The sequence below is a fragment of the Bacillus badius NBRC 15713 genome, from assembly GCF_001591605.1.
In the GTDB taxonomy this organism is placed as follows: Bacteria; Bacillota; Bacilli; order Bacillales; family Domibacillaceae; genus Pseudobacillus; species Pseudobacillus badius.
On record NZ_BCVF01000006.1, the window covers coordinates 57,672 to 115,342 of the forward strand.

The window sequence follows — 57,671 nt, forward strand, 5'->3', positions numbered from 1 at the left end:
CCCCAAAAGTGGGCAGCAGGCATTGTAGTTCCTAAAATGGTTAAGCTGCCCCAGTTAAAGTCTGCGAGCATGATCACCAGAAACAGCGGGATCATTAAAATTCTTGAAACTGTAATCTTATTCGGTAAATTCACGATGGACCCTCCAACTATTCTATCGCTGGACAACATGGCAAGCTGTCCAAATTATCTGCCGGATTATTGCTCAGCCGGTTTCACCTGAACGATGATATCCTGCCTTACCTGTTCAGCAGCAGGGAGCTGATAGGACAATGTTTCGCCATTTACTTTAACTTCCGCATCAGGAGCAAAGCCAACGACGACTTTCGCTTCTGTTTGGCCCGTTAAATCAAATGTCTGTGATTGGCCCTTAGCCAGCATATTGTTATAGTAGCTCTTGCCGCTTCCATCCTTGACTGTTATCCACGTTTCCCCTTTAGATAGAACAGTTAGTTCAAATTTCTCGGCATTTTGAAGAACGTAGGTTGCTTGTTTGCCGCTTGTTCCAGCTGCAGTAATCGTTTGTTTCGGTTTAGCTGGTTCCTTTGGTTTTTCTTCTTTTTTAGTTTCTTTTTTTGGTTCCTTCGTTTCTTTCTGATTATCCGTTTGCTCCTTCGGCTGTTCCACGACTGTTTCTTCTTTTACTGCCTTATCATTGGAATCGCTTTTTGGAATGAGGAACCAGACGAGAACAAGCGCACCAATTACAAAAGCAGTCACTAACATCTTCGGCAAATACTCAAGGAACTTTGAAGGTTCTGCCGGCACTGTAGACCGAACATTTTCGACCTTCGTTGCTCGCTGTGGAATTTCGTCTTCATAAGAAGAAGGAATTTCACTTTTGTACTCTTCAAACAATTGCTCAGCGTCCAAACCGACCGCTTCGGCATATTGCTTAATAAATGCCCGTACATAGAATTTGCCAGGCATCATATCGTAGTTTCCTTCTTCAATGCCCTGTAAATATCTTTTTTGAATTTTTGTCATTTCCTGCACATCTGCTAAGGACAGGCCTTTTGCTTCCCGTGCTTCTTTCAAGCGGTTTCCTAATTCTGTCACCCGTAACACCTTCCATAATTAAAAGTTAAAACCACCAAAGTCCATATCCTGGAATAAGTTGTTTTTTTCTACCGGTTCGTATGTAATTTCTTCATCAGGATGATTGCGAAGCTCAATAATATAATCAAAGTCCTCTAAACTATATTCGCTGTTTTGCACAAAGATATCCGGATGCTCCACCACTTTAACGGCAGGCAGTCTCATGATTTCGCGAACAAGCTGCCAATGTCTTTCGTTGGCCCGCTTTGTTGACACAACACCATCCATAATAAAAAGGTGATTCGGATTATACTCATCCCGAATTAATTGGTCACGAACCGTTTGCTTAATCATTGTAGAGGAGACGAACAGCCATCGCTTATTCGCACAAACGCTCGCTGCCACAATCGATTCTGTTTTCCCAACTCTCGGCATTCCGCGAATGCCAATTAATTTGTGCCCTTCCATTTTATACAATTCTGCCATAAAATCAACGAGAAGTCCAAGCTCATCCCGCACGAAACGAAAGGTTTTTTTATCATCAGCATCCCGCTGGATATAACGGCCGTGTCTGACGGCCATTCTGTCCCTTAGTTTAGGTTCCCTTAATTTAATAATTTGAATCGTATCCATTGTCTTTAAAATGGATTCAAGCCTTCTAATTTGATCCTCACTCTGTGCGAGCATTAAAAGACCGCGGCTCGCTTCGTCAACTCCATTAATCGTTACAATGTTAATGGAAAGCATACCGAGCAGCGAAGCCACATCTCCTAATAATCCCGGACGGTTTTTGACAATTTTATATTCTAAATACCATTCTTTTTTGGACATTGACAACGCTCCTAGCAGCTTTATGGAAAAGCCGGTTAATGATAATGTCTAGGTACTATCATATATGATTTATTGCCTTATTGAAAGAAAAAAGAGAGGGAAAAGCTCCCTCTCTTAGCGACTTCCATTATTTTGAACTAATTTTACCATCATGCTGGCGATGGCTTTTTGCTCTTCTTCAGAAGCAACAGACCATAAATCAGATAATACTCTTTCCTGTTCATTTTTAGGATCTACTTTGCTGGCCAAATAATCGCCAACTTGGTAAGCAATGTTGTTCACTGCGTCGTTGTTCATTCCTGCACTTGTCGCTTGGTTTAATTTGTCACCTAAAAAGTTCTTCCACTCATTCCAGTTTTCAAGTACTGACATGTGATTGTCCCTCCTTTATTGAGTTGCAACATTAGTTTGTTCCCGGGACAAAAATTTATGCATATAAATCATGTGTACCAGCCGCCATTTACCGCGAGTACTTGGCCGGTTATGTAAGAAGCGGCAGGTGATGAAACAAAATAAACAGCTTCAGCGATCTCACGAGCAGCACCGAGACGCCCCATCGGAATATCAGCGGCAATTTCCGCTTTTTCCTCCGGTGAAAATTGAGCCATCATCGGCGTATTGACCGCTCCGGGAGCAATCGCATTTACCCGGATACTAGAAGGAGCCAACTCTTTCGCCAAAGCCTTTACAAAGGCAATCTGAGCCCCTTTTACGGTGGAATAGGCGACCTCGCAAGCAGCACCTGTTTGCCCCCATATCGAGGAGACGAGAACAACAGACGGCGAAACGGCTTTGCGCAATTTTGGGATCGCCTTTTGAATAATCATCATTGGACTTTTTACATGGAGCTGCCACAATTTATCCATTTCTTCTTCCTCTATTTCCTGGAATAAGCTGTAATGCGCTGTTCCCCCCGCGAAGACAGCTGCTTCCAGTGAAAATAACTGGCTTGAAAGGAAATGAGCGCCGGCCGAAGAAGTTAAATCCGCCTGAATGGCGATCACCTCGGCCCCCGTTTCTTCTAGCTCTTGTTGCAGCCGTTCTATTTTTTCTCTCCCTTGGTAATATTGCAAATATAAACTCCAGCCCTCTTTTGCCAGCTTTCTTGAGATTTCTTCCCCAATTCCCCCGCTCGCTCCTGTAACGAGCGCATATCTTTTCACGCTTTTCGTCCCCCATTCTGTTTACGTAAGAAGCAGCTGAGCTTCTCTCTCCTTTATACGGAAAGATAAAGTCCAGCTGCTTCACCAGGCATTCAGCCTTGTTTTGGCAAAATATAAAAAGCAGTCAAGCGATTTTCTGACACCATCCGTTCAGCTGTGTGCTTTACATCCTCAAGTGTAATCGCTTCTAAAAGCGGCACCACTTCAAATAAATCCATTTCATTAAATGCATAGCGGATAAATTGATTAGCAATGTATTCCGGTGAATTAACGGCCCGAAGAAACGAACCAATTTTCTTTTTAATCGACCGTTCTACCGCCTCTTCTGTTAAGTACTTTCCTGTTTTTGCTTCAAGCAGAATAGTGCGGATGCGGTCCCCCAGCTCCTCAGGCTTCGTTGTATCTCCGCCGACCATGGCAAATCCAAAGCCTTTTTCCTGCGTATAATCGTAATAGAAGGTTTCATCAATTAATCCTTCCCGATAGAGCTGATAATAAAGCGGAGAGCTCTTTCCAAAGAGAATATCAAGCAAAATGTTCATCGTCAGCTCCCGTTTTTGCAGCTCTTCTCCTTGCAATTCCGTGTCAATTGCTTTAATCCCCACTTGGCATTTGGATAATTGAACATTCATTTCCAACACCCGTTTTTGTTCCTTGACTTCTTCCGGCTCCTCTTCAATCAGGCGGTGCACTTCCTCCTGCTTTTGATAGTCCTTTTTCGCCTGGTTTTCCCGAACGAGCTTGATCGTTTCGTCAGGATCAACCGGCCCGACGATAAATAGGAGCATGTTGCTCGGGTGATAAAACGTGCGGTAGCACTCGTACAGATGATCTTTTGTAATCTCGGCGATGGATTCAACTGTTCCGGCAATATCAATTTTGACCGGATGGTTGTGGTACATATTTTGAATAAGGCCAAAATAAGCCTGCCAATCAGGGTTATCATCATACATGCGAATTTCCTGACCGATAATCCCCTTTTCCTTCTCTACCGTTTTCTCGGTAAAGTAAGGGTCCTGGACAAAGTTAATCAGTGTTTCTAAGTTGTCAAACACCTTGTCCGTACTCGAGAATAAATAGGCCGTTCTTGTAAAAGAAGTAAAGGCATTGGCAGAAGCGCCCTGATGGCTGAAATATTGAAAGACATCTCCATCTGCCTTCTCGAACATTTTATGCTCTAAAAAGTGGGCGATTCCATCCGGCACGCGAACGTAGTCCTTCCCGCCCTGAGGAATAAATTGATTATCAATCGAACCGTATTTCGTCGTAAAGGTGGCGTACGTTTTGTTAAACCCTTTTTTCGGAAGCACGTACACGTCAAGCCCGTTGTCCATTTTCTCAAAATACAACTTTTCCTGCAGCTGATCAAATAGGATTTGTTCCATTATTCTCCCTCCATTCCCGACAAGAAGTACACCGTATCTATTTCGACTTTGTCAGCAACTGCCGTCACTTCTTCTATCGTCATCCGCTCTACCGCCTCAAGCCACTGATCCACTGTAACGGCTGTTTGGGCAACGACATTGTGATAAAGCATTTCGATTGCCCCTCTCGCTGTATCCAATGTTTCTAACACTTGATTGCGGATAACTGCTTTCGTTTGCAGCAGTTCTTTTTCAGAAACCTCTCCATTTTTCATTGCTTGCAGCTGTTCAGCAATAATTTTTACTGCTTTGCTGTAATTTTTGCTGTCGATACCGGAAAGAACCATTAAGAAACCTTTATGGCTTTCGAGACGGCTTGCTGCATAATAAGCCAGGCTCTCTTTTTCACGCACGTTTGTAAACAGCTTCGAATGGGAAAATCCGCCGAAAATGCCGTTAAACAGCTGCAGGGCAAAATAGTCCTTATCTCCAAACGTCACGTGCGTGCGGTAGCCGATATGAAGCTTCCCTTGATTAATCTCTTGCTTCTCCACAATTTCCTTCGGTTCAGCAGGTGAGGCGCTCTGTTTGGCTGTTTGGGGAGAACGAGGGGTTCTGCTGTTGAATTGAAATAAGCGGTCAGCTATTTTTTCCACTTGATCAGCTTCCACATCTCCGACAACATATACATCCATTTCATCTTCCGCAAACACCCGTTCATAATACTGATACAGCTCGGTCTCATTCAGTTCATCGACCGCTTCCAGTGAGCCATTGGCCTGAAGGGCATACGGATCTCCTTTATACATCTCTTCAAGAAGACGGGCGCTGGCAAAACGCATTTTATCATCATAGATGGATTGAATCCGCTGTTTTAAATTGCGTTTTTCGTCTTGCACCGTATCCTTGTCCAGCGCTCCGTTGTTTGCTTTCGGCTTTTGCAAAATTTCATGCATAAACTCTAGAGCTTTTTCAAGCAGCGGTTCCTTCGCTTTCAAGAACTTCTCATTGGGGACTTCCAGTGAAAAGCTCATGATATGAAAATCTCCTTTTTTCGCTACATCGACATAAAAGCTGGCGCCGTATAAATCATCGAGATACGAGCGCAAATGTGTGGAAGTCGGATACTTTGCTGAGTTGCTTTGCAGAACATAAGGCAGCAAGGCTCTTTTCGTTACTGTTTCCTCTTCAAGCGGCGCCTTCATTCTCCATACAATCGTATTGGTCTTATACTTATCCGTCTTGACGATGTGCAAATTGTATCCTTGTTTTTTTATAATATTTTCATTGACTAATGTCACTAAAAAACCCTCCTTTTCCGGCAGCTATGTCTATATTTTTATCCGTTTAGGCCATAATTCATGCCCATATTTATGAAAAACTTACTTTCACTATACATGAGCAGGAAGCAATTGAGAATTGAAACGGTTCATTTAGACGCCTTCTTCCTAAAAAAACACCTGGACAGTTTAAATTAAAGCAAACTGGATGAACGTTAAGCTTACCTGCAGTCTTTGTTATTTTACTCGCAGGGGGATTCCGCTGAAGGTACTTGGCTTTCTGCGGAGTGGTGATGCTCCATTGGGCCTGCCTGGGGGCGGAGCTGCCCTAAAATCACGGACTTAAGAAGGCTTAGCATCCAACAAAAATCAAAAAAAGGGTTGGAATGAGATCATTCCAACCCTTTTTATCGAATTATTTGCTTGTCGGAGCCAGGCAGTCGGCTCCGCTTTTCTTTTGTCCAGCTGTGCCTCCTTGCTCCTCAAGATCAAATAACCTTGCACCAATGAAGCCGAAAAGCAGCTTCTTTGGTGTAAGAACATTTGCTTGTCGGAGCTAAGCAGTCGGCTCCGCTTTTCTTGTTACCGGCTGCCTTTAATGTATGGAGTGCCTGCTGCTTTCGGCGCATCCGCGCGGCCAATAAATCCGGCGAGAGCCAAAATAGTCAGCACATAAGGAGCCACCAGCAAATATACAGCTGGAATGTTTTCTAAGAACGGAATGCTGGATCCAACGATACTTAAGCTTTGGGCAAAACCGAAGAAGATTGCCGCGCCCATCGCGCCAAGCGGATGCCACTTTCCAAAGATCATAGCTGCAAGCGCCATAAACCCTTGTCCCGTGATGGTCGCATGGCTAAAGTCAAGTGAGATCGATTGAGCATATACTCCGCCTCCAAGACCGCCGAGAAGGCCGGAAATGAAGACGGCAGTGTAGCGCATCTTTGCCACGTTGACGCCCATCGTATCAGCAGCCATCGGATGTTCGCCTACTGCCCGCAAGCGCAAGCCAAATGGCGTTTTATATAATACATACCAAGAAACAAAAGCAAGAGCGATTGCTACAATGGCTGGATAAGAAATATTGGAAAAAATCAACTTGCCGATCACCGGAATATCGCTTAATACCGGGATATCGACTTTTTTAAAGTTCACTTTAATAATATCGGTTTGGCCTTTATCGTAAAGCATTTTCACTAAAAACAGTGATACGCCGAGAGCCAAAAAGTTAATGGCTACGCCGCTGACGACCTGATCAGCCCGAAAAGTGATGGAAGCGAGCGCATGAAGAAGCGATAACAAACCGCCTACAGCCATAGCCGCAAGAAGCGCCACCCATGGAGTTGCGGCACCGAAAGTTGAAGCAAACGTTAAGTTAAAAACGATAGCAGTAAACGCCCCAATAATCATCAGCCCTTCAAGACCGATGTTCACTACACCGGAACGCTCGGAGAACACACCGCCCAGCGCGGTGAAAATAAGCGGGGCCGCTGCGAAAAGAGACGATGAAATAATAATGGATAAAACGGTTAATGCATCCACTTATTTCTCCTCCTTTTTGAATCGGCTGAGAAGCCATTTTATCATATAGCTGGAAGCGACAAAGAAAATAATCAAGGCGATAACGATTTCTACCAATTCGTTCGGAACACCTGATTCGATCGGCATATTCAGAGCCCCTACTTTTAAGGCGCCGAATAACAAGGAGGCTAGCACCACCCCAATGGCAGCATTTCCGCCAAGAAGCGCTACAGCGATCCCGTCAAAGCCGACACCGGAAAATCCGGAATGCAAAAATGCGTTGCCGAATGTGCCGAGGCCTTCCATTGCGCCTCCAAGTCCGGCGAAAGCTCCGGAAATGACCATTGACAGGACAATATTGCGGCTTACATTCATGCCGGCATATTGAGAGGCATGCTGGCTGTAACCAACCGAGCGCAGCTCATATCCGAGCGTTGTTTTCTCAAGCATAAACCACATAATAACCGCGGCAATTAATCCAAGATAAATCCCGTTATGAAGAGAAGAAAAGTCAGTCAGCGACTCAAAAAACGACGATTTTAAGCTGGCTGTTTCCTTTACTGCCTCTGTCGAATCCGACTGGTCGCTAATGACATTGCGAATCAAATGGTTCGTCAGATGTAGAGCAACATAGTTCATCATAATAGTAACAATCACTTCATGAACATGCAGGCGGGCTTTTAAAATCCCCGGAATCAATCCCCATAGTGCACCGGCTGCCGCTGCAGCCAGGAGAGACAACGGCAAATGAATTATTTTCGGCAAATCAAATGCAACCCCTACCCAGACTGCTGCCAGCCAGCCGACCAGCAGCTGCCCTTCTACGCCGATATTAAATAAGCCTGTCCGAAACGCGAAGGCAACAGCCAGCCCGGCAAAGATATAAGGAGTCATTTGCCGGAGCGTTTCGCCAACATAGAATGAATCTCCAAAGGCTCCGTTCCAAAGCGCGGCATAGCCGCTAATCGGATCGTAGCCGCTAATTAACATGATGATGGCACCGGCAATTAACCCCAGCAGCACGGAGACAACCGGAACAGCTAAGTTAGAAAACCGTTTAGACATTCATCTCACCTGCTTCCTTTCGTTTGGAGCCGGCCATTAGTAATCCAAGTTCCTGCTCCGTTGTTTCTTTTGGATCAACAATAGCGACAATTTCTCCCTCATAGATAACAGCAATCCTGTCGCTAATGTTCAGGATTTCATCTAATTCAAAAGAAATTAGCAATACTGCTTTTTCTTTATCGCGCTGCTCAATAAGCCGTTTATGAATGAATTCAATCGCACCGACATCTAATCCGCGGGTAGGCTGGGCAGCGATTAAAAGCTCCGGATCGCGGTCCACTTCCCGGCCAATGATCGCTTTTTGCTGGTTTCCGCCGGATAAAGCGCGGGCCGGTGTGTATTCCGACGGTGTCCGCACATCATATTCTTTGATTAGGCGCCCCGCCTTTTTATAAATTTCTTTATAGTTTAAAACACCCGCTTTTGAGTATGGCTGCTGGTAATATGTTTGCAAGACCATGTTCTCGCCGATCGGAAAGTCCAGAACGAGCCCATGCTTATGCCGGTCTTGAGGGATATGCGCGACCCCTTGTTCTGTCACTTTTCTTGGCTTGAGGTTCGTAATATCCTTGCCGCTGAGGAGGATAGAACCGCTTTCCGCTTTTTGAAGCCCGGTAATAGCTTCAATCAGTTCACTTTGCCCATTTCCATCCACGCCGCAGATACCGACGATTTCTCCAGCGTGCACCGTTAAATTCAGCCCGCGCACCGCCTGAATCCCCCGCGCATCCTTAACGAATAAACTATTAATTTCAAGTACATTTTCTTTCGGCTGGGCTTCTGTTTTTTCTGTTTTGAACGTAACTTCCCGGCCAACCATTAAGCTCGCTAAATGGTTGGGGTCGGTTTCTGATACATTGACTGTTCCGATTCCTTTTCCCTTGCGGATCACGGTTACACGATCACAAACCTCCATGATTTCCTTCAGCTTGTGGGTAATTAAAATAATGGACTTGCCTTCTTTAATAAGCGTTTTCATAATTTGAATCAGCTCTTTAATTTCCTGTGGAGTTAATACAGCTGTCGGCTCGTCGAAGATCAATATTTCAGCGCCTCTATACAGCGTTTTTAAGATTTCGACACGCTGCTGCATGCCGACAGAAATATCAGCCACTTTCGCTGTCGGGTCTACAGCCAAGCCATACTGTTCAGAGATCTCCCGAACCTTTTGTTCTGCTTTCTTAATATCAATCTTGCCGCCCGCTTTCGGCTCCTTTCCTAGAATGATATTTTCGGTAACTGTGAATGTATCAACAAGCATAAAATGCTGATGCACCATGCCAATTCCCAGTTCGTTTGCCACATTTGGATTAGAGATATCCGCTTTCTTGCCATGAACTTTAATTTCGCCCTTTTCCGGCTGATACAGCCCGAAGAGCACGTTCATTAACGTGGACTTCCCTGCCCCATTTTCCCCGAGCAACGCATGAATTTCTCCCTTGCGCAATTGAAGCGTTATGTCATCATTGGCAACAAATCCATTGAATTCTTTGCGAATGCCGAGCATTTCAATAACATATTCCACCTGACTCACTCCTTATATAAGGTCTTTTCTTGCCGTACAGGCTATCTTAGGAATAAAAGCAACGAATGATTGCAAGTAGGATGTCTGACCTTCTATCACTAGGATTTTTGCCAAACATAACATCTTCCGCTATCCCAATAGAAAAGCGCAAGTGCCAGCTTAAAAATCCTAACAAGCACGCAGCAAGACCTGCGTCCTTGTTACCATTTTTAAGCCAGGGCAAACCCTTATCTTTCTGGTCTGCCCCGGGATTGTTATTTAACTATGCTAAGGCTATTATTATTTTCCTTCAGGTTTTACAGGAACTTTTACTTCGCCTTTTTTGATTTTTTCAGACCATTCTGCCACAGCTTTTTTCACTTCATCACTTAAGTTATCTTGTGTTGGAGCAATGCTTACTGCATCATCCTCCAAGCCGTACTCAAGCAATTCTCCGCCTGGGAATTTTCCTTCTTTTGCTTTTGTAGCCAAGTCTTTCACAGCGATGTCTACGCGTTTCACCATAGAAGTAAGCGTCACATTTTGCTCTTTGCCCTTAACTGTTACTTTTCCTTCTTCCGCTTGGTCGCGGTCAACACCGATTACCCAAATGTCTTTTTCCGGGTTTTTTTGCTTTAAGTTTTTCGCCTCTGTAAATACACCGTTGCCTGTCGCACCGGCTGCATGATAAATGACGTCAATTCCTGATCCGTACATAGCAGAAGCCATTTGCTGGCCTTTGTCTGCCTTGTCAAATGCACCGGCAAATTCAATTTTCACATCTGCCTTAGGGTTAACCGCTTTCACGCCCGCCTCAAAGCCGGCAGCAAATTTATTGATTAAATCGCTGTCAGTTCCGCCGATAAAGCCGATTTTGTTGGATTTTGTAGATAATCCGGCAGCTACACCAACGAGGAAAGAACCCTCATGCTCTTTAAATGTAATGCTTGCGACATTATCTTGGCCTTCAATTACGTCATCAACGATAGCAAAGTGGCTGTCTTTGCGCTGTTTAGATACTTCTTCAATCGCTGGTTTCAGCTTATAGCCGATTCCGTAAATCAAGTCAAATTTATTGCGGACAGCTGTGTTTAAGTTTGTTTTGTAGTCAGCATCTGATTTTGATTGAATGTAATCAAAACCGTTCGTGCCTTTTTCCAATCCGTTATCTTTTCCAAATTCTTGTAAGCCTTCCCAAGCAGACTGGTTAAAGGATTTATCATCCACGCCGCCTACGTCAGTAACCATGGCTACTGTAAACTGATCATCTTTCTTGCTGCTGTCCTTTTCGCTTTTTTCGCTGTCATTGTCACCGCCGCCGCAGGCGCCAAGAATAGTACCGGCTGCAAGCACAAGGGACATGGCAAAGCCAAACTTGCGTTTTGTCATCGGAATAACCTCCTCAAAGTTTAAACTTAGTAGAAATGTTATTTGTTATTCTAAAACCGCTTTCTTAAGACGTGGAAACTGAACTTATCCGCTTTGAAATAATTTACTGAATAGAGAATCGGTTGATCTGTTTCATCAAAGTGCAACTGTTTCAAGATGAGCAGGGCAGTTTCAGGATCGCATTGAAGAATTGGTGACACTTTCTCGTGATAGCCAAACGGTTCGATTTGAGCAATGGCATGAGAAATTTTCCGGCTGCTTGTCCGATCAAGCACCGAAAAAAGCGATTCATCACTATGGCTATAGCTTTCCGGATAATATTTCACCGGGATTTTATCTAGACAATAAACAACCGGCTCTCCGTTAGCTGTACGCACACGTTCGATGACAAATATTTCTTCTTCAGGCTCACAGCCAAACCGCCTTCTGTCTTCTTCCGTCGGGCTTTGTATTCCCGAATTTAAAAAGATGGTTCCAGGCTCCATATTTGCTTGAATGATCATATCTGTCACACTGTTCAGCTGCTCAATGCCTGAAGTAAACAGCGGCTTTGCATTTACAAACGTTCCGACTCCATGTCTGCGGATAATGACATTTTCCTCTTCAAGAATGCGCAGGGCTTCTCTTAGAGTAGCGCGGCTGACCCCTAGCTGTTTCGCTAGTTCAAATTCGGAAGGAAGCTTCTCTTTCTCCTTATAAACCCCTGCTTCAATGTCTCTTTTTAGACGGTCAATCACTTGAAGGTATAAATGTCGGCTATCCGACTTTATTGTCATGCAACCACCCGCTTTCTCACAACGTCAGACCTCTGATGTATAACATTTCTACTAATTTAAATTTAAGATAGCACTTTTTGTTCAGAAAGGAAAGATAAAATCGACTATTCTCGATATTTGTTTTTTTGCGCATTCACCTCTCTTGCATAATTATGAAAACCCTTTCGATCTTTCATGAAGGCGCTTTTATAATTATTAATTTTTTCGAGGAGAAAGAGAGTGGTTGAGATTATTGTTCGTATCTTTATTTAAAATCATTACTTGGGAAAAATAGTTAAAAGCAAGAGGGGAATTGTCTCATAACGATGGTTTATAGCCGAAAAAGCCGCCTGCTTCTAAGGCAGGCGGCTTCCCATTATTGCATATGTTCTTCTGTCTGTTTAGGAATTAAAACAGTTCTTGGCTTGCTTCCCTCATACGGACCAACCACTCCGCGCATTTCCATTTCATCGATCAATCGGGCGGCACGGCTGTAGCCAATGCGGAACCTTCTTTGCAGCATGGAAACGGAAGCTGTTTGCATATCCGCTACCAGTTGAACCGCTTCGTCGTACAGTTCATCTTCTACTTCGGCTGCTGTTTCCGGAGCATCTTCAGGAATCATGTCCTCCTGATACTGAGCCTTTTGTTGTGAAATGACATAGTCGACAACTTCTTCCACCTCTTCATCTGACAAAAAAGCTCCTTGCACACGAACAGGCTTGGAAGCTCCAGCAGGAAAGAACAGCATATCTCCCCGGCCCAATAGCTTTTCCGCTCCGCCCATATCCAAAATGGTTCTTGAATCCGTCATCGAAGAGACAGCAAAAGCAATTCTTGATGGAATATTGGCTTTAATAACCCCTGTAATTACATCAACAGACGGGCGCTGAGTCGCGATAATTAAATGAATGCCGGCCGCCCGCGCCATCTGGGCAAGCCGTGTAATCGAATCTTCTACATCGCTGGAAGCAACCATCATCAAGTCAGCAAGCTCATCTACAATGACAACAATATAAGGAAGAAGCGGCTGCTTGTCCCCCGTTTCCTCGTTATAGCGCTTAATGTGCGTATTATATCCTTCAATATTCCGTGTGCCGCTATGAGAGAAAAGATCATAGCGCCTTTCCATTTCTCCGACCACTTTCTTCAAGGCCTGGGATGCTTTTTTGGCATCTGTCACAACCGGAGCCAGCAGGTGGGGAATGCCATTATACACATTCAGCTCCACCATTTTCGGATCAATCATCATCAGCTTTACCTCATGCGGCTTCGCTCTCATTAAAATGCTTGTAATGATTCCATTAATGCAAACGCTCTTCCCGCTTCCTGTAGCTCCGGCCACAAGCAAATGCGGCATCTTATTTAATTCGGCCGATACGGCCTCTCCTGTAATGTCGCGTCCAAAAGCAATCATCAGTTTGGAATCAGGTTTTTCACTAACATTTGCTTCCAATACTTCGCGCAGCGACACCATTGCCACTTCGGAATTAGGCACCTCAATCCCAATGGCGGACTTGCCAGGGATCGGCGCCTCCATTCGAATATCCTTTGCCGCTAAGGCAAGAGCCAAGTCGTCACTCAGGCTGACAATCTTGCTGACCTTCACTCCCACATCAGGATGAACTTCATACTTAGTCACCGCAGGACCAAGATGAACTTGGGTGACCTTTGCTTTCACGCCAAAGCTATGGAACGTCCTTTCAAGCTTCGCCGCGTTTGCATGAATTTGCTTGTATTCTCTGCTTTGATCCGTTTGCTTCGGCCTTTTTAACAAGCTAATAGAAGGCAGCTGATAATCTTTGTTTTCAACCTCTGTAAACGTCATGGAAGGCGCCCGGTCCTCTTCCGAATCCTTTTGAGCAGATGAAGCTGCTTTTCCTTCTCCGGATGGCTGTTCTCGAACAGGCGCGGGCTCTTCTTGATAAGCCCTCTCTGTGAAGCTGGAGATAATTGGCTCCTGCACGGGATGTTCCTCGTCCTCTTCTGTCCGCGGAGCCGGATCGGCTGCCCGTTCAGATATTCTCTCCGCATCGTCCGTTCGGTCTGCCTGCTTCGCCTTTCTCTCATCCTTCCAATCTCTCATATCCTGGAGAAAAGCCTTCCACTGCTTATTGAAATTTTTCCGGCCAGCTGCCAAAAGTGTGTTGAAAACTTCTCCAAATGAACGGCCGGTGATTAGAATAATGCCCATCATAACAAGCACAAAGCTTAAAATTTTTGTCCCTAGCGTATCAAATAAAAAGTAAGAGACAGCAAATAAAGCCGCACCGATCATTCCGCCTCCCAAATCATGGGTCTTTGTCATTCCTTCTTTAACTTCCATCCAGTATAATTCCCACGTATTAATTAAAACACTCGGCTCCTTAAATGAACGCCCGTTACCAAGCTGTTCAAATAAGTTTACATGGCTGAGAAGCAAAATACTCACCAAAATAATATACACCCCGACTTGCTTCCTTCGAAACAAAAGCGGCCTTTTACGCTTGATCATTATGTATACGCCATAAATAATTGCCGCAATAAACCCAATCATATACCATTCGCCAAAGAAAAATCGAAAGAAATAGACAAATGCGCTGCCCACCGCGCCAAGCCTAATAATGCCGATCAGGCTCAAAGCAATGATCACAATTCCCAGTAGCTCAAGCTTCACCGCTTCTTTGATCTGCATGGATTTTTTTGTCCGCTTGGACGATTTTTTCTTCTTTTTATTTGCCATAGCTCCCACCTAACTATTGGATTCAAACAACGGCCATGCTACACAGGCCATGTGGATGTTCAATCTCTTTCTATGAATCTCTCCAAAGTTAAAATCAACACCCTATTTAACAGAGCCAAAACTAAAAGCAAGAAAGCAGCCGGCGTGGCTGCTTTCTATAGTATAGCATATTTGTTCGCATCTATCTAACGCTGTTTATAAGGAAATGTATTGTCCCGGCATAATGTGATTGTTCAAATAATGGGTGGGGTCAGTACTCAGCACGCGGACAACTTTATAGCGATTTTCCTCGCGCTCGGCAAATAAAGGGATGCCGTTCCAGGAAACCAGCTCTAACCCGCTGTCTTGATGATCCTCAGGATAAATACATTCATGCGGCATCATTGTATATAAAATCATTGGATCATCGCTCCGCCTTGCTCGTTAGCAGCAATTAATTCGTTTAATTTTTTCATCGCTTCTCCGATGCCGCCCACCTCTTTGATCAATCCATATTGCACCGCGTCCCTCCCGACGACGTTGGTCCCGATATCCCTCGTCAAATTTCCTTTAGCCAGCATTAACTCTTTAAACTTTTCTTCAGTAACGGAAGAATGTTGCGTCACAAAGTTGACAACCCGTTCCTGCATCTTATCCAAATATTCGAAGCTTTGCGGAACACCAATGACTAGACCCGTTAGCCGGATCGGATGAATGGTCATTGTAGCCGTTGAAGCGATAAATGAATAATCACACGACACAGCAATAGGCACCCCGATAGAATGACCTCCCCCGAGTACAATTGACACCGTAGGCTTGGATAGAGAAGCAAGCATCTCCGAAATAGCGAGCCCTGCCTCCACGTCTCCTCCGACCGTATTTAGCACAATGAGCAGCCCTTTAATTGCAGGGTTTTGCTCAATCGCTACAATCTGCGGGATAACGTGCTCATATTTTGTAGTTTTATTTTGCGGGGGAAGCTGCAGGTGTCCTTCAATTTGGCCGATGATCGTCAGGCAATGCACAGGAGAATCATTGGAAAGCTGGGGAACGTTTGTCTGTCCAAGCTGTTGAATTTTTTCCATTAATGAAGATTGAGGATTTTCCGCTTGCTCCTCTGGTTCTGTCTCTTCGTTCATTTTCTTTTCTGTATCCATATTCGATTGCTCCTTTCGAAGACGGCACACTCTAAGGCCGAGCTTATATATGCATATTCTCCCTAACCCGGCTGATATTATGCAAAATCCCTCAAGAAGCATCGGATAAAAAATAAGCCCTGGGTTTCATTTCAGTGTGCAGACAGCATCGCTTTCGCGTCTTGCAAACGGAGATAAACCTTAGGGCTTATTTGTAATATGTTTACTCAAAGCCAAAGAGCGGCTTCTTTGCGGGAAGAACATTTGCCTGACGGAGCAGGACAGGCGCTTCCGCTTTTCTATACTTCCATAATGATTGGGAGGATCATTGGACGGCGTTTTGTTTTTTCAAACAGGAATGAGTTCAGCTGGTCTCTAATATCTTGCTTAATGCTGGACCAGTCAAAAGATTCGCCAGTCATGTTCTTCTCGACAATATCAGTAATTAATTTCGTTGACTGCTCCATTAGCTTTTCTGACTCTCTAACGTAGACAAAGCCGCGAGAGATAATTTCCGGACCGGAGACAATTCGTTTTTGCTTCTTGCTCAATGTAATGACGACGATGAAAATGCCGTCTTGAGACAAGAGCTTGCGGTCGCGCAAGACGATATTGCCGACATCGCCAACGCCAATGCCGTCGATTAATACATTTCCGGCAGCTACTTTAGAGGTGACGCGCAGTTTGCCGTTTTTGTACTCAACTACATCGCCCTTCTCAGGCAGATAGATGTTTTCTGCAGCCACACCTATTTGCTGAGCAAGCTTTGCATGAGCTTTCAGCATGCGGTATTCTCCTTGGATCGGGATAAAATAGCGCGGCTTCATTAAGTTAAGCATGAACTTCAAGTCCTCTTGGAAACCATGCCCAGACACATGGACTTTGCGGTTCCCTGTTACGACATTCGCGCCGGAACGATAAAGAAGGTTCACTGTTTTTGCCATGAGCAATTCTAATCCTGGTGATGGTGTGGCTGTAATTAAAACCGTGTCGCCTTCTTTAATTTTTACAAGCTTGTTCGTTCCTTTGGCCATCTTTTGAAGCGCTTCAATCGGTTCGCCTTGAACGCCCGTGGTTAAGATCACAATTTCATGTTCAGGGTAGTCAGCAATCTCCTGAAGACTGATTAGGGTGTCTTCCTGCACGTTTAAATAGCCCAGCCTAATTGCTACATCATTGACGCGCTGCATGCTTTTCCCGCTGACAGCGACTTTCCGTCCATTTTTGTGGGCGGCGTCAAACACTTGCTGAATACGAATCAAATTCGAAGCAAAGGAAGCGACGATAATGCGCCCTTTTGCCATGTGAAAGGCATCTGACATTTGACTGGCGATCACTTCTTCAGAGGTTGTATGTCCCGGACGCTCTGCTTCTGTAGAATCGGACAAAAGCATAAATACGCCATTCTGGCCGATTTGTGCCATCTTGCCGATATCAGGCGCATACAAGCCTTTGGCCGCCTGATCAAATTTAAACTCTCCGGTATGCACAATCGCGCCTTCAGATGTATGAATCGCTATGCCGACAGAGTCTGGAATGCTATGAGTCGTGCGGAAGAACGTCACTTCTACACCGTCAAAGCGAAGCCGCGTGTCCGAGTGAACGGTATAGTACTTTACTTCTTCCTTCACATTCTCCTCGCGCAAGCGCATTTTTGCTAAAGCGATTGTCAGTTTCGTACCGTACACAGGTGCTTTAATTTTTTGCAGAACATAGCCTAATGAACCGATCGCATCCTCATGACCGTGTGTTAAGAAGATGCCCTTTACCCGCTCTTTATTTTCAATTAAATAAGAAATATCCGGAATGACGATATCGATGCCGAGCATTTCATTTTCGGGAAACATCAGCCCGCTGTCGATCACAAAAATTTCTTCGTCTATTTCGATCACGGTCATATTTTTTCCAATTTCACCTACTCCGCCAAGCGGAATCACCTTAATTATTTCATTCTTTTTCTTACTCACTGTAAATTTCCTCCTATACTTAAGAACACCCGTCCCATCACATTATGTTTATTATAAGGGATGAAGGAAAGTAAAGCCAATACTATCTATCATAGGAAGGGGCTTTTATAGTAAATTGCTGGCAAATTTTCTTTTCTGTTTAACCACTTAAACAAAAAAGCCCAGCTAAATAAGTGCTTAATCGCCCCAACAAAAAAATTCCCGATAGACAGGAACTTCGCTGAAAGGAAAGCAGAAAAAACTTTCTGCAGCTTTATCAGCTGAAAGACCCTACCGTATCGGGAATTTTCCGTATGCTCTATATTAACTTTTGCAAAGCTGTGCGTTCAGCTTCTACAAGCGGAACGAGCGGCAAACGAACAGAGCCCATATCCATGCCTTTTAACTGTAGAGCTGTTTTTACAGGCACCGGGCTTGGCGCTGCAAACAGCTGTTTCATTAACGGCAGCAGCTGCTGGTGGATTTTCGCAGCCTCTTTATAATTGCCTTCTAAAAAAGCAGAAACCATTTGCTGCATTTCATTCCCCACCACGTGCGAAGCGACAGAAACGATACCAGCCCCGCCGATTGAAAGGATAGGGAGAGTTAAGCTGTCATCACCGCTGTATACCTGAAACTCCTCATCCGTGCCAGCAATAATTTCTGTTACGGCGTCTAAATTTCCGCTCGCCTCTTTCACCGCGACGACATTTGGCAGCTTAGACAATTTGATGACCGTTTGCGGCTCAATGTTAACACTAGAACGACCAGGAATATTATAAATCATTACCGGTAAAGAAGTAGCTTCAGCCACTGCTTTAAAATGCTGATACAGCCCTTCCTGATTCGGTTTGTTGTAATAAGGGGCTACAAGCATAATGGCATCTACGCCCGCCTCTTCGGCCTTTCTGGTTAAATCAATGGACTGGCGCGTATTATTGCTGCCGGTTCCTGCGATAATAGGTACTCGTCCATCGGCTACCTTCACGGTATGGCGAAATAAAGCCACTTTTTCTTCTGCTGTCAAAACCGGTGATTCTCCCGTTGTTCCTGCCACAACCAGTGAATCCGTTCCATTGTTGACTAGGTAGTTCACCAATTGAGTCGTTCTTTCAAAATCCACATTCTCTTTTGAGTCAAATGGCGTTACCATTGCGGTAGACACCCGCCCGAAAGAAATCATACCTATTTTCCTCCTTCAAACAGCCGGCTTAGTTATTTTCATATTCAAACTGGTCCTCATGCAAAAGAAAAGCATCATGAAGTGCATTAACCGCAGTAACAAGCTCTTCATTTTTAACGAGCACCCATATAGTTGTGTGGCTGTCGGCAGATTGCAAGATGCCGACTCCTTTTTCAGCCAGCGCAGTAACAATTTTCGATGTGACACCTGGTACACCCGTTATCCCAGCACCGACAACGGATACTTTCGCACAGTTTTTTTCCACTTCGGGCTCATAGCCCATCTCCTGTAAAACGAAAACAGCACGGTCAATCATCTCTCCAGCGACCGTATACACAACACCAGTTGGAGAAATATTGATAAAGTCCACGCTGATTTTTTCGTTGGCCATCGCTTTAAAGACTTCTGCCTGGAAGTTATATTCATCCTTTTTCGCCTGCACTTTAATTTGGGCTACGTTGTTTACATGAGCAATTCCCGTCACGAGGCGCTCCCGGACATCCGGCCCTTGATTTGGCCGTGTAATGGAGGTGACCAGCGTGCCGACTCCATCAGACTGCGTAGAACGGATGCGCATTGGCACCTTCGCCTGCATCGCAATTTCTACTGCACGGGGATGAATGACTTTCGCTCCTTGATAAGCCATGTTGCATACTTCGTTATAAGTAACAACAGAAAGCGGACGCGCCTTGGTTGCAATACGCGGATCAGCCGTCATAATTCCTTCCACATCTGTAAAGATATCTACCCATTCTGCCTGAAGAGCAGCGCCGAGAGCAGCTGCAGACGTATCGCTTCCTCCGCGGCCGATTGTTGTGACATCACCTGTTTTAGCCGCTCCCTGGAAGCCGGCTACGACTACCGCATCGTGGGAATGGAGCGCCTTTAACAGCCGGTCGCATTTCATTTCAAGGATTTTGGCATTTGTATGGTCTTCATTCGTTACAAACCCTGCCTGAGCGCCGGTCATTGCACAGGCAGTGATATTGCTTTCTAACAGCATGTTTGTAAAAACGAGGCTGGATATTACTTCACCACAGGATAGAAGCATATCTTGTTCCCTCGCTGTCAGCTTCATCTCGGCTCCATTTACTAAAGATAAGAGCGTATCTGTAGCATAAGGATCTCCTTGGCGCCCCATCGCGGAAACAACCACCACGACTTTATATCCTTCTTTAATGGCTGCTTCAATGTGCCGCTTGGCATGGCGGCGTGATTCATCATTACGGACAGATGTGCCGCCGAATTTTTGTACGATAACTTTCACTATAAACACCTCTGCATTTCTGTGGTGAGATCATCCAACGATTACTTTTCTTTTACGAGCTCCATCTCAATCAGAGTTTCAGCAATCTGAACGGAATTCCAGGCAGCTCCTTTAAGAAGGTTATCGGAAACGACCCACATATGGAAACCTGTATCTTCATCTAAATCTTTGCGCACACGTCCGACAAAGACTTCCTTTTTGCCGACACAATGCGCAGGCATTGGGTATACTTGTTCGTCTGGATTATCTTCCAATACGATCCCTGGTGCCTCTTTCAGTTTATTTTTAATTTCTGCTGCTGACAAGCCTTGAGTCTCCACTTCAAAATAAACAGACTCAGAATGACCCGTTTCTATCGGAAGGCGCACACATGTAGCCGCTACGCTCAACTCCGGCATATGCATAATTTTCTTTGTTTCATTAATCATTTTCATTTCTTCAAATGTAAATCCATTGTCTTGGAATTTATCAATTTGAGGAATGGCGTTAAACGCAATCTGATAATGCTTTTTGTCGCTGCCTACCGGCAAGATTTCCGGTGTTACTTCTTTGCCCTCAAGAATAGACTCTGTTTGGCCATACATTTCGTTGATCGCTTGCGCCCCTGCGCCAGATACTGCCTGATAAGTGGAGACAATTACTTTTTTCAAGCCATATGATTGGCGAATAGGCTCGAGCGCTGCAACCATTTGAATAGTTGAGCAGTTCGGGTTGGCAATAATCCCATTATGCTTTTTTAAGTCCTCTTTATTGACTTCCGGCACAACGAGCGGAACGCCCTCATCCATGCGGTATGCGCTTGTATTATCCACAACAATCGCTCCACGCTTCACCGCTTCTGGAGCAAGCTGTTTTGAAATGCTGCCTCCTGCGCTGAATAAAGCGATATCTACTCCTTCAAAGCTCTCGGGCTTTGCTTCTTGTACAGTAAATTCCTCTCCTTTGTAAAGAAGTGTTTTACCTGCAGAGCGTGCTGATGAAAGCAATGTTAATTGACGGATAGGAAAGTCTCTTTCCTCCAATGTGCGAAGCATTTGCTGGCCAACCGCACCCGTTGCGCCTACAACAGCGATGTGAAATCCTCTTGTGTTCATTTTGTTTTTTCCCCTTTCGAATTCCCTATGAACAAATAGACTTGTGCATATGTAGTAGTTTTTAAATAATATGAAATAGTTTAAAAAATGGAACAGCACTTTTAATAGCTACTATTTTATCACATTAAAGTTCGAAAAGAGCAACAAAATGCTGACTTCTAAAAAAAAGAGAAAAAAGAGGGAGGATCTAACTCCCGTAACGAAATCTTTCAATAATGACCGGCTGCAGCTGCTTACCTGCCAAGGCAGCCTCAATCGTCTCTGGAAGGCTATCCATCTTCGCTACCATCGAATTGGGCTTCTTCTCCGGATCATCCTGGCCAAACGGAATAAAAAAGATATTCTTTACAGCCATCAGCCGCATAATGTTCATTCCATTTAGCCCGAGGGCATCATTCGTCGAAATCCCCAAAATAACCGGCTTTAAATTTCTTAAGGTAGCCTTGGCTGCCATCAAAACCGGCGAATCCGTCATCGCATTGGCAAACTTGCTGATGGAGTTGCCGGTGATTGGAGCAATGATCATGCAATCAAGCGGGGCTTTAGGGCCTAACGGCTCCGCCTCCACAATGGAATCAATGACCTGTTTGCCCGTTACTTCTTCAATTTTCTTCACCCATACTCCCGCTTCACCGAAACGCGTGCCTGTGCCTTTGACAGTAGCAGTAACGACAGGAACGACCTCTGCCCCAAGTTCAACCAGCTTTTTAATTTGCGGAAATATTTCCTCGTACGTACAATGAGAGCCTGTGATGCCAAAACCGATTCGTTTTCCTTTTAGTGACATATTTTACTCTCCTTTCGTGATAGCCGCATCCTTCAGCAGATCTGTAATAACACCGGCCAAAATTTGTCCCGCTGTTTTAGGGGCGACAATTCCTGGAAGCCCCAAAGCAAGAATGGCTTTGATGCCTCTTTTTTTGGCAAATTGAAAGTCTGTTCCTCCCGGCTTAGAAGCCAGGTCAATAATGAATACGTGCGGCTTCATTTTGGCAATAGCCTGAGAAGTGATAACTAAAGAGGGAATCGTATTAATAATAAGATCAAGAGATTCAGCTTGTTGAGGAAGCTGGTCGATCGAAAATGGCGTCAGCCCCATTTCAATCGCACGAGCTAAATGTTCACTTTTTCTCGCACCAAGCTTTACATTTGCCCCTAAGTTGGCAAATGTTCGAGCCACACTCATTCCGACTCTGCCCATACCAAGCACAGCTACAGATGAACCGTGTATCGTAAAATCTGTATGCTGGATTGCCATCATGACCGCTCCTTCTGCGGTGGGAATCGAATTATAAATTGCTACGTCGTCCCTATCAAACAGCCGGATAAGTGTTCTCCCCGCCTGCTCAGCCAGCTTCGTAAGAACGGGGGGACTGATTCCTGTGAACAGGAGGCAGTGATCCGGCGTTTTCGAAAGCATCGTTTTGGTTAATTGGGGATGAGCAGAAGAGAACACTGTTTCAATTTCACCTGTCGGCTGCAAGCCGGCAACAGGCAAAATGAGGGCATCTAATTCATGAAAAGGCAGCTCCTCCAGCTTCTCCTTCACTGCCCCCGCAAAGCTTTGTTCGAGCTGGTCAAACCCCACCAGATACACTTTCGCATCAAGCTCTGTTAATTTCCTGATGATCTCCAGCTGGCGGGCATCTCCGCCTAACACTGCTACTTGGAGCCCTGTCAGCATCGTTTTCACCATTCCTTTCTTCTCGCTTCTACATTGTATGAAGAAATAAGATTTCGGTGAAATGAATAATAAAAAGCCTCTTGCATTTTGCAAGAGACTTCCGTTTGCCGATGAAAGAGAGCCGGAATCAAACCCTTTCCGTTTTAACATAGTTTTCAAGCCGTTTGACCGATTTATTTTCAAACAAATATCATTGCACGGCTCCTGCACGTTGTCCACTCTGCTGATTGAAGCAGAAGGCTCACCGACCGCCCCGCGGAAAGCGAAGCGCCTGGAACGGAAATCAACAGACCTCATCCATGAATAAAATAAAAAAGACTGCAGACAAACTTCAATTTTCATTGAGTTTGTCTGCAGTCTGATCCTCTTGCATTTTACAAGAGACTTTTCTGATTAAACAGTGACAGCAACTGGAAACTTGCCGTCTGGGCTGATCAGGGCCGCTGAATAGTCACTGCTAAAAATTTGACTGCCTAGAGCATTGACTTTATCCATTGTTACTTCATCGATCATGCTGACGATTTCATCGAGCGTGCGGTGTTTTTTCAGCAGCAGCTCATTTTTTCCGTTGCGGCTCATTCGGCTATTTGTGCTTTCCAAGCTGAGCATTAAGCTGCCTTTTAATTGTTCTTTGCTGTTATGCAGCTCTTTGCTGCTGATGCCTTCTGCTTTTAACGCTGCCAGCGTCATTTGGATCGTATCGAATAATTCATTCAACTGATCGGCGCCCGTGCCGCCGTATATAGTGACAAGACCGCTGTCTTGAAAAGACGAATGATAAGAGAAAACCGAATAAGCAAGCCCTCTCTGTTCACGCACTTCTTGGAAGAGGCGGGAAGACATGCTTCCTCCTAAAATATTATTTAACACCACTAAGCTGTATACATCCTTGTGGCCGATCGGCAGTCCTTCAAAACCGAGACAAAGGTGCGCTTGCTCTGTCTCTTTTTTCCGGGCTACTTTATCTGTAAATATCTCAGGCGGGATATTGCTCTCTTCCCGCTGTCCGCCTTCGTAAGAGCCGAAAAGCTTTGCGGCGCGCTTCACCAATTCATCGCTGACATTTCCGGCAATGGAAATAACAACGCGGTCCGGCGTATACATATCATGCATATATTGCTTTAGTTTATCTCTTGTAAAAGAAGCAAGCGTTTCTTCTGTCCCAAGAATCGGATAGCCCAGCGGATGGTTTTTATAGAACGCTTTGCTCAATAAATCATGAACAATATCATCCGGGGTATCTTCATACATTTTGATTTCTTCTGAGACCACACTTTTTTCCTTGCTCATTTCCTCTTCAGCAAAAGCGGAGTTGAAGAACATATCAGCAAGTGTGTCTAATGCGTAAGCGGCGTGATTGTCCAGCACTTTCGCATAGTAGCAGGTGTACTCTTTTGAAGTAAAGGCATTGACCTGACCGCCTATACTATCAAAGCTTTCCGCAATTTCCTTCGCCGACTTTGTCTCTGTCCCCTTGAAAAACATATGCTCTAAAAAATGAGAAATGCCGTTGTTTTCCGGCGTCTCATCTCTTGAACCTGTTGCAATCCAAATACCGATGGCTGCTGACCGCACGGTAGGTATTTCTTCCATTACTATTCTGACCCCATTGTCGCAAGTAAACTTTTTTATCAATGTTATCCTCCTATTTCAGCCGCTGTAAAAAAGCCGAGGTTCGTTAATGACTAGATGAGTGACGAGCAATCATTCTAGTTTCGCTTAGCAAGTTGGATACAGTATCTATTTTCAATTGCTTTGCTTTTATTTGCTTAATCAATGCATCCAAAGAAGCAGATGATGATTCAGTCGGATGCATTAAAATAATCGCTCCTGGATGAACGCGGCTTATGACCCTGTTTATGAGAGCATTAGGCGTCGGCTTCTTCCAGTCAATCGTATCTACTGTCCATAAAATAGTGCTCATTCCCAATTGATGGGCAACGGTTACCGTATGATCTGTAAAGCTGCCGCTCGGAGGAGCAAACAGCTGCGGGCGCCTTCCCGTTGCTGATTCAATGACCTTATTTGTCTTTTTTATTTCTTCCCGGGCACGCCCCTCGCTCAGTCGGGCCATATCGGGATGAGTGTAAGAATGGTTTCCTCCTTCATGCCCGGCTTCGACTATCATTTTGGCAAGATCAGGGTGCTTTTTTACCCATCGCCCTTCGAAGAAAAAGGTAGCATGAATTGAATGCTTTTTCAACACCTCTAACATCTCCGGCAAATATTCTTCTCCCCACGCCACATTAATCGCGAGGCTCACCATCGGTTTATCGGGATGCCCGCGATAAATCGGAGAGGGAGGCAAGTCCTCTAAATGAACCTTAGGCGGCACTTGTTTGTATATTAAACGGCTTTCTTGAAACTTTCCATCTTTTTTCATCAATTGATAGGATTTTTTTTCATCTACCTTCAGACCGTTGTAGCCGGGAGTTGCTTTCCATACCCGGTCAATTTGGGCATCCTGAGGCGGAACAAAGCGGTCTTTTGCTTCTTGTTTAATTTGATCAAGCAGCGACGGTCCGCTTTGATGGGCGAATTGCGCTTCACTTTTCAACCCCTTAAGATAACTGCTGACTGTATGGCTCTCCACGAAAAATAGCACTATCACTCCGATGACTAATATACTAATCATATGTTTTATTTTTCCCATTGTCCATGCCTCCCCCCATTGTTTTAAAATTATGAAAAGTGGAGGGATTATAGAACACGCGAAAAAACCAGAGGAGAGATCCTCTGGTCCTGTAATTAAGACTGCTGTTCTTGCTTTTCAGCCGCTTCTTTTTGTTCCTTTAGCACGACCTTGCGCGAAAGATTTACCCGGCCTTGGTCGTCAATGCCGATGACTTTAACAAGCAGCTTATCGCCAAGTGCAAGCACGTCTTCCACCTTGCGAACACGCTCTTCAGCAAGCTCCGAAATATGGACAAGTCCATCTTTTCCAGGGAATAATTCAACAAATGCCCCGAACTTTTCGATACGCTTGACTGTGCCGTCATACATTTGTCCGACTTCGACTTCACGCACGATATCTTCAATAATTTTCTTGGCAGCATTATTTTTCTCTGCATCAATTGAAGAAATAAAGATTGTTCCGTCTTGCTCGATATCAATTTTAACGCCCGTTTCTTCGATAATCTTGTTGATCTGTTTACCGCTTGGCCCGATTACATCACGGATCTTATCTGGATTAATCGTCATCGTTAAGATCTTCGGTGCATAGTCAGACAGCTCGCTGCGCGGTTCCGCAATAACGGAAATCATATGATCCAAGATATGCATGCGGCCTTTTTTCGCCTGCTGCAGTGCCTCTTCGAGAATTTCACGGCTTAAGCCTTCGATTTTAATATCCATCTGCAAAGCTGTAACACCTTTGCTTGTACCCGCTACCTTAAAGTCCATGTCACCAAGATGATCTTCCATTCCTTGAATGTCCGATAAAACGGTATAATGTTCTCCAGATTTAACAAGTCCCATTGCAATTCCCGCTACCGGCGCTTTAATCGGAACCCCTGCATCCATCATTGCCATTGTGCTTGCGCAAATGCTCGCCTGGGAAGAAGAACCGTTAGATTCCAATACTTCTGATACGAGGCGAATGGTATATGGGAAGTCTTTTTCGCTTGGAACAATCGGCTCCAATGCCCGTTCTCCTAATGCACCATGACCGATTTCGCGACGTCCTGGCGCGCGGAGCGGACGAGTCTCACCCACACTGAAGGAAGGGAAATTATAATGGTGCATAAAGCGCTTAGACTCCTCAATGCCTAGCCCGTCTAAGATTTGGACATCACCCAGCGCTCCGAGGGTACAAATGCTCAGCACTTGTGTTTGTCCGCGCGTAAACATCGCAGAACCATGCGTGCGCGGAAGCAAGCCTACCATGGAGGATAGCGGACGGATTTCATCAATTTTCCGGCCATCCGGTCGTACTTTTTCCACTGTAATCAAGCGGCGGACTTCTTCTTTGACAATCTTGTCCAAAATTTGTCCAACCTGCTTCACCATGTCTTCCTCTGCTTCTTCGGCAGTGAACTTCTCAACAACCTCTGCCTTGACTGCCTTGATTGCATCTTCGCGTGCATGTTTCTCCTGCACTTGGATAGCTTGAATCATTTCTTTTTCACAAAGAGAACGAACTTGTTGTTCAAGCTCTGTATCTAATTCATACAAAGCGATTTCGATCTTGTCTTTCCCAACCGCCTTAACGATTTCCTCTTGAAAAGCAATGAGGCGCTTAATCTCTTCATGACCAAACATGATAGCTTCAAGCATGACCTCTTCAGGCACTTCATCTGCTCCAGCTTCTACCATGTTGACCGCATCTTTTGTTCCAGCCACAGTTAAGTGCAAATCACTCTTCTCAAGCTGTTCCACTGATGGATTAATCACAAATTCTTCATCTACACGGCCAACGATTACGCCGGCAATTGGGCCTTCAAATGGGATATCAGAAATGCTTAGCGCCAATGAAGAACCAAACATAGCGGCCATTTCAGAGGAGCAGTTTTGATCCACACTCATTACGATGCTGATCACTTGCACCTCGTTGCGGAATCCATCCGCAAACAGCGGACGAATTGGACGGTCGATCAGTCGGCTGGCAAGCGTTGCTTTTTCGCTTGGACGCCCTTCTCTTTTAATGAAACCGCCCGGGATTTTTCCAACCGCATACAAACGTTCTTCATAGTTAACTGTCAGCGGAAAGAAATCAAAAGGTTTTGCTTCCTTCGAAGCAGTGGCAGTACTCAATACGACTGTATCTCCATAGCGGATCAACGCCGCTCCATTAGCTTGTTTAGCGACCTGGCCAACCTCAACGGTCAGCTCCCGGCCTGCCCATTCTATGGAAAATGTTTGTTTCCCTTGCTCCATAAATGAACCCCTCTCTATACCAATAAAATGTTGTAATTGCGTATCATCCTAACTATTAGCATAACATTCGGGATGATTGATGCAAAGTTATATCGTTGAATTTATCTATCTTGTCTATTTTTCACCGAAAAACACCGGTTACTCATATACTTTACATTTTCTTTTGGAATTAAATCCCAATCATTTTTCACCTAATAAAAAAGCGGGAACAAATCCCGCTTTCTGAACGGCTTAGCGACGCAAGCCAAGCTTTTGAATTAATTCACGGTAACGCTGAACATCTTTGTTACGAAGGTAAGTTAACAGGTTACGACGACGTCCAACCATTTTTAACAAACCACGGCGTGAATGATGATCTTTTTTATGAGTGCGCAAATGATCGTTTAGTGTATTGATTTGCTCTGTAAGTACAGCAATTTGTACTTCTGGAGAACCAGTGTCACTTTCGTGAGTTTTGAATTGGTTGATAATTTCATTCTTGCGTTCTTGAGTTAAAGCCATTGTAATTCCTCCTTAGTTTTTATAAAATCCCCTGTTACCAAGCAGGCGCTGGAGCGGCGCGATGCTGAGCAAAGGTTCAAATAATCCATTTCTAATCATAGCTTATTTTGCAATAAAATGCAACCTCTTTACTTTTGCCCGGCAAAGTAAGCAGCCGCTGACTGCTTATCCTTATCAATTTGCGCCACGAGGGCCTCAATGCCGTTAAACTTTTCTTCTCCCCGCAGGCGGGCATACCATTTAATGGCTACTTCTTCTCCGTATATAGAGCGATCAAAGTCGAATATATGGACTTCAACCGACAGGCTATGCTCATCCGGGTGCTTGAAGGTCGGGCGGTAACCAATATTGCAGACGCCATCGTGCCACTCTTCCTTCACCTTTAGACGCACCGCGTATACACCTGTTTCCGGAATGAGATAATCTTCCTCTACCTCCACATTTGCAGTCGGAAAGCCGATTTTCCGGCCGCGCTTATCCCCATGGATGACTGTTCCCTGGACCTCGTATGGCCTTCCAAGCAGGCCTGCTGCCTCTTCTACATTTCCTTCCCTCAACAGCTGACGGATTTTTGTGGAGCTGACTTTTTCTTGATGGTACTCCCACTTATCAATGATCGTTGAAGTAAAGGTGCCGCGCGAATGAAACGGCATGGTTTCCATCGTTCCTTTGCCCAGGCGTCCATATGTATAATCAAAGCCGGCTATGACATGCTTGACATGAAGGCCAATCACATATTGATCAACGAATTGCTGCGGTTCAAGCGCTGCAAAATCAGAGGTGAACCGGACAACAAATAAATAATCGGCTCCCAGCGCTTCAATTCTTTTTACTTTTTCACCTATGGGCGTAATATATTTTATTTGTTTATGTTTGTTTCCAAGAACGACGGACGGATGAGGATCAAATGTCATCACCGCACTTTTCATACCCTGATTCCTTGCTTTTTCTACCGCCGCAAGAATCACTTGCTGGTGCCCGGTATGGACTCCGTCAAAAAAGCCAAGAGCCATTACTAAAGAGGGCAAATTTTCTTTTTGTAAGCTATGGGGATGATGCAACATATACACTTTCACCGTTTTCACCTGTCCTCCTGTCAGTCAGCTAGCACTTTGACCGGTTTTACTTTCCCCGGCTTATCTGGATGCAGCTTATAAATCGCCAGTAAATTCTCCTCTGAAAATACCGCGGCCTCCGTTGCTTTTTCCGGCCAGTCCGCCGGCATATCGAGCACAGAACCGTTCATTACTTTCTTTGCTAATGTATCATTTATTGTCCATTTCGGCAAATGTTCGACTCCCGTTTGAAGCGGCTGGACAATAGAAGAAACGGCGCTTTTCTCTTGAAGCTGCTTGAGTTCGTCGAGCGTGATGCACTGCTGCTTGTCAAATCCCCCAGAAGACGTTCTTATAAGCTTGGACATATGCGCTGGGTAGCCGAGCCTTTCGCCAATCATCACAGCCAGTGTCCGAATGTAAGTGCCTTTGCTGCAGGATGCGCGGAAAGAAAATTGAATAGCTTCACCTTCAAACCATTCTCTCTCATCCAGCAAATCCAATTGGTGGATAGTTACCTGTCTTGAAGGTCTTTCCACCTCAATTCCTTGGCGGGCATATTCATACAACCGCTTCCCATTCACTTTCACAGCCGAAAACATCGGGGGAGTCTGCATAATTTCACCGGTCAGCGACTGCAGCACTGACAAAATATCCTTTCGTGAAATTCTCGAACTTACCGGCTGTTGTTCTACGATGTCGCCGGATGCATCCTCTGTTGTTGTCGAAAAGCCAATGGTTACTTCGCCTTCGTATACTTTTCCTGAGTTCATAATGTATTCGGCCAGCTTCGTTGCCCGCCCGAGACAAATGGGCAGCACTCCTTCTACATCAGGGTCAAGCGTACCAGTGTGGCCCACCTTTTTCATCTTTAAAATTTTGCGCACCTTAAACACACAATCGTGCGAGGTCATTCCTTTTTCCTTCCAAAGAGGAAGTATTCCGTTCATGTAGCTTCTCTCCTTTTTCCGGCAGAAAAAAGGTTCCAGCTTCTTAAGAAGAAATGAATATAGCACTGAAAAGTCTATATCTCATTCACTGAAGAAGCCAGAACCTTATGTTCCTTTCCTGTTTATCAATGATCTGCGGAAGGACTATTAATTTCCCTTAATAAAGTATCGATACGGTTGCCGTATTCAATCGATTCATCCATTTCAAAGAGCAGCTCCGGCGTTTTGCGTAGACGGATTCTCTGCCCAACCTCCGAACGGATAAACCCTTTTGCTTTTGTTAAGGCCTTTAATGTTCCTTCGCGCTCTTCTTCATTGCCAAGCACAGTAATATAGACTGTCGCTTGTTGAAGATCACCGGTCACTTCCACGTCGGTTACGGTAATAAAACCGATGCGCGGGTCCTTTACTTTTCGATTCAATATGTCTGTCAGTTCTTTTTTCATCTGTTCACCAACACGATTTGAACGAAGAGTCATTTTTCTCACCTCACTATAGCCATTCATAGGAAACAGCCAGCCGCTCCCATTCAGGGAAGGAGTCAAGAAAATGCAAGGCATTCGCCAGCTCCCTTTCTGCCGCCTTCTTCGATGAAGCGACAGTAACAACAGCTAATTTTGTACGCTGCCAAACGTCCTGATGATCCATTTCTGCCACGGAAACATTTAATTTTTGCTTCAGACGCGTGAGTGTACGCTGCAGCACAGCCCGTTTTTCCTTTAAGGAATGCGAGTTGTAAATTAAATATTCTACCTCAGCATAACCGATCATTTGCGTTCAATTTCTTCCTCGATGAAGGCTTCGATAATGTCGCCTTCTTTTACATCGTTGAAGTTTTTAATTGTAATACCGCACTCATAGCCTTGGCTGACTTCTTTTGCATCATCTTTAAAGCGTCTGAGCGCGTCTACTTCCCCTTCGAAAATAACAATGCCGTCACGAATTAAACGCACACCGCTGTCGCGGGTGATTTTTCCTTCTGTCACATAAGAACCAGCAATCGTTCCTACTTTAGATACTTTAAAGGTTTGGCGCACTTCCGCCTGGCCAATAATCTTCTCTTGGAACTCAGGATCAAGCATCCCTTTCATCGCTGCTTCAATTTCTTCAATGACTTTGTAGATAATACGGTGCAGGCGAACATCTACTTCTTCTGCTTCTGCTGCCCGTTTCGCGTTCACATCCGGACGAACATTGAAGCCGATAACGATAGCATTGGAGGCAGAAGCGAGAATAATATCAGACTCCGTAATCGCACCGACGCCTGTATGAATGATTTTCACATTTACGCCTTCTACTTCCAATTTCCGAAGGGCGGCGGCCACTGCTTCAAGCGACCCTTGAACATCCGCTTTTAAAACGATGTTTAAGTCTTTCATTTCCCCTTGTTTCATATGTTCAAACAAATTATCGAGGCTTACACGTGATTTCTCGCTCCGCTGTGCTTGCAAAGCTTCTTGGGCGCGCGCTTCACCAATTTGTCTGGCTGTCTTTTCATCTTTAAATACGACGAAACGATCTCCGGCTAACGGAACATCATTCAAGCCTGTAATTTCGATTGGGGTAGAAGGGCCTGCTGTTTTGATGCGGCGGCCAAGATCATTCACCATGGCGCGCACACGGCCAAACGTATTGCCGACAACAATCGGATCTCCAACATTCAGGGTGCCATTTTGAACAAGTAAGGTAGCAACAGAGCCGCGTCCTTTATCAAGCTCCGCTTCAATTACTGTTCCGATAGCCCGGCGATCCGGATTGGCTTTTAATTCTTCCACTTCTGCTACAAGCAGAATCATTTCAAGAAGCTGCTCAATGCCCTCACCTGTTTTCGCGGAAAGCGGTACAAAAATCGTTTCGCCGCCCCATGCTTCCGGAACGAGACCGTGCTCTGTCAGCTCCTGCATTACCCGATCCGGATTGGCTGTTGGCTTATCAATTTTATTGACAGCTACGATGATAGGCACTTCCGCTGCTTTCGCATGGTTGATCGCTTCAATCGTTTGTGGCATCACACCGTCATCCGCTGCCACCACAAGAATGGTGATATCTGTGATTTTGGCTCCGCGGGCCCGCATAGTTGTGAACGCAGCATGCCCCGGTGTATCAAGGAAGGTAATCTTCTTATCACTAATATCAATTTGGTAAGCACCAATATGCTGGGTAATCCCGCCAGCTTCCCCCTCCGTCACTTTCGTATGACGAATGGAATCAAGGAGCGTTGTTTTCCCGTGGTCTACGTGACCCATAATTGTCACGACAGCCGGACGCTCTTTCTTGTTATTTTCATCCTGTTCTTCTTCGAAGTAAACTTCCAGGTCCGCTTTATCGATCAGGACCTCTTCCTCCACTTCAACCCCGTACTCACCCGCTATCAATTCAATAGCATCGCTGTCAAGCTCTTGGTTTATGGTAGCCATTACGCCAACCATAAACAGCTTTTTAATAATTTCAGACGGCTCGCGGTTGAGCTTTTTAGCTAGCTCCGACACAGTTAATGAGCCAGCAAATGTGATTTTTTCAGGGAGTTCCTTTACCTTTGGCGGCTGCGGCATTACAGCTGGTTTGGATTGCCGCTGCTTGTTTCCTTGCTGCTTGCCTCTCCCTTGATTTTTATTGTTCCCTTTTCCTTGATTAAATCCTTTTTGCTGAGAATTTTTCTGTCCGCCAGGTCCTTTATTTCCCGTTTTTCCCTTGCTTGAAGATGTATTCCGGCTTGGACCTTGAGAATTAGAATTCCCGGAAGAATTTGTTTTTGTTTGTTTATTATTCGTAAAAGATTTTTCCAATTTTTGTATAGCCTCCTCGTCAATAACAGTCATATGGTTAGAGACTTCTACATTCAACTCTTTGAGTTTTTCAATGACCACTTTACTTGACACGTTTTTTTGTTTCGCATACTCATGTACTCTTTGTTTACTCATCTGTTCACCCCCGCATAGTATGATCGAGGAGGGCGGAAAGCTTTTTAGCAAACCCCGCGTCTGTAACAGCTGCGACTACCCTTGCCTCTTTGCCGATGGCCTGGCCAAGAACATACCGATCATCTATCCACCTTAATGGCACTTGATAATAGGCTGCTTTGTCCTGTACTTTTTTCTTTGTGTTGGGTGATGCGTCTGCCGACAGCAAAACAAGTTTTGCCCGGCCTTTTTGAATTTCTTTTACCGTTAATTCTTCGCCCGAGATGATTTTGCGGGCCCGGTTGGCTAATCCCAGCAATTTGGCCCACTGAGGCTCATTCATCGGCTAGTTCGTCTCCTTTTCTACATAAGAGAGCAATTCTTCAAATACACTGTCCGGTACTTCTGCGTTAAGCTGTCTGGCTAAGATGCCTTTGCTCCTTGCCAGCTCCACCGCTTCTTTGGTCTTTGACAAATACGCGCCGCGGCCGGATTTTTTTCCGGTCCTATCCACTGACACTTCGCCTTCTTTAGAGCGAACGATGCGTACCATTTCTTTTTTGGCTTTCATCTCGCCTGTAGCGACACATTTTCTTAATGGAACTTTCTTTGGGCGATTCATTCTCTTCACCTCTTATTCAATTTCTTCGGAGGAAAAGTCATAAGCGCCTTCGTCTTCTACAGCCGGAGCCGCGTGGTCACGCGGATAAATACCCGCCTCCCGTGCGTCTGTTTCACTCTTAATATCAATCTTCCAACCTGTTAATTTTGCTGCCAGGCGAGCATTTTGCCCCCGCTTGCCGATAGCTAAAGACAATTGGTAATCCGGCACAATAACCGTTGTCGCTTTTGCTTCCTCATCCACTTGTACATCGATGACTTTTGACGGGCTTAAGGCATTGGCAACAAAGACGACCGGATCTTCCGACCACTTAACGATATCGATCTTTTCACCTTTCAATTCGTTGACAATTGCCTGAACTCGGCTTCCCTTCGGCCCCACGCATGCGCCGACTGGATCGACTTCAGGGTTCTCGGCATAGACGGAAATCTTGGAACGGTCGCCCGCCTCCCGGGACACTGAGCGAATCTCTACCGTGCCATCAAAAATTTCCGGCACTTCGATCTCAAACAAACGTTTTAATAGGCCAGGATGAGTTCGTGAAACAAAGATTTGCGGGCCTTTTGTCGTCCGCTCTACTTTTGTAATGTACACCTTTATGCGGTCATGAGGCTTATAGCTTTCGTTTGGCATTTGCTCCGCCAGCGGCAGAAGCGCTTCAATTTTCCCAAGGCTGACATAGATAAACCGGGAGTCTTGACGCTGAACAATCCCTGTCATAATGTCTTCCTCGCGGTCAATAAATTCTGAATAAATAATGCCTCTCTCTGCTTCCCTCACACGCTGGGTAACAACCTGTTTAGCTGTCTGGGCGGCAATGCGTCCAAAGTCCTTCGGTGTGACCTCCAGCTCTACAATATCCCCCAGTTCATAAGAAGGATTAATTTCCCGAGCATCCGCTTCGGAAATTTCCAGGCGGGAATCAAATACCTCGTCTACCACTTCTTTGCGGGCAAAGACACGCATGGTGCCAGTTTCAAGATTTAAGTCGACGCGGACATTTTGCGCTTGATTAAAATTTCGTTTATAAGCAGAAACAAGCGCCGCTTCGATCGCCTCAATAATTAAATTGCGTTCGATCCCTTTTTCTTTTTCCAAATATAAAAGAGCATCGTACAGTTCAGTGCTCATCGGACTTTCCGCCCCCTTACATAATAATAAACTGTCATTTTTTGTTCATGACGTCAAACAAATGGCCTTGGCCATCCCGTTTTAAGAAAACGAAATAGCCAAGCGAGCTTTCGCTATTTTATCCAGCGGAATAACCACTTGTTTTTTTCTTGTTTTCATCAAGTACTCAACTACAAGCTCTTCTTGTTCAAATGAAAGCAGCGTGCCTTCAAATGTTTTTTCTCCATCGATCGGTTCATAGGTCTTTACATGCACCCGTTTTCCGACCGCCCGCTCATAGTCCTTCATTTTCTTAAGCGGACGTTCTGCTCCCGGAGAAGAAACTTCCAAAAAGTAATTATAAGGAATCGGGTCTGTTTCATCTAGCTTTTCACTCAGCCGTTCACTGACCATTCCGCATTCCTCAATATCAACTCCGGCTTCTTTATCAATGTAAACGCGAAGGAACCAGTTCTTTCCTTCTTTTACATACTCGATATCGACTAGCTCTAAGTCCAGCTCTTCAGTAATTGGTTTCACTAACTGTTCAACTGTTTCAACTACTTTGCTCATATATACCCCCTGGTTGAATAAAATCCCTGACCAAGAATGAAACTCCTTTACAAACACGAAAGAGTGGGGATGCCCCACTCTTTCAAAGAGAGTTATCAATTAGTATTTCCACTAAAAATATACCATATCCCTTTATTTTATGCAACTGGACCGTTATTGAGCTTAGAAAAGGGAAAGCTGATTCTGGTCAGGAAGCGAAGCAAGGCATCCATGATTATCCAAATACTCGATAATTGTCTTAGATACTTTTCCACGCTGCTGCAAGTCCTCTTTTGATAAAAACTCTCCTTCTTCCCGCGCTTTAACGATGTTGTACGCCGCATTGGTGCCAAGGCCAGGGATCGAATTAAACGGCGGGATTAACGAATCCCCATCAATGATAAATTGATCGGCACTCGACCGATACAAATCTACCTTTTGGAAGGAAAAGCCGCGCTCGCACATTTCCAGCGCCAACTCTAATACAGTTAACAAACTTTTTTCTTTTGGAGAAGCCTCGAGCCCTTTCGCGTTGATCTCATCAATCAGCGAACGAATGGCAACTGCTCCTTTTACCATGGCATCAACATCGAAGTCCTCCGCCCGGACTGTAAAGTAAGCCGCATAATATAAAAGCGGCAAATGTACTTTAAAGTAGGCGATCCGAACAGCCATTAAAACATAAGCAGCCGCATGCGCTTTCGGGAACATATACTTAATTTTTTTGCAGGAATCGATATACCATTCAGGTACTTCTTTGCTGCGCATTTCCTCTTCCATTTCATCAGTCAATCCTTTTCCTTTACGAACTGACTCCATAATTTTAAAGGCAAAAGCCGGGTCGAGCCCTTGGTAAATTAAATACACCATAATATCGTCACGGCAGCCGATTACGTCACTTAATTCACAGATGCCGTTATGGATCAGTTCCTGCGCATTGCCGAGCCAAACGTCAGTGCCATGGGACAGCCCTGAAATCTGAACAAGCTCAGAAAAAGTAGTTGGCTTTGTATCTTCAAGCATTTGCCGAACGAATCGTGTCCCGAATTCAGGGATGCCCAGCGTGCCGGTTTTACACATAATTTGCTCTTCTGTCACGCCAAGCGATTCGGTTCCGCTGAAGATTTTCATTACTTCCGGGTCATCTGTAGGAATCGTTTTTGGATCAATGCCGGAAAGATCTTGCAGCATCCGGATAACGGTTGGATCATCGTGTCCGAGAATATCAAGCTTCAGCAGGTTGTCATGGATAGAATGGAAATCAAAATGAGTCGTTTTCCATTCGGATTTGTCACTGTCAGCTGGGTATTGAATCGGCGAAAAATCATAAATGTCCATGTAATCAGGCACAACGATAATTCCGCCCGGATGCTGGCCTGTCGTCCGTTTCACTCCTGTACACCCTTTGGCAAGGCGATCCACTTCTGCTCCCCGCAGCTGTAAGTTATTGTCTCCTGCATAGCCTTTCACATAGCCGAATGCTGTTTTATCCGCCACGGTACCGATTGTTCCCGCACGATACACATATTCTTCCCCGAATAGCACTTTCGTGTAATTGTGTGCTCTAGGCTGATATTCTCCGGAGAAGTTCAGGTCAATATCCGGGACCTTGTCCCCTTTGAATCCAAGAAACGTTTCGAACGGGATGTCGTGTCCGTCCTTTTTATATCTGATCTGGCAGTCCGGACAATTTTTGTCGGGTAAATCAAAGCCGGAGCCTACAGAACCATCATTGAAAAACTCCGATTTTTTGCACTTCGGACAAACATAATGAGGGGGCAGCGGATTGACCTCAGTAATTTCTGTCATAGTGGCAACGAAAGAAGAACCGACCGATCCCCTTGAGCCGACAAGGTAACCATCATCCAGCGACTTTTTCACGAGTTTATGAGAAATGAGATAGATAACGGCAAAGCCGTGGCCAATGATGCTTTTTAACTCTTTTTCCAACCGCGCCTCAACAATTTCAGGTAAATCCTCGCCGTAGATCTGCCTAGCTTTTGAATAGCTCATTTCGCGGATTTCTTCATCGGCACCCTCAATTTTCGGCGTATACAGATCATCCTTAATCGGCTTGATCTCACTAATTCGGTCAGCGATCTCGTTCGGATGCTGAATCACAACTTTCTCCGCCGTCTCCTTGCCAAGGAAGCTGAATGCATCAAGCATTTCATTCGTTGTCCGAAAGTGAACATCCGGCAATTCATGGCGATTCAGCGGATTCGCTCCGCCTTGAGAGCTGACCAAAATCTTGCGATGGATTTTATCAGTTGGATTCACATAATGCACGTTGCCTGTTGCCGCTACAGGCAGCTGCATCCGTTCTCCAAGCTCGACAATTTTTTTGATAATATCTTCAAGCGCCTGTTCATCGCGGACAAGCTCCAGCTCCAGCAGATGGCTATATACTTCCTTCGGATGAACTTCAAGGTAGTCATAAAACTTGGCTGCTTTTTCTGCTTGCTCCATCCCTTTTTGCATCATGCTTTCAAATACCTCGCCTTTATCGCATCCCGAACCAATCAGCAGCCCTTCCCGATGCTTTTGCAAGACAGACCGCGGAATTCGCGGCACCCGGTAAAAGTAATCGATGTGCGCAATTGAAACGAGCTGAAATAAATTCTTTAAGCCGGTATCATTCTCCGCGAGGATCGTGCAATGATACGGACGGGCTCTTTTATACGCCCCGCCATCTCCCATATGTGTATTTAAGTCATCATGATAAGAAATGCCTTTTTCAGTTGCGTCCTTGAGCATCCTTAAGAACAGGTAGCCCGTTGCTTCCGCATCATAAATCGCTCGGTGGTGCTGAGTAAGCTCGACATCGAATTTTTTCGCAAGTGTATTCAACCGGTGATTTTTCATGGTTGGATATAGAAAACGGGCTAATTCCAGCGTGTCAATAACCGGGTTAGCGGATCGGCCCAGGTGATAGCGGCCATAGCCAGTATCAAGAAATCCCATATCAAATGAAGCATTATGGGCGACAAGAATGGCATCTGCTGTCCAGTCTTTAAATTTCTTCAGCACTTCTTCTACTTCCGGCGCATTTTGGACAAGGTCATCGGTAATCCCTGTTAAATTAATTGTCGTCGCCGAAAGCGGATGGTGCGGATTGGCAAATGATTCAAAACGGTCAATGATTTCGCCGTCTTTAATTTTAACAGCCGCCAATTCAATAATCGTGTCGTAAACGGCTGAAAGACCTGTCGTTTCAACGTCAAATACAACGTACGTTTCATCGGCCAGCAAACGATGGGCATCATTGTAGGCGATGGGAACTCCATCGTCCACTAAATTCGCTTCTAGTCCATATAGGATTTTCACCCCGTGTTTTTTTCCGGCGCTGTAGGCATCCGGAAACGATTGGACCACGGCATGATCGGTCACGGCTATCGCTTTGTGCCCCCATTTAGCTGCTTGAGCCACTAAATCTCCGACTGATGAGACAGCGTCCATTTGGCTCATCGGCGTGTGCAGATGAAGCTCTACACGCTTTTCTCCTTCAGGAGCAGTGTCCTGGCGCATAACCGGAGCGATTTCATTGACATCATTTGCAATCATCACAAGATCACGGACAAATGTGTCATTTTGTACTGTCCCTCTCGCTCTTACCCACATGCCCTTTTTCAGACGGCTGAACAGAGCAGCATCCTCTTTATCGCGGGAGAACATTTTGACTAATATGGAATCAGTATAATCGGTAATTTTAAAGGTGAGCAGCGTGCGTCCGCTTCGAAGTTCTTTTGTCTCAGCATCGAAAACATACCCTTCGATAGCGATCCGGCGTTCTTCATCCTGTATTTCTTCCAGCTTCTTGAAATCGGCATCGTCTTTGATTGTCAAGCCGATCATCAAAGGCCCGCTGGCTGCTTCTCCGTCTTCGCTCGCACTCTCTTCCCGCTTCTGCATTTCAGCAACCGCCTGCATAGCACGCTCGGCGTCTTCCTTTTGCTTTGCTTCGAGAAATTGCTGAAATTCGTCATTTGTCTCTTTTTCCATTACTTCTACATCAAAAGTGAGCGGCGGAAAACCATAATTTTGATAAGTGCCGCAAATCCAGTCGCTGTATTTATTTTTGAGCGTCATTCCCTCTGTATCATTGCTGACGCTGACTATTAATTTATTTCCTTTCACCACAGGTACGCCTCTATTTAACAGCGCAAGCATCGGAGGAGAGATTCCTTCCAGCTGGCTGATGCAAAAAGACCAATATTCACTGATCAATTCTTCTGAAACGGCGGCATTCTTCGCTTTGACCGCAAACGTCACTTGAGCGATTTCTTTAAAAGAGGAATGCAAAGCATTCGCAAAGGTTTGGAGCAGCCGGCAAGGCAAAATCGTTTCTGTCACAAAAGAAAAGTGCCAGCGCTTGGCTTGCCGTTCTACTGTTAGCTTTTCAATCTCAGCCCCTTCAAAGTGACGAACAACTGCATCTTCTGTCAGCTTTAATTGCTGCAGCAGCAGCTGAAACCGCTGCCGTCTTCCCTGGGATTCTTCACTCATTTGTATGCCTCCCAAATTTATAAGTTCTCTTCTATTTTAACAGAAATTCAGAAAGAAAAAGGCACCCGATTCAGGTGCCTTTCAGGCTGTTGGCAGAGGCTTGTTTTGTCACTGCCTGCCTGCTGTTAGATTAGATTGATTGAAAGATTTCCTGCAATTTGGATACAAGTTCATTGCTTTGAACTTCCATCATTTCTCCTGTTTTGCGGATTTTCACTTCAACGATTCCTTCAGCTGCCTTTTTGCCGATAGTTACTCGAACTGGCAAACCAATTAAATCGCTATCCGCAAATTTTACTCCCGGACGTTCCGCACGATCGTCCATTAAAACATCATAGCGGTTTTCGCGAAGCAGGCTGTAAAGCTCGTCAGCCAACGCGCGCTGGCTCTCATCCTTCATATTTACCGGAACTAAATGGAGATCAAAAGGAGAAAGCGCCTTCGGCCAAATAAAGCCTTGCTCATCATTAAATTGCTCAGCAACAGCAGCCAATGTCCGAGAAACCCCAATTCCATAGCAGCCCATAATCATCGGCTGCGTACGGCCGTTTTCATCCAGGTAAGTGGCATTCATCGCTTCGCTGTAACGCGTGCCTAATTTAAAAATGTGGCCGACTTCAATTCCTTTAGCAAAGCGGATGGTTCCTTGTCCATCAGGAGAGGCATCTCCTTCCTGAATAAAACGAAGGTCCGCATACTGATCTACACGGTAATCTCTCTCTGCATTAACATTGATAAAATGAAAGCCTTCTTCATTGGCTCCGCAAACCCCATTCGTAATCGCTTTGACAGCATGATCTGCAATGACTTTGATTCCTTCTTTTGCATTTACCGGTCCAAGCGAGCCGATCGTGCAGCCAAGCACTTCGTTAACCTCTCCATGTTCAGCAAGTTCTACTGTATCAGCCTGAAATAAGTTTTTCAACTTAATTTCATTGACTTCATGATCACCGCGGACAAGAACAATTACATACTCTCCGTCTACTTTAAAAAGAAGAGTCTTCAAGCATTGTTCAGCTGAAACATTTAAAAGCTCTGCTACACTGCTGATTGTTTTGGCATCCGGGGTAGCCACTTTCTCCATCTCTTGTTCTGCTTCCCCGCTCTTTTCATAGGCTGTCACAACTGGAGCCATCTCAATATTAGCGGCATAATCAGAAGCATCAGAGTAGGCAATCGTATCTTCACCGATCTCAGAAAGCACCATAAATTCATGAGTGTCTTTTCCGCCCATTGCTCCCGAGTCAGCAATAACCGCCCGGAAGTTTAAGCCGCAACGGCGGAAGACATTGGAGTACGCCGTATACATCCGGTCATACACTTCTCCCAAGCTTTCGTGGGAAGTATGGAAAGAGTAAGCATCTTTCATGACAAACTCCCTGCCGCGCAGCAAACCAAAGCGCGGGCGCTTCTCATCACGGAATTTTGTTTGGATTTGATAAAGCGTCAGCGGCAAGCGCTTGTACGATTTCACTTCATCCCGAACCAAGCTTGTAATGACTTCTTCATGAGTCGCTCCCAAAGCAAATTCACGTTCATGCCGATCCTTCAAGCGCATAAGCTCCGGTCCGTATGTATACCAGCGGCCGGACTCCTGCCATAGCTCCGCCTGCTGAAGGGCAGGCATTAACAGCTCTGCTGCTCCAGCATTGTCCATTTCCTCGCGAACGATTTCTTCTACTTTGCGAAGCACTTTTTTGCCAAGCGGCAAATAGCTGTAAACTCCGCTGGCATTCTGGCGGATAAACCCTGCCTTTAACAGCAGCTGATGACTTTTGACATCAGCATCTGCCGGTACCTCTCTTAATGTTGGGATTAACGTTTGGCTTTGTTTCATCACATACACCTCAGACTATTTTATTGTAAAAAGAATCGCTGGATATCATTCCAGGTTACCACAATCATTAACAGCATCAGCAAGGCAAAGCCGACAAAATGAACCATTCCTTCTTTTTGGCGGTCAATTGGCTTGCCTCTCAGCGCTTCAACAAGGAAAAACAACAGGCGGCCTCCATCTAATGCCGGAAGCGGCAGCAAATTCATGATTCCTAAGTTAATGCTTAACACACCAGCCCATTTCATTAAATTCATAATACCTGATTTAGCCACGGTATCGGTCGAGACATAAATGCCGACAGGACCAGAAAGCATATCAATCGAAAATTGTCCGGTAACAAGTTTGCCAAGCAAGCGAATAATTTCTACTGTCCAGAAATAGGTTTCCTTCGCCCCATAGGCGATGGAGCCAAAAAATGATTTTTCCACTGGACTGTGTACACCAATGACGCCGATTTTCTGGTTTTCCACTTCCCTAACTTCAGGAGTCACCGGAATATCCAGTGTTTTCCCATCTCTTTCGATCGTGAAATCCATTTCAGCTTGCGGGTTTTTTTGAATAACCGTCACAATGTCATTCCAGCTGGCTACACCTTGTCCATTAATGCTGACCACTTTGTCGCCTTCCATTAAACCAGCTTCCTTCGCTGCTCCATCAGCGTTCAGCTTGCCAAGCTCAGGTTCATTTGTCGGCATTCCTTGCAAAATAGCAATCAGAATGAACACGACAAAGGCTAAAATAAAATTGAAAAGCGGACCGGCAAAAATCGCCATGGCGCGCTGCCCCAAAGTTTTGGAAGCAAATTGGCGGTCCCAAGGAGCGATTTGGCTCTCCATCCCGTCTTCTACAATGACGGCCTCCCGGTGAATCGGAAATGCTTTGATTTCTTCTTCTCCATCTTCATAGCCCCTGATCATGAGTTGATGTTCGAGATCAGCTGTCTCTACCTCAATGACCCTGGCGTCGGGATATCGATCTTTTCCAGTGACAATAATTTTAACAATTTCCTCTTGTTCATTAAACAAGGCACCGATGCGATGACCCGCTTTTAAATCCACCATTTCGGGGTCTTCCCCGGCCATGCGGACATATCCTCCTAATGGAAGAAGACGAAGGGTATAAACGGTTTCCCCTTTTTTATGAGCAAATACTTTCGGACCAAAACCAATCGCGAATTCCCGGCAGAGAATACCGGCCCGTTTAGCAAAGATGAAGTGGCCAAGCTCATGAAAGAAGACGAGGGCACCAAATATAACGATAAACGCTATAACAGTATTCAATATAGATAACCACCTTTTTTATAAAAGTGAGTGGACGAAATTCCGTGTTTCCTTGTCGGTTTGCTGAATTGTTTCCAGATCCGGCTGAGCAATAGATTCATGTCTTTCCAAAGCCCGTTCAACCATTTCGTCAATTTGCAAAAATGTAATTCTCCCGTCAAGAAAGGCAGCAACAGCTGCTTCATTTGCAGCATTTAGCACTGTAGGTACGGTGCCGCCCGCTTTCCCTGCCCGATAAGCGAGGGCAAGCATCCGGAAACGCTCTTGATCCATTCGTTCAAAGTGAAGCTTGCCCGCCTCCAGCAAATTCAAACGCCGGGCAGACGGCAATGGCAGGCGATCCGGATAAGAAAGCGCATATTGAATAGGCACACGCATATCAGGGGTCCCAAGCTGGGCAATGACTGAGCTGTCTTGAAATTCGACCATCGAATGAATAATACTTTCTCGATGTAAAATAACATCTATTTGTTCATATGGCAAATGAAAAAGCCAGTGAGCTTCAATGACTTCCAAGCCTTTATTCATCATCGTGGCTGAATCAATCGTAATCTTCGCGCCCATTGACCAGTTAGGGTGGTTCAGCGCTTCTTGCACCGTTACATTCTTTAGTTCTTCACGCGTACGGTCCCGGAAGCTTCCTCCAGAAGCCGTCAATATGAGACGCTCAATGTTTTTCTCCTGTTCTCCCTGCAAGCATTGAAAAATAGCTGAATGCTCACTGTCTACCGGCAAGAGGTCTACATGATGCTTTTCTGCCGCCTCCATCACTAGATGCCCTGCGGTAACGAGCGTTTCTTTGTTAGCAATAGCAACTGTCTTGCCCGCTTCGATCGCTTGCAGCGTCGGGCGCAGGCCGATGCTGCCGAGCACGGCGTTTACTAGCATATCCGCTTGTTGAAAAACAGCCGTTTCAACAAGCCCTTCTTCCCCATGCATAATTTGCAAAAAAGGAAATTCGGACTTTAATTTATCCGCATCTTCCTGGCGTGCCACCGCTACTAATGCCGGCTGGAACTCACGGATGATCTTCCTTGTTTCCTCTATGTTCCGGCCAGCTGAAAAGGCAGCCAGCGAAAATTCCTCGCGATGCTCGCGGATCACATCAAGCGTCTGGCGGCCGATGGAGCCAGTCGCACCTAAAAGACTTAATTTCTTCACATGTTTCATCTCCTCAAACAAGCTGTCCTGTTACACTAGCTGCAATAAATGAACGAGCGGGAAAACAAACAGCCAGCTGTCTGTCCGATCTAAAATTCCCCCGTGCCCCGGCAGCAAAGTGCCCGAATCCTTCACGCCATAATGGCGCTTTAGGGCTGATTCTGCCAAATCGCCAAGCTGTCCAAACACGGATAGCACGGCTGTAGCAATCAACAATTTAAACACCGGGATATCCATATCCCCTACCAATGAGATAATCAAAGCCACAATAATAGCTGCGATAATGCCCCCGACGGATCCTTCGATCGTCTTTTTCGGGCTGATTTCAGGCCACAGCTTGCGTTTCCCGAATGACCGTCCCACGAAATACGCTCCTGAGTCTGTCGCCCATGTAATAAACAAAGCAAAAAAGACAAATATCACGCCAGCTTCTCTTGTTTCTATAAAATAATAAAAACCAAAACCGACATACAGAGCAGCCAATACACAAAATCCCGCGTCTTCAAAATGAAATCTGTTTTTAGACACGACTGTGTACGCTAGAATCAGCAAGACGAGCAAACCGGCAAGCTGCAGCTTATCATACCCTGCTTGTTCAATAACGGCAGTTAAGCGCTCCGGCATTAATATAATGCAAATTAAAATAATAGAAAGCAAACCAGGCATCGAAGCAGGAGCGATCCCCTTCATTTTTAATGCTTCCGTCAGCCCGATCACGGCCATTAAATAAGCCAGTATAATCATGGGCCAGCCGCCATACAGCACAACCGGCAAAAAAGCGGCTGCTGCGATAACAGCGGTTAAGATACGTTGTTTCATGTCTCATACTCCTAACTCTCTAATAAAAAATAATTACGACAAACCGCCGAACCGGCGTGAGCGCCGCTGAAAAGCTTCTACCGCTTCAAGCAAGTGATCTTCTTTAAAGTCAGGCCAATTCGTGTCCGTAAACCAAAATTCTGTATAGGCCAGCTGCCAAAGCATAAAATTGCTGAGGCGAATTTCGCCGCTCGTCCGAATAAGCAAATCCGGGTCTTGTAAATGCTCGGTCATAAGATAACGTGAAAAAAGCTCTTCATTCAAATTTTCCTCTAATATTATACCATTTTTTACATCGCTAATAATATTTTTTACAGCGGTTAAAATCTCCGCCCGGCTTCCATAATTCAAAGCAAAATTTAAAATCAGTCCATCATTGCCGCTTGTCTGTTCCATAGCCTTTTCCACTGCATTGAGCGTATGCTTCGGTATCTGGCTTCGTTCGCCCATCATTTGCACCCGGACATTTTCTTCGATCAATTCCGGCAAAAACATGCCGAGGAACTCCTCAGGCAATTTCATCAAAAACTCTACCTCATGTTTGGGGCGCTTCCAGTTTTCAGTTGAGAACGCGTACAGCGTCAACACTTTTACGCCTAGCTTGTTTACGAGTTTCGTTATTTTTTTTACCGTTTTCATTCCTTCATGATGACCGGCAATTCGGGGAAGAGCTCTTTTTTTCGCCCATCGTCCATTGCCGTCCATAATGATCGCAATATGCTCCGGCACCGGTTCTTCTTTAATCTTTTTGACCCGGTCCTCAATATTATGGTCATTTGCTGTTCTCCATAATTTCTTTTTATTGATCATAAAATATCCTCCACGATGTAGCATCACCAAATTATTAACAAATCATTACCTATTATAATACCAAAATTGCTTGTCGATTACTTTGCAGAAATGGATGTATTTTTTAATTCTATGGCTTTGCTGAATAATCATGTTCAATTTAGTTCTTTTTAACCTGCTCGGACAAGGAGGGTCGCCTTGCTTTACCATAGCTTATTCAATAAAAAAGAAGAAAACCCTCTTACATCGAAGAGGGTTTGTACATTAAACTTCCATAATTTCTTTTTCTTTGTCTTTGGAAATGCTGTCGATTTTGCTGATGAACTCATCTGTTTGCTTTTGAACATCGTCCGTCAAGCCGCGCAATTCATCTTCAGTAATATCTCCAGCCTTCTCTTGTTTCTTCAGCTCTTCGTTCGCATCGCGGCGAATATTGCGAATGGCCACCTTTGCATCTTCCGCTTCTTTTTTCACAAGCTTAGCTAATTCCTTACGGCGCTCTTCTGTTAAAGCTGGAAACGCAAGACGGATAACAGATCCGTCGTTTGACGGCGTTAACCCAAGGTCTGATTTTAAAATAGCTTTTTCAATGTCACCCATAGCTGTTTTATCATAAGGCTGAATGACTAGAAGTCTCGCTTCTGGAATAGAAATAGAAGCCAGCTGGTTAATCGGTGTCGGCGCTCCGTAATAGTCTACGGTAATGCGGTCTAACACTGAGGCACTCGCACGGCCGGCACGAATAGAAGCCAATTCTCTCGTGTAAGCCTGAATTGCTTTGGTCATTCTTTCTTTCATCTGCTCAATTGTTTGATTTGCCATTATTCTTTCCCCCTTACAATTGTTCCGATATCTTCACCCATGACGACCCGTTTAATATTGCCGTTTTCGGTAATAGAAAATACAATCAGCGGTATGTCGTTGTCCATACATAGCGAGGATGCTGTGGAGTCCATTACCGCAAGTCCTTGCTTGATTACATCAAGATAGGATAATTGATCATATTTCACTGCATTTTTGTCAACGCGCGGATCGGCTGAATACACACCATCCACATTGTTTTTCGCCATTAAAATAACTTCCGCTTCAATTTCAGCAGCCCGGAGTGCAGCTGTGGTATCTGTAGAAAAATATGGGTTGCCTGTGCCTGCAGCAAAAATAACTACCCGCTTCTTTTCAAGGTGGCGAATAGCCCGGCGGCGGATATAAGGCTCGGCTACCTGGCGCATCTCAATGGACGTCTGAACCCTTGTTTCAATGCCAAGCTGCTCAAGGCTATCTTGCAAAGCCATTGAGTTCATGACAGTCGCAAGCATCCCCATATAATCAGCAGTTGCCCGGTCCATTCCCATTTCGCTGCCGATCTTTCCTCTCCAAATGTTGCCGCCGCCAACTACGACTGCTACCTCGATATCGAGCTCGGCAATTTCCTTCACTTGTTCGGCGATTGACTTAATAACAGCCGGATTAATGCCAAATCCTGCTTCACCTGCCAGCGCTTCACCGCTTAACTTTAATACTACACGTTTATATTTTGGAACGCTCATGTAAACCTCCATATGTATGGTTATTGGTTTGCCTTGGCTATCATCTTGCAAAATCGCCAAACCCTAGATGAAATCCCTTACCAATAGCCGGCAAGGGATTTCTATCTAACAATAACAAATTCCTTCTATTTTTAATCAATAGAACAAAATTATTTTTTCACTTGGTTCATTACTTCTTCAGCAAAATTGTCTTGGCGTTTCTCAATACCTTCGCCCACTTCGTAGCGTACAAGCCCAGTTACTTGCGCTCCTTTAGATTGAACAAATTTGCCTACTTTTTCATCCGGGTTTTTAACGAACGGTTGATCTACCAAGCAGATCTCTTCAAAGAACTTGCTCAGGCGGCCCTCAACCATTTTCGCTACGATATTCTCAGGCTTGCCTTCATTTAAAGCTTGCTGAGTTAATACTTCACGCTCACGAGCTACTTCTTCTTCAGAAACAGCGTCACGGGAAATATATTTAGGGTTTAAAGCTGCCGCATGCATCGCTACATCTTTCGCTGCAGCAGCATCTGTTGTGCCTTCAAGAACAGTCAGCACGCCAATGCGGCCGCCCATATGAAGATATTCACCGAAAGCGTCGTTATCGCCTTTTGTTTTCACTTCAAAGCGGCGAAGAGTTAATTTTTCACCAATTTTCGCGATCGCTTCATTGATGTACTCGCCAACTGTTTGTCCATTTTCCATTTTTTGCTCAAGTGCTTCTTCTACGTTCGCAGGCTTTTTAGCAAGCAAATGGTCCGCTAATTCTTTTACAAGCGCTTGGAAACCTTCGTTTTTAGCAACGAAGTCAGTTTCTGAGTTTACTTCTAAAATAACGGCTTCATTGCCTTCGCTTTTAATGAAAGCAGTTCCTTCAGCAGCAATACGGTCGGATTTCTTTGCAGCTTTTGCAATTCCTTTTTCACGAAGGAAATCAATCGCTTTTTCCATATCACCGTCAGTTTCTGTTAGCGCTTTTTTACAATCCATCATACCAGCGCCAGTTTTTTCACGCAGTTCTTTAACCATTTGAGCAGTAATTGCCATAATTTTCTTCCTCCTTCGAGTCGTATGCTTCTTTATGTGCAGTTAGCCTACTTAAAAGGCTATGCTGGAGTATATTTACACTTGTTTCAGCAAGGTTTTTAAAAAAAGGTGATAAGAGAAGGTCTACTTATCACCTTTTATTGACTGTTATTCAGCTGCAGCTGCTGTTTCTTCAACTTCTGCTTCTGCTGATACTTCTGCCTCTGCTGTTTCTTCTCCTTGTTTTGCTTCAAGGATAGCATCTGCCATTTTACCTGTTAAAAGTTTAACAGCGCGGATCGCATCATCGTTTGCCGGAATAACGTAATCAATTTCGTCCGGATCACAGTTTGTATCAACGATACCAACGATTGGAATATTCAATTTGCGAGCTTCTGCAACAGCAATGCGCTCTTTACGTGGGTCGATAATGAAAAGAGCATCTGGAAGACCTTTCATATCTCTGATGCCGCCAAGGAACTTCACTAAGCGCTCATGTTCTTTTTTCAGCTGTACGACTTCTTTTTTAGGAAGTACTTCAAATGTGCCGTCTTCTTCCATTTTTTCAATGTTTTTCAAACGTTGCACACGTTTTTGGATTGTTGAGAAGTTAGTCAATGTACCACCCAACCAGCGTTGGTTTACATAGTACATTCCTGAACGTTCTGCTTCTTCTTTGACAGATTCTTGAGCTTGTTTCTTTGTACCAACGAAAAGAACTTTTCCGCCGTCTCCAGCTAAGTCTCTTACAAATTTATAAGCTTCTTCAACTTTTCTTACTGTTTTTTGAAGATCGATGATATAAATTCCGTTACGCTCTTGGAAAATATATTTTTTCATTTTTGGGTTCCAACGGCGTGTTTGGTGACCGAAGTGAACACCAGCTTCAAGCAATTGCTTCATTGAAATAACTGACATGTTTTGTTTCCTCCTAATGGTTTTAATTTGTCCTCCGCTCTCATCATTTTTATCCAGAAACTGTCTCATAGACAGCACCATCTGAACAAATCAGGGAGCGTGTGTGATAACACCGTTAGTAACTATACCACAGCCTGGCAACGCAATCAACTATTTTTGCCAGCATCCGCAAATTTCAGTGCTAATTCCACTTCTGTCTTTCCTTTATTTAATTTTCTGGCGATTTCTTCTACACTTAGCCCTTGATCCTTCAACAAAACAATCTCGTCAGCTAAGGCTTGTTCAGCTGCCGGAGCTTCCTGCTCCTCTGCGGATATTTTTTCCCTCTCATCCGCTGTTTTGTTTGCTGTCCTGTATACTTGTGCAGCCCGAATACGCTGCATGGAAGGTGCTGCAATAGCCCCAGCGCCCTCTGGAGCCCGGTCGGGGGGAGCTGACTTCCCGGGCGTCACAGCAGAAGAAGCCTGTCCAGCGGCTGCGGAATGCTCCGCTGGGCTTGAAGAAGAAAATTCTTTAATAAACTTTTCGTTCTCTTCTTTCATTTCCGCCAGATAAGCGGTCATCATTTCTTCCATATCTGCTACAAGCTTTTCCTGCTCCTTTTTTATTTCATGCAGGCGGTTTTGCCTCATGAACAGCAAAATAATTGCAAAGAGGGCAACAGCGTTAAGTATAAACGAAATAAAGATAAATAGAGTAGCCATGAAGTCTCCTTAATGATAAAACTTTTTCATCCATGCACCGGGTTATTAATTTTGACAAGTTGATTTTTCAGCTTAAACAACGCTTTGGAATGAATTTGCGAAATTCTTGAGGTGGAGAGGCTCAACACTTCGCCTATTTCTGTTAAAGTCAGCTCCTCATGGTAGAATAAACTGAGCACGAGCTGTTCTTTCTCAGACAACTTAGTAATCTCCGCTGTTAATTCCTGAATCAGCTCGCCTTTGACAAGAACATCCTCAGGAAGATCCGCCTTCTCGTCTTTTAAAACAAACCTCTTCCCCTCTGAATCTTCATGATCATGAATTTGTTCATCCATTGACAGGACATTAGCAAATAAATGTTCCGTCATTGTCTGATGGACTTCTTCTTCTGTCATATTCAGCTGCTCTGCCACTTCTGCTGCAGTAATTCTCCGAAGATGCTTTTGCTCCAGTTCTTCAATCTTTGTTTCAATTTTTTTCGCCTTTTCTCTCGTTCCTCTCGGCAGCCAGTCTTCCTTGCGAAGTCCGTCCAGGATCGCTCCGCGAATGCGAAAAGAAGCATACGTATCAAACTTTAAATCCCGAGCCGGATCAAATTTCTTCAACGCATCGTACAAGCCCATTAATCCAAGACTTTTAATATCCTCTTTATTGACGCTTTTTGGCAAACTGGCCGAGATGCGTTGAGAATGAAAGGATACGAGCGGCATATACTTTTCAACAAGCAGATTGCCTGCCTCTGGATCCTCTGACTCTTTCCAGGCAGCCCACAACTTTTGTTCACTATATCTATTCGGTTTGGCCATAGTTGACGTTTCTCCTCCTCGGATTGACCTCTCAGAGAAGTTTTTCTGAAAAAGACGGTCAGGCTATTTATTCTTTACGTTCCACATTTTAATAAAAGATATCGCCGAAACGCAAATAAATTTTTACAACGTCTAGTAGTTCAGTAAGGAATTTCTGTCTACTGCATTCATTTTTAACATTCCGTGCGGTTACGCACGATCAGCTTTTGCATACAGGCGCTAAGAAAGTTGGAAGCCATTTTCTATCCTGCGCTCTTATATACGGCAATTGCCTTTGTTGACTGTTCTTACATAAAGCTCGCAGGTGCGCGGGTCAAATTCGATCGTGCGGCCGCTGCTTCCTCCAACATCTTCTGCTATTACCGGGATATGATACACTTGCAGCATTTGCTTCACAGCCTCGACATTTCTTGGTCCGATTTTGAAGGAGCTGTTTTGCAAATTGAATTGAAACATTTGGGCACCGCCGGCGATCTTGGCTTTCAGCCTATAGGATTGTGCCCCTTCCGCTTTCAACTGCGCCACCAGTTCAGTAATCCCTGTGTCTGCATATTTTGCTTTATTCATATGCCCGCTCTTTGCAAGCGAAGAGTCAGGAAGCATTACATGCACCATTCCGGCAATTGCCATCCGTTCATCGTATATAACTACCCCGACGCAGGAACCCAGCCCGGATGTTCGAATGACATTCGGCGGCCGAACGATATTCAAATCGGCAATCCCTACTTTGATCACTTGTCCGACGCTATTCATTTATCCCAACTCCAAGAGCTTCAAAGATTGGACCGAATGACAGCGGATCAGGAAGCAAGAAGAAATGCCCTTTCATTTCATCGCTGCATCCTGCTTCTACTTCCTTAAGCACCGTTTCGATGACGATGGCATAGTCACCATACCGGGAAGATTCTACAAGGCCATAACTAATGATTGCCCCAAACATATCGATGGCAAGCTCCGGAACTGAAGGATAAATTTGAAGGCGGGTGAAATCGCCAAGCGCCGACAAATAAGAACCGGATAAAATGTTTCCTAACTCCTGCATAGCGGATAATCCGAGGCTCTTTCCCTCTGCTTTCCTAAAGGAAAAACTCTTGTCGCCTGTCATATTGCTAATAAAATGTTCCGCTTGCTGCAAGGAAAGGACAAAAAACATGTTGCCCGTCACTTCTCCCTCAATTCGCAAGCTCACACTGACAACTTCTTCTTCCGCACCGCCCGCCATTTCCATCATTTCATTAAAGGACACAATTCTGGCACTTGGAACCTTCATATCGATTTGTTTGTTCAACAAAGTTGACAGGGCAGTAGCTGCATGGCCAGCGCCAATGTTGCCAAATTCTTTTAAAATATCTAAATGGGTGGTATTCATTTTTTCTATATAGTTCATCGTTTTTGGCCCCTACTTGAAAACTCGTTCTAAATTCAGCAGGATGAGCAGTCTTTTTTCAAGTTTGGCAACGCCGGTAATATACTCAGCCTCTACCGCTCCAACCACATCAGGCTGCGGCTCAATAATACTCTTTGGAATGTCAAGAACATCGTTGGCGCTGTCGACAACAAGTCCAACCTCGATATCGTCACAGGAAGCAATAATAATTCTTGTCTGTTCATCGTATTCTTTTTCCGGAAGGTTAAAGCGATTGCGCAAATCAATAATTGGGGTAACAACCCCACGCAGATTAATGACACCTTTAATGAAAGGCACGGTTCCCGGCACGCGTGTAATGTGTATCAGCTTTTCAATCCCTTGAACTTGATGGACCGGAAATGCATATTCCTTGTCCATCAATTGGAAAGCAATGACTTTAATCATTGACGGAGCTGCAATTTCACTCATTGTTTTTCCCTCCTTTTCCCCTCTATTCCTTATTTTATTAACGCATTGCAATCTACAATTAAAGCTACTTGGCCATCTCCGAGGATGGTAGCTCCTGAGATAGCAAACACATTAGATAAATAGTTTCCAAGTGACTTTAGCACGACTTCTTGCTGCCCGATAAACGAGTCAACAACCAAACCAGCCATTTTATCTCCTTTGCGGACGATTACAATCGAATAGAAATCATCTTCTTGACTTTCCTTCGGTACTTCAAATATTTTTTCCAGGAAAACAAGCGGTACGATTTTTCCGCGGAAGTCAATCACCTGCTGTGTATGGGCATTAAAGACATCTTCTTTTTTGACGATTGCCGTTTCAATAATAGAAGATAGCGGAATAGCATATTTTTCCTGTTCCACTTCCACCAGCATGACAGAAATAATTGAAAGCGTCAGCGGCAATTGAATCAGGAAGGTCGACCCCGCTCCTTCTGCTGCTTCGATACTGATCGATCCGCCAAGGGATTCGATTGTCGTTTTCACTACATCCAAACCTACCCCGCGGCCGGAAATATCGGATATCGTATCAGCAGTTGAGAAGCCGGAAGCTAAAATCAGTTCATAAATTTGATTATCCGTCATCGAAGCAGCCTGTTCTTCTGTGACAACACCTTTGGCAAGTGCTTTATCCAGCACTTTATGCTTGTTAATGCCTGCTCCGTCGTCCTCTATTTCAATAAATACATGGTTGCCGCTATGATAAGCCTTCAGTTTAACCGTTCCTTCTTCGCGTTTGCCTTTAGCTCTTCTTTCTTCAGGCATTTCAATCCCATGGTCAATGGCGTTGCGGATTAAGTGAACGAGCGGGTCGCCGATTTCATCAATGACTGTTCGATCAAGCTCTGTTTCTGCTCCAATGATTTCTAAGTTGATTTTTTTATTTAAATCACGAGCCAGCTGGCGCACCATTCTTGGGAAGCGGTTAAACACTGTTTCTACTGGCACCATTCGCATATTCAAAATAATAGTCTGCAAATCACCGGAAATTCTAGACATTCTCTCTACTGTTTCATTTAACTCAGGGTTGTTGAGTTCACCTGAAATTTGCTCCAGCCGTCCCCGGTCAATCACAAGTTCTTCAAATAAGTTCATTAAAATATCAAGTCGTTCGATATTTACACGAATCGTTTTGTTTGACACAGCCGCCTGCTTTCCAGGCTTTGGCTCTTCCTGCTTCTCTGCTTTTTTAGGCACAGAAGCTGTTGGCGCAGGGGCAGGGGCTGAGGCAGCTGCCACTTCTTTTGCTGCTTCTCCGGTATCAAGCGGCTGAGCAACAAATTCGGAAACAGCCACTCGTTCTACTTCTGATACCTTTTTCACCTTGCTTTCGATATCATTTGCTGCTTCTTGTGTAATAAGCGTTACTACAAAGCGCTCATCAAACTGCTCTGATTCAAGTTCTTCGGTAGAAGGCGTAGATTTAATAACTTCCCCGCATTTTTCCAGCACTTCAAATACCATAAATACGCGCGCTGCCTTCAGCACACAATCAGCACGAAGCTCGACCTCTACTTCAAAGCAGGTAAATCCCTGTTCTTTTGATTGTTGAATCACCGTGTATTCAAACTCATCATATTTGACCGCTGAAGAAGGGCTGACAGAAGGAGCAGCTTCTGTTTGTGCAGAAGAATCAGCATGGACCGTTTCGCCATTTTCAATCTTCAGCAGCTTATCAACGATATCGGTGACATCACGCTTTCCTGCGCCGCCGGCAGCGATATCTTGTACCATTGCTTCTAGATCATCAATTGAAGAAAATACTACATCTAAAATCTCCGCTGTTACGTGCAGCTTATGATTACGGATTGCATCCAGAACATTTTCCATTTTATGGGTTAAGTTAGCTAAATCTTCATATCCCATGGTCGCAGACATCCCTTTTAACGTGTGGGCAGACCGGAAAATTTCATTAACGATGGCCAGATCGTCAGGACTTTTCTCCAGTAACAGCAAATTTTCATTGATTGCCTGCAAATGTTCCTTACTCTCATCAATAAAGACTTCTAAATATTGATTCACTTCCATCAGCCACTCACCCTTTCTATCCTATATACTCTAAAATTTTTTGAGCAATGTGTTCCACAGGAACCGTGCAGTCGACTAAGCGGGTGGCAATAGCAGCTCGTGGCATTCCAAATACAACACAAGACTCCTCTGATTCTGCAATGGCATGCACGTTTCCTGTTTCTTTCAGCTTAATGAGGCCGTTTGCCCCATCTGCTCCCATCCCTGTCATAATAACAGCCACCTTATCAAAACCGGTCACTTCGCTGACGGATTCAAACATCACATCCACCGCCGGCCGGTGCCCGTTAACAGGAGGGGACTGGTCAAGATTGACAGCAAGCGTCATTCCCTGCTCCTTCACCTTTAAATGAAAATTGCCCGGGCAAATATAAGCTGTTCCATTTCGGAGCGTTTCCTTGTCCTCCGCTTCTTTGACATGAACCGCAGATAAAGAATCCAGGCGCTGGGCCAATGATTTCGTAAATCCCGGAGGCATATGCTGAACAACCAGCACGGCTGCCTCCAAGTCCTTCGGCAGTTGTGTCAGGACTTTTTGAAGGGCGCGCGGACCTCCTGTTGATGTACCGATGACCACAAGGCTCCGGTTGCTCTTTCGCTTTCTTACACTCGCACCGGCAGCGGCCAGGCTTCTTTTTTCCGGCGCTCTCAAGGTTGCTTTGTGAGTGGAAGCTGGATAGTCAGCCGCAATAACGGGCCGTAAGTTCGCTTTGCTGGCAGCAAGTACTTTTTCTATCAATTCATCCTTAATTCGATGAAGATCAAGTGAAATAGTGCCTGATGGTTTTTTTACGAAATCAACGGCTCCTTTTTCCATCGCCCGAAGCGTAGTCTCGACTCCTGCACCTGTTAAGCTGGATAGCATAACAATAGGCGTCGGCATATGCTCCATAATATAGCCAAGGGCATCAAGACCGTCCATTTCCGGCATTTCTACATCCATTGTAATGACTGCCGGTTGAAACTTTTTAATTTTTTCAATTGCGTCTTTCCCATTTCGGGCCGTTGCTACAACCTCTAATTCAGGATGGGAAGATAAAAACTCGGTAATTAACTTACGCATAAACGCAGAGTCATCAACTACAACTACTTTTTTTCCTCTCATTGTCAATGCCTGCCTTTCACAAAGAAGTGACGAAGCTTCGATATAAAACTATTTGTTTCCGGACGCTCCTCAAGGTATCCGTAGCCTTCTCTGTACAGTTTCACAGCCTCCTGTAAAGCCCTGGAAACCTTGGCATTCGGGGCTGCCACAAGAAAGGGAATCTGGGCACTGACAGCTTTCTTCACAGCCGTACTTTCCGGCAATACTCCCAATTCGAAGCTTGATTTTCCCAAAAACTTGCGGATAGCTTGTTGAAGCCGTTTCACAGCCTCTTGCCCTTCCCTTTCCGAGTCTGCCCGGTTGCATAGGAGATAGAATGCGCTTTCTCCGCCTTGAAAATGAATATATTTCATCATGGAATAGGCATCTGTAATCGAAGTCGGTTCAGGGGTAGTGACAACGATGATATCATCCACTGACATGAGAACGTTGAGGGCTTCCTTTGTCGCACCTGCTCCCATATCAAACAATAAGTAGTCATACTGCTCCTGAAGAGCTTCTATTCCTTCCAGCCACCGGCTGAAATGACTGTTATCCCATTCAATCAAGCGGCTGAGGCCCGATCCCCCTAAAATATAAGAAACACCTTCCTGATCCCTGTATATCAACTCTTCCAGTGAAAGGTCTTTCTCAAAAAAATCGGCAATTGAGCGGCCGGCCGTCTGTCCGGTCAGCACATGAATATTTCCCATTCCGATATCCATATCAAATATTAGCACTTTTTTCCCATGGCGGGTTAACTCAATAGCAAAATTCAATGAAATGTTTGATTTTCCGACGCCGCCTTTTCCACTCACAATGGCTACTGTTTTTGCCCTTTTTCCCGTAAGGCGGTTGATTCTTCTTCGCAACTCTGCTGCTTGGTCATTGTTTGTCATAAGCGCTCACCAAAAATGAGAGCTGTCAGCTTTTCAGGATTAGGACGGACCAAATCGTCCGGTACATTTTGCCCATTCGTTAAATAAGCTACTCCTTTGCCATATCGGCACATGACATTTATAATGGCGCCGCAGCTTGTCGTTTCATCCATTTTTGTAAAAATAAACTGTTCGATCGGCACAGTGGAAAACCGATCAATCACTGAATGAATATCCTGCTCTTTCGCGGTCAAGGAGAGCACCAAATAGTTCTTCATTTTTTCAAAAGGGATCGTTGCCTTCAATTCTCTGACGAATTGCTCCTCTAAGTAGTTTCGTCCAGCCGTATCGATGTACACGACATCGTATGCTTTAAACTTCTCAATAGCCGGCTTCATATCGGCTGGCTTATAAACTACCTCCACCGGAACCTTTAGTAAATCCCCATATGTTTTCAATTGCTCAATGGCGGCAATCCGATACGTGTCAGTCGTAATAAAAGCGGTTTTAAGCTTTTTCTCGAGCACGCTTTCGGCCGCCATTTTGGCAAGCGTGGTCGTCTTGCCGACTCCTGTCGGCCCGACGATACTAATAAACTTTTTTGGAAGAGCCGCGTGCTCTTTTTGCAGCGGCGTGACTTTCTCAACCAGCCACTGCCGGCTCCATTCGTCTGCCGTTTTCTCAGTAACCTGTCCTTTTTCTTCCTTCCATTTTTCCAGAAGCAGCTGCTTCAGCTCTTGAATCAAGCCATCTTCCACTTCTTGTTTCTTCAGCTTGATCAGCGGCAGCTTCAACTCTTCCGGGTAGGCTTCCAATGAAAGCTGATCCGCCTTGGAAAACTGTTTGATTATTTCCTTCAGCTCGTTTAATTCCCTCTTTAATATCTCTTCGCTGCTTTTTTCTGTTTTCAGCGGCAATTCAGGCTTCCTCTTTACAGGAACCGC

53 protein-coding genes (2 of these 53 cut by a window edge) are annotated in these 57,671 nt (G+C 44.9%); all 53 read right to left on the reverse strand.

The features are described 5' to 3' along the window. Nucleotides 1-134 carry the start of a CDP-diacylglycerol--glycerol-3-phosphate 3-phosphatidyltransferase gene (pgsA, locus tag BBA02S_RS04800; RefSeq protein WP_041100110.1) on the reverse strand. Its footprint begins 445 nt before the window's first position, so only the first 134 of its 579 coding nucleotides appear in the window; it begins with the start codon at nt 132-134; its stop codon lies beyond the left edge, outside the window. Between the two features lie 63 nt (nt 135-197). Then, nucleotides 198-1,058 carry a helix-turn-helix domain-containing protein gene (locus BBA02S_RS04805; protein WP_041100108.1) on the reverse strand — a complete coding sequence of 287 codons (861 nt, stop codon included), beginning with the start codon at nt 1,056-1,058 and terminating at the stop codon, nt 198-200. A gap of 18 nt (nt 1,059-1,076) precedes the next feature. Further along, complete coding sequence (locus tag BBA02S_RS04810) at nt 1,077-1,868, reverse strand: DUF3388 domain-containing protein (protein ID WP_041100106.1); 792 nt, start codon at nt 1,866-1,868, stop codon at nt 1,077-1,079. A gap of 114 nt (nt 1,869-1,982) precedes the next feature. After that, a complete protein-coding gene (locus tag BBA02S_RS04815) occupies nt 1,983-2,240 on the reverse strand; it encodes a DUF3243 domain-containing protein (protein ID WP_041100105.1) in 258 nt (85 codons plus the stop codon). Nucleotides 2,241-2,308: 68 nt separating this feature from the next. Continuing rightward, nucleotides 2,309-3,031, reverse strand: coding sequence for an elongation factor P 5-aminopentanone reductase (ymfI, locus tag BBA02S_RS04820; RefSeq protein ID WP_041100102.1), 723 nt, complete (start codon nt 3,029-3,031; stop codon nt 2,309-2,311). 92 nt (nt 3,032-3,123) lie between these two features. Continuing rightward, entirely contained in the window at nt 3,124-4,416 is a 1,293-nt protein-coding gene (gene yfmH / locus BBA02S_RS04825) for an EF-P 5-aminopentanol modification-associated protein YfmH (RefSeq protein ID WP_041100100.1), read from the reverse strand. Next, the gene (yfmF, locus tag BBA02S_RS04830; RefSeq protein ID WP_041100098.1) at nt 4,416-5,696 is read right to left on the reverse strand and encodes an EF-P 5-aminopentanol modification-associated protein YfmF; all 1,281 of its coding nucleotides are present in this window, start codon (nt 5,694-5,696) and stop codon (nt 4,416-4,418) included. The genes yfmH and yfmF overlap by 1 nt, the downstream gene beginning before the upstream one ends. Before the next feature lie 561 nt (nt 5,697-6,257). Continuing rightward, complete coding sequence (locus tag BBA02S_RS04835) at nt 6,258-7,217, reverse strand: ABC transporter permease (protein WP_041100096.1); 960 nt, start codon at nt 7,215-7,217, stop codon at nt 6,258-6,260. After that, a complete protein-coding gene (locus BBA02S_RS04840; protein WP_041100094.1) occupies nt 7,218-8,261 on the reverse strand; it encodes an ABC transporter permease in 1,044 nt (347 codons plus the stop codon). Further along, nucleotides 8,254-9,786 carry an ABC transporter ATP-binding protein gene (locus BBA02S_RS04845; protein WP_041113114.1) on the reverse strand — a complete coding sequence of 511 codons (1,533 nt, stop codon included), beginning with the start codon at nt 9,784-9,786 and terminating at the stop codon, nt 8,254-8,256. Before BBA02S_RS04845 ends, BBA02S_RS04840 begins: the two co-directional genes overlap by 8 nt. Before the next feature lie 279 nt (nt 9,787-10,065). Further along, complete coding sequence (locus BBA02S_RS04850) at nt 10,066-11,154, reverse strand: BMP family lipoprotein (protein ID WP_041100090.1); 1,089 nt, start codon at nt 11,152-11,154, stop codon at nt 10,066-10,068. A 50-nt stretch (nt 11,155-11,204) separates the two neighbouring features. Continuing rightward, the gene (locus BBA02S_RS04855) at nt 11,205-11,930 is read right to left on the reverse strand and encodes a GntR family transcriptional regulator (protein ID WP_041100088.1); all 726 of its coding nucleotides are present in this window, start codon (nt 11,928-11,930) and stop codon (nt 11,205-11,207) included. A gap of 355 nt (nt 11,931-12,285) precedes the next feature. After that, nucleotides 12,286-14,631 (reverse strand): DNA translocase FtsK, encoded by a 2,346-nt coding sequence (locus BBA02S_RS04860; protein ID WP_041113113.1) that lies wholly within the window; start codon nt 14,629-14,631, stop codon nt 12,286-12,288. Nucleotides 14,632-14,826: 195 nt separating this feature from the next. Beyond that, nucleotides 14,827-15,030, reverse strand: a complete 204-nt coding sequence (locus tag BBA02S_RS04865; protein ID WP_041100083.1) for a YlzJ-like family protein — start codon at nt 15,028-15,030, stop codon at nt 14,827-14,829. Continuing rightward, nucleotides 15,027-15,767: a ClpP family protease gene (locus tag BBA02S_RS04870; protein WP_041100081.1), complete on the reverse strand. Its 741-nt coding sequence runs from the start codon at nt 15,765-15,767 to the stop codon at nt 15,027-15,029. The genes BBA02S_RS04865 and BBA02S_RS04870 overlap by 4 nt, the downstream gene beginning before the upstream one ends. 278 nt (nt 15,768-16,045) lie before the next feature. Further along, nucleotides 16,046-17,713, reverse strand: a complete 1,668-nt coding sequence (locus tag BBA02S_RS04875; protein WP_041100074.1) for a ribonuclease J — start codon at nt 17,711-17,713, stop codon at nt 16,046-16,048. 298 nt (nt 17,714-18,011) lie between these two features. Further along, nucleotides 18,012-18,875: a 4-hydroxy-tetrahydrodipicolinate synthase gene (gene dapA / locus BBA02S_RS04880; protein WP_041100072.1), complete on the reverse strand. Its 864-nt coding sequence runs from the start codon at nt 18,873-18,875 to the stop codon at nt 18,012-18,014. Between the two features lie 28 nt (nt 18,876-18,903). After that, nucleotides 18,904-20,142: an aspartate kinase gene (gene dapG, locus BBA02S_RS04885; protein WP_041100070.1), complete on the reverse strand. Its 1,239-nt coding sequence runs from the start codon at nt 20,140-20,142 to the stop codon at nt 18,904-18,906. A 41-nt stretch (nt 20,143-20,183) separates the two neighbouring features. After that, nucleotides 20,184-21,236, reverse strand: coding sequence for an aspartate-semialdehyde dehydrogenase (gene asd, locus BBA02S_RS04890; RefSeq protein ID WP_041100068.1), 1,053 nt, complete (start codon nt 21,234-21,236; stop codon nt 20,184-20,186). A 187-nt stretch (nt 21,237-21,423) separates the two neighbouring features. After that, the gene (locus BBA02S_RS04895; RefSeq protein WP_041100067.1) at nt 21,424-22,023 is read right to left on the reverse strand and encodes a dipicolinate synthase subunit B; all 600 of its coding nucleotides are present in this window, start codon (nt 22,021-22,023) and stop codon (nt 21,424-21,426) included. A gap of 3 nt (nt 22,024-22,026) precedes the next feature. Further along, entirely contained in the window at nt 22,027-22,920 is an 894-nt protein-coding gene (dpaA, locus tag BBA02S_RS04900) for a dipicolinic acid synthetase subunit A (protein WP_041100344.1), read from the reverse strand. A 393-nt stretch (nt 22,921-23,313) separates the two neighbouring features. Next, nucleotides 23,314-24,555: a M16 family metallopeptidase gene (locus BBA02S_RS04905; protein ID WP_041100065.1), complete on the reverse strand. Its 1,242-nt coding sequence runs from the start codon at nt 24,553-24,555 to the stop codon at nt 23,314-23,316. Nucleotides 24,556-24,598: 43 nt separating this feature from the next. After that, nucleotides 24,599-25,573 (reverse strand): polysaccharide deacetylase family protein, encoded by a 975-nt coding sequence (locus BBA02S_RS04910; RefSeq protein ID WP_041113112.1) that lies wholly within the window; start codon nt 25,571-25,573, stop codon nt 24,599-24,601. 95 nt (nt 25,574-25,668) lie between these two features. Then, nucleotides 25,669-27,795 (reverse strand): polyribonucleotide nucleotidyltransferase, encoded by a 2,127-nt coding sequence (gene pnp, locus BBA02S_RS04915; protein WP_041100060.1) that lies wholly within the window; start codon nt 27,793-27,795, stop codon nt 25,669-25,671. 231 nt (nt 27,796-28,026) lie between these two features. Continuing rightward, the gene (gene rpsO, locus BBA02S_RS04920) at nt 28,027-28,296 is read right to left on the reverse strand and encodes a 30S ribosomal protein S15 (protein WP_041100058.1); all 270 of its coding nucleotides are present in this window, start codon (nt 28,294-28,296) and stop codon (nt 28,027-28,029) included. Nucleotides 28,297-28,424: 128 nt separating this feature from the next. Then, nucleotides 28,425-29,372, reverse strand: a complete 948-nt coding sequence (gene ribF, locus BBA02S_RS04925) for a bifunctional riboflavin kinase/FAD synthetase (RefSeq protein WP_041113196.1) — start codon at nt 29,370-29,372, stop codon at nt 28,425-28,427. Between the two features lie 20 nt (nt 29,373-29,392). Then, nucleotides 29,393-30,301 carry a tRNA pseudouridine(55) synthase TruB gene (gene truB / locus BBA02S_RS04930; RefSeq protein WP_041113111.1) on the reverse strand — a complete coding sequence of 303 codons (909 nt, stop codon included), beginning with the start codon at nt 30,299-30,301 and terminating at the stop codon, nt 29,393-29,395. Between the two features lie 125 nt (nt 30,302-30,426). Then, the gene (rbfA, locus tag BBA02S_RS04935; protein WP_041100054.1) at nt 30,427-30,780 is read right to left on the reverse strand and encodes a 30S ribosome-binding factor RbfA; all 354 of its coding nucleotides are present in this window, start codon (nt 30,778-30,780) and stop codon (nt 30,427-30,429) included. A gap of 13 nt (nt 30,781-30,793) precedes the next feature. Beyond that, entirely contained in the window at nt 30,794-31,072 is a 279-nt protein-coding gene (locus BBA02S_RS04940; protein WP_041100052.1) for a DUF503 domain-containing protein, read from the reverse strand. After that, nucleotides 31,069-33,222 carry a translation initiation factor IF-2 gene (gene infB / locus BBA02S_RS04945; RefSeq protein ID WP_041100050.1) on the reverse strand — a complete coding sequence of 718 codons (2,154 nt, stop codon included), beginning with the start codon at nt 33,220-33,222 and terminating at the stop codon, nt 31,069-31,071. Before infB ends, BBA02S_RS04940 begins: the two co-directional genes overlap by 4 nt. Before the next feature lie 4 nt (nt 33,223-33,226). Next, nucleotides 33,227-33,544, reverse strand: coding sequence for a YlxQ family RNA-binding protein (locus tag BBA02S_RS04950; protein ID WP_041100048.1), 318 nt, complete (start codon nt 33,542-33,544; stop codon nt 33,227-33,229). A 3-nt stretch (nt 33,545-33,547) separates the two neighbouring features. Then, nucleotides 33,548-33,823 (reverse strand): RNase P modulator RnpM, encoded by a 276-nt coding sequence (gene rnpM, locus BBA02S_RS04955; RefSeq protein WP_041100046.1) that lies wholly within the window; start codon nt 33,821-33,823, stop codon nt 33,548-33,550. A 12-nt stretch (nt 33,824-33,835) separates the two neighbouring features. Further along, entirely contained in the window at nt 33,836-34,954 is a 1,119-nt protein-coding gene (gene nusA / locus BBA02S_RS04960; RefSeq protein WP_041100044.1) for a transcription termination factor NusA, read from the reverse strand. Between the two features lie 81 nt (nt 34,955-35,035). Next, the gene (gene rimP, locus BBA02S_RS04965; protein WP_041100042.1) at nt 35,036-35,506 is read right to left on the reverse strand and encodes a ribosome maturation factor RimP; all 471 of its coding nucleotides are present in this window, start codon (nt 35,504-35,506) and stop codon (nt 35,036-35,038) included. Nucleotides 35,507-35,668: 162 nt separating this feature from the next. Next, nucleotides 35,669-39,991 carry a PolC-type DNA polymerase III gene (locus tag BBA02S_RS04970; protein WP_041100040.1) on the reverse strand — a complete coding sequence of 1,441 codons (4,323 nt, stop codon included), beginning with the start codon at nt 39,989-39,991 and terminating at the stop codon, nt 35,669-35,671. Nucleotides 39,992-40,121: 130 nt separating this feature from the next. Then, a complete protein-coding gene (locus tag BBA02S_RS04975) occupies nt 40,122-41,828 on the reverse strand; it encodes a proline--tRNA ligase (RefSeq protein ID WP_041100038.1) in 1,707 nt (568 codons plus the stop codon). 20 nt (nt 41,829-41,848) lie between these two features. Next, nucleotides 41,849-43,108 (reverse strand): RIP metalloprotease RseP, encoded by a 1,260-nt coding sequence (gene rseP, locus BBA02S_RS04980; protein WP_041100036.1) that lies wholly within the window; start codon nt 43,106-43,108, stop codon nt 41,849-41,851. A gap of 18 nt (nt 43,109-43,126) precedes the next feature. Next, nucleotides 43,127-44,269, reverse strand: a complete 1,143-nt coding sequence (gene dxr, locus BBA02S_RS04985) for a 1-deoxy-D-xylulose-5-phosphate reductoisomerase (RefSeq protein ID WP_174521399.1) — start codon at nt 44,267-44,269, stop codon at nt 43,127-43,129. Between the two features lie 30 nt (nt 44,270-44,299). After that, nucleotides 44,300-45,088 carry a phosphatidate cytidylyltransferase gene (locus tag BBA02S_RS04990; RefSeq protein WP_041100034.1) on the reverse strand — a complete coding sequence of 263 codons (789 nt, stop codon included), beginning with the start codon at nt 45,086-45,088 and terminating at the stop codon, nt 44,300-44,302. Nucleotides 45,089-45,121: 33 nt separating this feature from the next. Further along, nucleotides 45,122-45,898, reverse strand: coding sequence for an isoprenyl transferase (locus BBA02S_RS04995; protein WP_041100032.1), 777 nt, complete (start codon nt 45,896-45,898; stop codon nt 45,122-45,124). Between the two features lie 243 nt (nt 45,899-46,141). Then, complete coding sequence (gene frr / locus BBA02S_RS05000) at nt 46,142-46,699, reverse strand: ribosome recycling factor (RefSeq protein WP_041100030.1); 558 nt, start codon at nt 46,697-46,699, stop codon at nt 46,142-46,144. Continuing rightward, complete coding sequence (gene pyrH, locus BBA02S_RS05005) at nt 46,699-47,424, reverse strand: UMP kinase (RefSeq protein WP_041100028.1); 726 nt, start codon at nt 47,422-47,424, stop codon at nt 46,699-46,701. The genes frr and pyrH overlap by 1 nt, the downstream gene beginning before the upstream one ends. A gap of 149 nt (nt 47,425-47,573) precedes the next feature. Continuing rightward, on the reverse strand, nt 47,574-48,455 hold the full coding sequence (gene tsf, locus BBA02S_RS05010; protein WP_041100026.1) for a translation elongation factor Ts: 882 nt from the start codon (nt 48,453-48,455) through the stop codon (nt 47,574-47,576). Nucleotides 48,456-48,602: 147 nt separating this feature from the next. After that, nucleotides 48,603-49,352 (reverse strand): 30S ribosomal protein S2, encoded by a 750-nt coding sequence (gene rpsB / locus BBA02S_RS05015; protein ID WP_041100024.1) that lies wholly within the window; start codon nt 49,350-49,352, stop codon nt 48,603-48,605. Between the two features lie 146 nt (nt 49,353-49,498). Then, the gene (locus tag BBA02S_RS05020) at nt 49,499-50,056 is read right to left on the reverse strand and encodes a hypothetical protein (protein ID WP_041113110.1); all 558 of its coding nucleotides are present in this window, start codon (nt 50,054-50,056) and stop codon (nt 49,499-49,501) included. Nucleotides 50,057-50,082: 26 nt separating this feature from the next. After that, nucleotides 50,083-50,862, reverse strand: coding sequence for a FliA/WhiG family RNA polymerase sigma factor (locus tag BBA02S_RS05025; RefSeq protein ID WP_041100020.1), 780 nt, complete (start codon nt 50,860-50,862; stop codon nt 50,083-50,085). Nucleotides 50,863-51,117: 255 nt separating this feature from the next. Further along, nucleotides 51,118-51,615 (reverse strand): chemotaxis protein CheD, encoded by a 498-nt coding sequence (locus BBA02S_RS05030; RefSeq protein WP_041100018.1) that lies wholly within the window; start codon nt 51,613-51,615, stop codon nt 51,118-51,120. Continuing rightward, nucleotides 51,608-52,249: a chemotaxis protein CheC gene (locus BBA02S_RS05035; RefSeq protein WP_041100016.1), complete on the reverse strand. Its 642-nt coding sequence runs from the start codon at nt 52,247-52,249 to the stop codon at nt 51,608-51,610. Before BBA02S_RS05035 ends, BBA02S_RS05030 begins: the two co-directional genes overlap by 8 nt. Nucleotides 52,250-52,261: 12 nt before the next feature. After that, nucleotides 52,262-52,699, reverse strand: a complete 438-nt coding sequence (locus BBA02S_RS05040) for a chemotaxis protein CheW (protein WP_041100014.1) — start codon at nt 52,697-52,699, stop codon at nt 52,262-52,264. A 29-nt stretch (nt 52,700-52,728) separates the two neighbouring features. After that, nucleotides 52,729-54,765 (reverse strand): chemotaxis protein CheA, encoded by a 2,037-nt coding sequence (locus tag BBA02S_RS05045; protein ID WP_041113109.1) that lies wholly within the window; start codon nt 54,763-54,765, stop codon nt 52,729-52,731. 16 nt (nt 54,766-54,781) lie between these two features. Continuing rightward, complete coding sequence (locus BBA02S_RS05050) at nt 54,782-55,870, reverse strand: protein-glutamate methylesterase/protein-glutamine glutaminase (RefSeq protein WP_041100010.1); 1,089 nt, start codon at nt 55,868-55,870, stop codon at nt 54,782-54,784. 2 nt (nt 55,871-55,872) lie between these two features. Beyond that, the gene (locus tag BBA02S_RS05055) at nt 55,873-56,748 is read right to left on the reverse strand and encodes a MinD/ParA family protein (RefSeq protein ID WP_041100008.1); all 876 of its coding nucleotides are present in this window, start codon (nt 56,746-56,748) and stop codon (nt 55,873-55,875) included. Further along, nucleotides 56,745-57,671, reverse strand: the 3' portion of a protein-coding gene (gene flhF / locus BBA02S_RS05060; protein ID WP_041100006.1) for a flagellar biosynthesis GTPase FlhF. It continues 201 nt past the right edge of the window; only the last 927 of its 1,128 coding nucleotides appear in the window; its start codon lies beyond the right edge, outside the window; its stop codon occupies nt 56,745-56,747. Before flhF ends, BBA02S_RS05055 begins: the two co-directional genes overlap by 4 nt.

Coding starts and splice junctions, on each gene's coding strand:
- BBA02S_RS04810 (WP_041100106.1), bottom strand. CDS start 1,868: ATGTCCAAAAAAGAATGGTATTTAGAATATAAAATTGTCAAAAACCGT.
- BBA02S_RS04815 (WP_041100105.1), bottom strand. CDS start 2,240: ATGTCAGTACTTGAAAACTGGAATGAGTGGAAGAACTTTTTAGGTGAC.
- yfmH (WP_041100100.1), bottom strand. CDS start 4,416: ATGGAACAAATCCTATTTGATCAGCTGCAGGAAAAGTTGTATTTTGAG.
- BBA02S_RS04840 (WP_041100094.1), bottom strand. CDS start 8,261: ATGTCTAAACGGTTTTCTAACTTAGCTGTTCCGGTTGTCTCCGTGCTG.
- BBA02S_RS04850 (WP_041100090.1), bottom strand. CDS start 11,154: ATGACAAAACGCAAGTTTGGCTTTGCCATGTCCCTTGTGCTTGCAGCC.
- BBA02S_RS04855 (WP_041100088.1), bottom strand. CDS start 11,930: ATGACAATAAAGTCGGATAGCCGACATTTATACCTTCAAGTGATTGAC.
- BBA02S_RS04860 (WP_041113113.1), bottom strand. CDS start 14,631: ATGGCAAATAAAAAGAAGAAAAAATCGTCCAAGCGGACAAAAAAATCC.
- BBA02S_RS04865 (WP_041100083.1), bottom strand. CDS start 15,030: ATGATTTTATATACAATGATGCCGCATGAATGTATTTATCCTGAGGAT.
- BBA02S_RS04870 (WP_041100081.1), bottom strand. CDS start 15,767: ATGGATACAGAAAAGAAAATGAACGAAGAGACAGAACCAGAGGAGCAA.
- dapA (WP_041100072.1), bottom strand. CDS start 18,875: ATGATTTCTTTCGGGCGGGTGTCTACCGCAATGGTAACGCCATTTGAC.
- asd (WP_041100068.1), bottom strand. CDS start 21,236: ATGAACACAAGAGGATTTCACATCGCTGTTGTAGGCGCAACGGGTGCG.
- BBA02S_RS04895 (WP_041100067.1), bottom strand. CDS start 22,023: ATGTCACTAAAAGGAAAACGAATCGGTTTTGGCATCACAGGCTCTCAT.
- dpaA (WP_041100344.1), bottom strand. CDS start 22,920: ATGCTGACAGGGCTCCAAGTAGCAGTGTTAGGCGGAGATGCCCGCCAG.
- BBA02S_RS04910 (WP_041113112.1), bottom strand. CDS start 25,573: ATGGGAAAAATAAAACATATGATTAGTATATTAGTCATCGGAGTGATA.
- pnp (WP_041100060.1), bottom strand. CDS start 27,795: ATGGAGCAAGGGAAACAAACATTTTCCATAGAATGGGCAGGCCGGGAG.
- rpsO (WP_041100058.1), bottom strand. CDS start 28,296: ATGGCTTTAACTCAAGAACGCAAGAATGAAATTATCAACCAATTCAAA.
- truB (WP_041113111.1), bottom strand. CDS start 30,301: ATGAACGGAATACTTCCTCTTTGGAAGGAAAAAGGAATGACCTCGCAC.
- rbfA (WP_041100054.1), bottom strand. CDS start 30,780: ATGACTCTTCGTTCAAATCGTGTTGGTGAACAGATGAAAAAAGAACTG.
- BBA02S_RS04940 (WP_041100052.1), bottom strand. CDS start 31,072: ATGATCGGTTATGCTGAGGTAGAATATTTAATTTACAACTCGCATTCC.
- infB (WP_041100050.1), bottom strand. CDS start 33,222: ATGAGTAAACAAAGAGTACATGAGTATGCGAAACAAAAAAACGTGTCA.
- BBA02S_RS04950 (WP_041100048.1), bottom strand. CDS start 33,544: ATGAATGAGCCTCAGTGGGCCAAATTGCTGGGATTAGCCAACCGGGCC.
- rnpM (WP_041100046.1), bottom strand. CDS start 33,823: ATGAATCGCCCAAAGAAAGTTCCATTAAGAAAATGTGTCGCTACAGGC.
- nusA (WP_041100044.1), bottom strand. CDS start 34,954: ATGAGCACTGAACTGTACGATGCTCTTTTATATTTGGAAAAAGAAAAA.
- rimP (WP_041100042.1), bottom strand. CDS start 35,506: ATGAGCAAAGTAGTTGAAACAGTTGAACAGTTAGTGAAACCAATTACT.
- BBA02S_RS04970 (WP_041100040.1), bottom strand. CDS start 39,991: ATGAGTGAAGAATCCCAGGGAAGACGGCAGCGGTTTCAGCTGCTGCTG.
- BBA02S_RS04975 (WP_041100038.1), bottom strand. CDS start 41,828: ATGAAACAAAGCCAAACGTTAATCCCAACATTAAGAGAGGTACCGGCA.
- BBA02S_RS04990 (WP_041100034.1), bottom strand. CDS start 45,088: ATGAAACAACGTATCTTAACCGCTGTTATCGCAGCAGCCGCTTTTTTG.
- BBA02S_RS04995 (WP_041100032.1), bottom strand. CDS start 45,898: ATGATCAATAAAAAGAAATTATGGAGAACAGCAAATGACCATAATATT.
- frr (WP_041100030.1), bottom strand. CDS start 46,699: ATGGCAAATCAAACAATTGAGCAGATGAAAGAAAGAATGACCAAAGCA.
- pyrH (WP_041100028.1), bottom strand. CDS start 47,424: ATGAGCGTTCCAAAATATAAACGTGTAGTATTAAAGTTAAGCGGTGAA.
- tsf (WP_041100026.1), bottom strand. CDS start 48,455: ATGGCAATTACTGCTCAAATGGTTAAAGAACTGCGTGAAAAAACTGGC.
- rpsB (WP_041100024.1), bottom strand. CDS start 49,352: ATGTCAGTTATTTCAATGAAGCAATTGCTTGAAGCTGGTGTTCACTTC.
- BBA02S_RS05020 (WP_041113110.1), bottom strand. CDS start 50,056: ATGGCTACTCTATTTATCTTTATTTCGTTTATACTTAACGCTGTTGCC.
- BBA02S_RS05025 (WP_041100020.1), bottom strand. CDS start 50,862: ATGGCCAAACCGAATAGATATAGTGAACAAAAGTTGTGGGCTGCCTGG.
- BBA02S_RS05030 (WP_041100018.1), bottom strand. CDS start 51,615: ATGAATAGCGTCGGACAAGTGATCAAAGTAGGGATTGCCGATTTGAAT.
- BBA02S_RS05035 (WP_041100016.1), bottom strand. CDS start 52,249: ATGAACTATATAGAAAAAATGAATACCACCCATTTAGATATTTTAAAA.
- BBA02S_RS05040 (WP_041100014.1), bottom strand. CDS start 52,699: ATGAGTGAAATTGCAGCTCCGTCAATGATTAAAGTCATTGCTTTCCAA.
- BBA02S_RS05045 (WP_041113109.1), bottom strand. CDS start 54,765: ATGGAAGTGAATCAATATTTAGAAGTCTTTATTGATGAGAGTAAGGAA.
- BBA02S_RS05050 (WP_041100010.1), bottom strand. CDS start 55,870: ATGAGAGGAAAAAAAGTAGTTGTAGTTGATGACTCTGCGTTTATGCGT.
- BBA02S_RS05055 (WP_041100008.1), bottom strand. CDS start 56,748: ATGACAAACAATGACCAAGCAGCAGAGTTGCGAAGAAGAATCAACCGC.